This is a genomic window from Mesorhizobium sp. M0011 (assembly GCF_040324155.1).
Classification (GTDB): Bacteria; Pseudomonadota; Alphaproteobacteria; order Rhizobiales; family Rhizobiaceae; genus Mesorhizobium.
In genome coordinates, this window is record NZ_JAMYVQ010000026.1 from 1 (window position 1) to 57,355 (window position 57,355).

Consider the following 57,355-nt stretch of genomic DNA (forward strand, 5'->3'; position numbering starts at 1 on the left):
TCCCCGCCTAAATAGCTATCGACAACCGAGCGCTTGAAACTCTCGCTGTATTTGGACATGCAAAACCCCCGAAGGTTGTGTCCAACTTTCGGGGGTCAGTTCAAAACGGGGCTTTTTTCATTGGAGCGGGAGGACGCATGGCCGGGCAGATCATTATCCTGAACGGCGCGCCGCGATCGGGAAAATCAAGCATCGCGAGGGCTATTCAGGAGAGCTTCGACGGCGTCTGGCTCAATCTCGGCGTCGACGTCTACGAGCAGGCCACGCCGGCACGCTATCGGCCTGGGATTGCTGCCTGGCGGCGAGCGTCCGGACCTTGAGGCCCTCGTGCCCGGATTATACGCCGCGCTCTACGAATCGATAGCCGCTCATAGCCGGTTGGAGCTGAATGTCGTTGCGGATGTCGGCCATCACGATGCCTATTCGAAACCGCTCCACATCCTGGCCGATTGCGTTCGCCGTCTCGCCGGTCTGCCGGTGCTGCTTGTCGGTGTTCGCTGTCCGATCGAAATCATCATGGAGAGGCGAGCGGTGAGCGCGACGGACAAGAGATATGTGACCGGCTCGCCCGACGATCCCGTGCCATTGCCCGTGCGTCTGTGGCAGGAAGAGGTTCACCGGCCAGGCATATACGATCTGGAGGTCGACACCTCGCTTCTGAACCCTGTGCAATGCGCGGATGCGATCGCAGAGCAGCTTCGGCAAGCACCGTATCCAACAGCGTTTCAGAAACTATTCAACCCATCCAGCGCGGCCCTTGAGCCGTTTTGACCGGCATGGCCGCCGCAGGCGGGTTCGTCCAGATCGGCGAATTTACAGCCCGCATACGGCCGGCGATTGCATGGTGGAGCTCTCGATTTCAGCGGCCATGCGGTCCGACGCGAAACGTGTCACCAAATATCCGCACGCCTTCCAGATCGCGATCATCAGGACTGCACCCGCATAGCCATCCACGGCATAGTGCCAGCCAAGTACGACGGAACCGACCATAATGACGCCGGCGAATAACCACATCACAAGACCGGCCAGCCGAGACCGCCGTGTTGCGTAGAGGGCGAACAGCACCGCCATCGCAACGTGCAGGGATGGGAAGGCGGATATACCGACGCTGCCGGTAGTTGCGCCGGTATAGCCACTCCACAGCATATCCTGCGTGCTGAGCGCCCAGATCGGATAGACTCGATCGGCAACGGCAAGTGCTTGCATGAGGGGGTGAAAGTCGTTGCCGAACCCCAATCGCTCGTAAAAGCAAGGGCCAGCCGACGACAGGCCCATCGCGAGGAAGAAGCCACCCAGCGTCCACATCGTCATGAAGCTCATCAGGAACTGGTGACGCAGCTTCGTATCCTTGCGTGTGATGCACACGGTGAAAACCGTGGTGATGAGCACGACGAACCAGAAATTGTACGCGATGTTGATGATCTTCAACGCAAGCGGCGACTGGACGACAAACCACAACCATTCGTGCGGGGCTCGACCGAAATGCAGGATGCGATCGGCGTGAGCCAATGCTTTGTCCCATGCAAACGGAGAGAGGATTGCAATGGCTCCCTTCAACACACCGATCGCGGATATGAAGGCAAGACCCGCACCCAGGCCATTCAGGCTGTTGGCAATGCGTTCGGCATCGCCAAAGAATCTACCCAGTGACTTGAGGAAGATGTGCAGCGGTTCGGTATCCCGCTGGACCAGCGCAAGGTGGAAAAGCGTCCCAAGTGCAAGGGCTGAGCCGCAAATCCAGAAGGCGATGAAAAGATACTCGGCGTATTCCTCCAGAACGCCGAAATCCGGCATGTTTCCAGTGTGCCACCCGACTGCGCTTGCCAGAAGCAGCGCAGCGGCAGCCATAGCGTGCAGCAGCCGGTGTCGCCAAAAGGCATCCGCCAAGATACCAAGAAAAGCACGTCCGAAAATTGCCCCCGTCAGCGGGGCCGATGCCGCAACCGAATCTTCCATGGTTTTGAAGCCCCACAGCTCGCCACGCCGTTACTGTTTTACCGTGAGACGGTTCAATATTTCCTAATCAGACGATTAGAGTTGCAAACGGTTGAGTCCCGGCGCCGGCACGGCCGGGCACTAGAATCGTCTTCTCGGCTAAACGGCGCTACCCGGTCCGCCACATCGGCTGGCCTCTCGCTCTCAATTTTTGAGCGCAGTCCGGATCTTTTCGGCATTTTCGGTCAGCACCTCCGGCTTCTCCATTCCTCCCGTGTGCGACTTCAGCGGGATGCCGTCGAAGCGCGGAATGACATGTACATGCAGATGATAGACGGTTTGCCCCGATGCCGGCTCATTGAACTGCATGATGGTGACGCCGTCGGCACCAAAGGCCTTTTTCACCGCCAGCGCCACTTTCTGAACGACGCTCAAGAGATGGCCGAAAATTGACGGGTCGGCGTCGAGCAGGTTGCGCGATCGCGCCTTCGGCAACACCAGCGTATGACCCGGCCCCTGCGGCATCACATCCATGAAGGCGATGACCGCTTCGTCCTCGTAGACGCGGTGCGAAGGAATTTCGCCGCGCAGGATCTTGGCGAAGATGTTGTCGGTATCGTAGGCGGCCTCTGTCATGGTGAACGCTCCGAATTGTGCCTTTCGTGTAGCGAAACGGTGGAAAATCGGCAAGACGATCGGACGAAGTCGGCCCTGCTCGTCAAGGCAGCCCTGTTGCTACTCCTCCAGATCCTTGCGGAACGGGGTGTGCTCTTCCAGATATTCGCTCATCCGCTCCACCTCCTGCCGTTCGCGCCGGAGGTAGTCGGCGACGGCATTGCGCAGGCCTGGGTGTGCAATGTAGTGCGCGGAATGCATGGTCACCGGCCGGTAGCCGCGCGCCAGCTTGTGCTCGCCCTGCGCGCCCGCCTCCACCACCTTCAGCTTGCGCTCGATGGCGAAGTCGATCGCCTGGTGATAGCAGACCTCGAAATGCAGGAAGGGATGGTCCTCGATACAGCCCCAGTTGCGGCCATAGAGTGCGTCGGAGCCGATGAAATTGATGGCCCCGGCAATGTATCGCCCGTTGCGCCTCGCCATCACCAGCAGGATGTCGTCGGCCATGCGTTCGCCGATCAGCGAGAAGAATTGACGGTTGAGATAGGGCCGACCCCATTTGCGGCTGCCGGTGTCCATGTAGAAGGCGAAGAAATCGTCCCAGGCCTTCTCCGTGAGGTCCTTGCCGGTCAGCCGGTCGATCGAAATGCCTGGGGCAAGCGCTTCACGCCTTTCCTTCTTCATCGCCTTTCGCTTGCGCGAGGCAAGGGTGGCGAGGAAGTCGTCATAGGTCGAAAAGCCTTCGTTGAAGAAATGGAATTGCTGGTCAGTGCGGTGCAGGAAGCCTGCCGCTTCCAGCACCTCCACATCGCTCTCTTGCGCGAAGGTGACATGCGCGGAAGAGACGCCGAGTTTTTGCGTCACTGCCTTCAGGCCCGCCGCGAGACCGGCCTTCACTTTGGCGCTGTCCTCGCCTTTGCTGACCAGCAGGCGAGGGCCGGTGACCGGGGAGAACGGCACGGCACTTTGCAGTTTGGGATAGTAACGGCCGCCGGCGCGCTCGAAGGCATCCGACCAGCCATGATCGAACACATATTCGCCCTGGCTGTGCGATTTGAGATAACAGGGCACCGCGCCCAGCAATCTGCCTTGCCCGTCCTCCAGCCTGAGGTGATGGCCCTGCCAGCCGGTACGCCGCACGGCGCATCCAGAATCTTCGAGCGCACTTAGAAAAGCGAAGGAAACCAAAGGATTGTAACTGGTTTCTGAATCTCCGCGCGCAGTTCCGGCAAAGCCGTTCCATTCATCACAGGTGAAGGCGCCGATGCCGGCGGCGACGCGGATCGAATAGTCCGCATTGGCCGTTTGTCCGTCACCCTCGTCGCCCTGATCCATGAGGCTTATTTAAGCTCCGTCCGGCCTGGTACAAGTCACGTTTCAGACACTCAGGCGACTTTGACCAGATCGGGCTCGAACCCCTCGAACGTCATCTGGTCGGCATATCTGAAGGTCAGGTCGACCGCCGGCTGGTCGTGCACCGTCCAGGTGATAACAGGCATTTTCAGCTTTTCGCGCACGAAGCTGACGAATGGGTTCGGCAGGTCGCCTGCGGCATAGGAGGTGAAGGCGATCTTATGCGCCAGCATGGCGAAATGCGCCTCGATCAGCCCAACGTCCTTGCCGTAGGCGGTGAGCCCCCCTGGGATACCCGGCGCGTCCTTCGGAAAATCGCGGACCAGCCAGTGGTCGAACGACATGATCGCCGCTTTGCCCTTGTAGCGCTTGAGCATCTTGCCGACGCTTGCCACCAGGCCTTCGTCATAGCCGGGCGTGCCTTTCAACTCGACCACCAATGGCACGCGGCCGTTCACCAGGTCGAGCGCTTCCTGCAGCGTCGGCACATGGTCCGCCGTGCCACCGACCCTGAGCGCCGCGAGTTCAGTTGCGGTACGCTGCCAGACGAAACCATCCTGGCCGGTCAGGCGCTTGAGATCGCCGTCATGGATGATGACGGGAACACGGTCGGACGACAGGTGCACGTCGCATTCGATGGCATAGCCGCGCTCGGCGGCCGCGGCGAAGGCCGACAGCGTGTTTTCCCAGCGCGTCTTGTTCATGTCGTGGAAGCCGCGATGGGCGACGGGCCGGGCGGTCAGCCAGGATAGGTCGGTCATATCTGTCCCCTGGCTCATTCGACTTCGAAGATGGCTTCGATTTCCACTGCGGCATTAAGCGGCAGGCAGGCGGTGCCGACGGCGGAGCGCGCATGCTTGCCACGTTCGCCAAGGGCCGCCACCAGGAAATCGGAGGCGCCGTTGGCAACCAGATGCTGCTCGACGAACTCAGGTGCCGAGGCGACGAAAACGGTGATCTTCACCAGACGGCTAATCTTCTCGAGGTCGCCGAGTGCTGCCTTGGCCTGTGCCAGGATGTTGATCGCGCAGTATTTTGCCGCGTCCTTGCCGCCTGCCGTATCCAGATCGCGACCTAACAGCCCGCTCGCCTGCAGCTTGCCGTCCTTGAGCGGCAATTGCCCGGCGGTGAACAGCAGATTGCCGGTCCGGCAATAGGGCACGTAGTTGGCGGCGGGCGCGGCGGCGACGGGAAGTGTCACACCCAGATCGCTTAGCCGCTTTTCGATTGTTTCACTCATGGTATTTCCCTATTGCTTGGTGACGCCGCGCCGGCCGGGCCGAAATTGCTATTTTTGCCTCGCTTCCGCCACGACTTTTTTTAAGCTGGACCATCTTTCCCTGCGGCCTGCCATCAGTCGCGACGATCGGAGTACCTCATGCGCGCAACGCGCCTCGCATTCCATGCCGTCCTGTTGTCGGGGGTCTTCTCGATAGGCCCTGCCTTTGCCGCGCCGGCGCTGCAAGCCCACCGCGCCGTCTACGATCTTACCCTGAAAAAAGCGTCCGATCAGTCCGGCATCACGGGCATATCCGGCCGCATGGTCTATGAGTTCAATGGCTCGGCCTGCGAAGGCTATACGGTGAAATTCCGCTTCGTCACCCAGATCGTCACCGCCGACAACACCAGGTTGACCGACCAGCAGACGACCACTTTCGAGGATGCCGAGGGCAAGACCTTTTCGTTCGTGACAAAATCCTTCGTCGACCAGAATCTCGACAAGGAGGTCAGGGGCGTCGCCACGAAAGAAACCAAGGGCTTGAAGGTCGACATCGACAAGCCTGAAAAGAACAGCGTCGAGCTGGCAACAACCCAATTTCCGACCCAGCACCTGGTCGAGCTGATCGGCAAGGCCGAAAAAGGCGAGAATTTTTACGAAACGAACCTGTTCGACGGTTCCGAAGACGCCAACAAGGTGATGACCACCACTGTCGTGGTCGGCAAGAAAACCGATGCCGACAAGGCCGACCCGGAAGCTTCGGCACTGGCAAAGCTCGCCACCGACAAATACTGGCCGGTCGACATCGCCTATTTCGACGACACCAACAAGACGGGCGAAGAGGTGCCGGAATACCGTATCAGCTTCAAGCTGCATGAGAATGGCATCACCCGCGATCTCGTCATGGACTATGGCGACTTCTCGATGACCGGCAAGCTGGTCAACCTGTCGCTGTTCGACCAGACGAAACCCTGCCCCGCCAAATAGTGCCGGTCTAGGCAGTTGATTTACCACGACACGGCGTGGTCGTTGCGATCGACTTGAACGTGCCGCAATCGTCTCTCAACCTCTCCCAGCGTCCAGGCGCGAGGGGGATCAGCTTGAGCAGGATCGATACATTCGTCGCGCCGCGGCCCAACCCGGCACTGATCAGGGCCATGACATCCGTCAACCGGATCGTCATGCTGCGCGGCATTCCCGGATTTCGGGATCTGTTGCCGTTCAATCGCCTGGCCGGTCTTCGCGGCGTCGCCAATCTCCGCCATATCGACTTTCCCGACGCCAATCTTGAGCGGCTGAAGGCCAGTTGCGGGGCAGGGAAGGCGACCTTCATCACGCCCAATCATCCCGAGTTCTTCACCGACTGGATGATCGACAAGGAGATTGTGTCGCAGGTCAGCCCGCTCACGGCCTCATGGGCAACCAATGGTGTCGTCAACGGCCTTGGCCGGCTGATGCAGAAGTTCTGGCTGGCCAACAATCTGATCGCCCAGATTCCGGGCAACAGCGGGGCAGCCAAGGAACACTCCGTCGCCTGGGCCTTGAAAGGCCATGGCGTGCTGCTGCATCCCGAAGGCGGCGTTGGCTGGCATGCCAACATCGTTGCGCCTTTGCTGCCGGGTGCCGTCGAGATGGGGCTCGAGGCCCTCAAGCGCGGCCGGGCCACGGATCCGGATTTCAAGGTCTGGATCGCGCCAGTCGTCTGGAAGCTTGCCTTCACCGGGAATGTCGAAGCGGCGCTGGCGAAGGAATGCGCCTATGTCGAGAAAAGCCTGAAAATAGAACGCCTTGCGACCGACACGCTGCCGCAGCGCATCCACCATGTCTATTCGACGCTGCTGGCCCGCGATGAAGCAGCATCGGGCATGCCATCCGACGAAGGCGCAACCTATGCCGAGCGCCAGCAGGCGTTGGTTGCTGAACTCGGCCGCCGACTCGGCGAAAGCATCTCGCCCGACACTGATGTCACCGACGCAACCGAACTTCTGCGGCGGGCGCGTCGTTGGCAGCGCGAAAACAGTGGCGATGCGGAAGGCCGAAAGCAGGTCCGCGCGCTCGCCGACACGATTCAGAGGCTGCAACGCGTCGGGCCCTGGGCCGCGGCCAACCCGCGCATCAGCCTGGAAGAGATCGCCGAACATCTGAAGCGGGTCCGCAACGACTATTGCCGGGGCGGACTGCGTGACACGATCAACCGGTTCATACCGCAGCCGGCCGGACCGCGTTGCGCCCATATCCGGGTGCCGGAGGCGCTGGGCCTGCATGAGTATGCCGGCTCGATCGACGATGCGGTTGCCGAGTTGCATCGTCGCATGCAGGACACAATCACCAGCACCGTGGCTGAAGTCGAGGCCGGCGGCGGCTTCATTTTCTATCTGAATCCCTTCTATCATCGCTAGACGAGTGCCTGTCGGCGCAAGATGAAGGAATACGGCAAGCCTCATGGCAGTCTATGTCGACGCAGCGATCTGGAACTGGGCCGGCCATCGCTGGTGCCATCTGTTGGCCGACGACACCGACGAACTGCATCGCTTCGCCGCGGAGCTGGCCATCAAGCGTTCATCGTACCAGGGACCGCCCAAGACTTCGGCGCCGCATTATGACATAACGGGTTTCGAGCGTGATCGTGCGGTGCGGCTCGGCGCTATCGAATGCAGCCGCGAGGAGATCGTCGCGGTCTTCCGGCGGGTGCGGGTGCCGAACGGCAAGGTCAAGCGCTGACAGCAGGGCGCGGATCGTCGCACGCAACACCACGGATCCTGCGGCGCTTGCGTTTATCGCGCATCCCCTCTATATGCGCGCTCATTCCACACACGGACTTTGGTGTCTGCCCGGGAGAAATCCGGCTGAAACCTCCGGTGGCGTTCGAGGACAAAGTCCAAAAATGCCTGTGTCCGTGGAGGCTAACCGGAAAGGAACTTTGAATGGCACTGCCTGATTTCAGCATGCGCCAGCTTTTGGAAGCTGGCATTCACTTCGGCCACCAGACCCACCGCTGGAACCCGAAGATGGCGCCCTACATCTATGGCGCCCGCAACAACATCCACATCATCGACCTGTCGCAGACGGTGCCTTTGCTGCACCAGGCGCTGAAGCAGGTTTCCGACACCGTTGCCAAAGGTGGCCGCGTGCTGTTCGTCGGCACCAAGCGCCAGGCCTCCGACATCGTCGCCGATGCGGCACAGCGTTCGGCTCAGTATTATGTCAACTCGCGTTGGCTCGGCGGCATGCTGACCAACTGGAAGACGATCTCGAACTCGATCCAGCGCCTGCGCAAGCTCGACGAGATGCTGGCCGGCGAAGCGCAAGGGTTGACCAAGAAGGAACGCCTCAACCTCGACCGCGAGCGCGAGAAGCTCGACAAGGCGCTGGGCGGCATCAAGGACATGGGCTCGACGCCCGACCTGATGTTCGTGATCGACACCAACAAGGAAGCGATCGCCATCCTCGAGGCCAAGCGCCTCGGCATCCCGGTCGTCGCCATCATCGATTCGAACTGCGATCCGGACAAGATCGACTTCCCGATCCCCGGCAATGACGACGCGGCCCGTGCCATCCAGCTCTATTGCGACCTGATCGCCAAGGCTGCGATCGACGGCATCGCCCGCCAGCAGGGCGCGCTCGGCGTCGACATCGGCGCTTCGGTCGAAGCTCCGGTCGAACCCGCGCTCGACCCGGCTCCGGCCCCGGCGTCGGAAGCTCCCGAAGCTTGATAATCGAAGGCCGGTTGCGGCCTTCATCTTTCTCATATTCTGGCACGCTAAACAGACGCACCATCGAATACCGATGGTGCGTCGGTGCATTTAAAACAAAGAGGCGACAATGAGCATTTCGGCTGCACAGGTCAAAGAACTCCGCGACTTGACCGGCGCGGGCATGATGGATTGCAAGGCCGCGTTGACCGAGACCAACGGCAACATGGAAGAGGCCGTCGACTGGCTGCGCAAGAAGGGTATCTCCAAGGCCGACAAGAAGGCTGGCCGCACCGCGGCTGAAGGTCTGATCGGCGTCGACAATGGCGTGCGCGAGGCTGCCGTCGTGGAAGTCAATTCCGAGACCGACTTCGTGGCCCGCAACGCCGCGTTTCAGGAAATCGTCGCCAACGTTGCCAAGGTTGCGCTGGCCTATGGCACGACGGAGGCTGTGGCCGCCGCAAAGTATCCGGGGTCCGACAAGTCGGTTGCCGACACCATCAAGGACGCTGTCGGCACCATCGGCGAAAACATGGGCTTCCGCCGCTCGGCCAAGCTCACCGTTCCGCACGGCGCTGTCGCTACCTACGTTCACAACGCGGTTGCCGACGGCCTTGGCAAGCTCGGCGTGCTGGTCGCGATCGAGACCACGGGCAATGAGCATGCCGCCAACGCCTTTGGCCGCCAGGTGGCGATGCATGTTGCCGCCACCAACCCTCTGGCTCTGACCGCAGAGCAGATCGATCCGGCCGCGGTCGAACGCGAGAAGGCGATCTTCTCCGACCAGGCGCGCCAGTCCGGCAAGCCGGAAGCGATCATCGAGAAGATGGTCGAGGGCCGTCTGCGCAAGTTCTACGAGGAAGTCGTGCTCCTGAAGCAGGCCTTCGTGCTCAATCCCGACATCACTGTCGAGAAGGCGCTGAAGGATGCCGAGAAGGAGATTGGTGCGCCGGCCAAGATCACCGCCTACCTGCGCTTTGCGCTGGGCGAGGGCATCGAGAAGGAAGAGACCGATTTCGCCGCGGAAGTCGCTGCAGCGGTCAAGAAATAGCCCTTTCCAGGGCTCACGAACTCAGGCAACTCGGCCGGGTGTCCGCAAGGAGGTCCGGCCGATTTCTTGTGCGGTGTCGATAAAGGCCCTGAGCTTCGGCGCCATCGCCGCCCGGCGAGGGAAATAGAGGAATAGCCCCGGTTCCTCGATCGCCGTCTGCGGCAGCACCTGGACGAGGCGGCCCGCGGCAAGATCGGCGCGCGCCAGCGGCTCGAACACATAGGCAAGCCCGACGCCTGCAAGCGCAAGATCGATTGCTGCGAGCGAATCCGTCACGACAACGCTGCCCCGCGTCTGCATGGCGATGTCCTTGCCATCCTCGATCAAATCCCAGCGATAGAGCGCACCGGAGCGGACGAGCCGGTAGCCGATACAATTGTGGTTCGCCAGGTCGGCAACGCCGCCGGGACGGCCGTGCCTTCCGATATAGGCGGGCGAGGCGACGATGACGACGGAGAATGGCGGCGTCAGCCGGACCGCAACCATGTCCTGAGCGATCATCTCGCCAAGCCGGACGCCGGCATCGAAGCCTTCGCCGACGATATCAACCAGACCCTGGTCAGCGAAGACCTCGACCGTAACCTCCGGATAGCGCTCGGCCATCGCCGCGACCACCGGCGTCACCGCCAATGGTATCGCTATGTTGGAGGCGTTGATCCTGAGCAGGCCAGACGGCCTGCCTTTGACGCTGCGGATGCGGTCCATCCGCTCGGCAATATCCTGGAGGGCCGGAGCCGCCGTTTCCACCAGCGCCTTGCCGGCCTCGGTGAGCGAAACGCTGCGCGTCGTGCGGGCGAACAAGGGCTGGCCGATCCGCTCTTCGACAATGCGCACCGCATGGCTGACCGCCGAAGGGCTCATGCCGAGTTCGGCGGCGGCAAGCGCGAAGCCGCCGCGCCGGGCAACGGCGACCACGACCGGAAGATGGCTGAGCAGATCGCGATCCATTCATGAATGATATCGCATGGTCTTTGCGAACAATGCAACCTTATCGATGCCAAGGCGGTGGTCCACATTGTCGCCAACTCATCGGCGATCGGCTGATGGCACTGAGGAGACGAGACATGAACACGTTAAAGCACGTAACTTTCACGGCAGGCATGGCGTTGGCGCCGATGGATGCCGGTGGGGCGGAGCCATCAGACTGGCGGGCCCTTGCAGACGAACGCGCGGTCATTCGCATTGCCGATGCCATCGACCGGGCCGTTGACGCCCAGGACTGGAAACTTGCACGCGGCTATTTTGCGGATCGGATCACCGCCGACTTCAGCAGTCTCTCCGGACAGCCGGCGGCCAACATCGCTTCCGACGATCTGGTTGGCGCTTGGGCGGCCAACCTCAAGGGCAGCAAGACAAGCCTGCATCTGCGCACCAATCACCAGGTCGCTCTCAAGGCGGACACGGCGACTGTCCTGTCGAACGGCTATGCTTGGAACCGGATGGAAGGCAATGGCGACCCGCTTTGGGAGGTCTGGGGCACCTATGAGCATCACCTGACGCGTTTTGCGGATGGCTGGAAGGTCGATGGCTTCGCGTTCCACATGACACACGAGCGCGGCAATCCCTGGGTCAAGAACACTCCGGGCCAGTGACGCGCGGGGGTATCTATCACCAAGCATTGGAAGACGATCATGACCATGACCTACTACACTCTTGGCAACAGCGGCCTCAGGGTCAGCCGACTGGCACTGGGCACGATGACTTTCGGCAAGGAATGGGGCTGGGGAGCCGACAGGGATACGGCGCGGGCGATTTTCGACGCCTATGTCGAGGCGGGCGGCAATGTCTTCGACACGGCGGATCTCTACACAGATGGCACGGCCGAAGCCTGGCTTGGTGAATTCATCGCCGAGCGCGGGCTGCGCGACACGGCGGTGATAGCCAGCAAGTTCACCATGAACATGCAGCCCGGCAATCCGAATGCTGGCGGCAACGGCCGCAAGAACATCATGCGGGCCGTCGATGCTTCGCTGAAACGGTTGGGGACCGACTATATCGATCTCTATCTCATGCATGTCTGGGACAGGCTGACCCCGGCTGAAGAGGTCATGCGCACGCTGGACGACCTGGTTCGGATGGGCAAGATTCGCCATGTGGGACTTTCCGATGTGCCCGCCTGGTACGCGGGTCGCGCACAGGCGATCGCCGAATTGCGAGGATATGAGCCGGTTTCGGCGCTACAGCTCGAATATTCGCTGGCCGAACGCGCGATCGAGAACGAGTTCGTGCCATTCGGCACGCGCCATGGCGCCGGCATCATGGTGTGGAGCCCGCTGGCCAGCGGTTTGCTGAGCGGCAAGTATCGACCGGCCCAGACCGGAAACGGCCGCCTCGACGGATTTCGCAACTCGACGCATCCGGGTTTCCAAAAGTTCACGCAACGCAACTGGGCTATCGTGGCCGAACTCGAGAAGGTCGCATCCGAGATCGGCCGCAGCATGCCTCAGGTCGCTCTCAACTGGGTGGCGACGCAGCCGGGGATCGCAACCGTCATCCTCGGTGCGACGACGCTCAGCCAAATGCATGACAATCTTGGCGCGCTGGATTTCGAGATTCCGAAAGCGCATCGCGACCGGCTGGAGAGAGCCAGCGGAACTCCAGCGCCGTTTCCCTATTCCTATTTCGATTCGCAGATACAGGCGCGCGTTACCGGCGGCGCGACAACCGGCGACAAGCCCTCCAACTACGTGTCACCGGTGCTTATCGAAGGAGAGTCGGCCAGCGTGTCCACCAATTGATCGATGGGACAGGAAACCGGCAATTTGCCGTTTGGGCGCCGCGTGCCATCGCGGCGCCCTTCGGGTATAGGAACGCCATTGTTTCGAGGCGGCACCAGCGCGAGGGTAGCCACCTGGAACGCGCCACACGCAAAATGAAGAGGCCCAGATGACGGTGAAGCCCCTCTACCGACGTGTCTTGCTGAAAGCGTCGGGCGAAGCGTTGATGGGCGAGCAGCATTTCGGCATCGACGTGTCAGTGGTGGATCGCATCGCCGGCGACATCGCCGAGGCGCGCGCATTGGGCATCGAGGTCGGCGTCGTCATCGGCGGCGGCAACATCTTTCGCGGCGTGGCCGTTGCCTCCAAGGGCGGCGACCGTGTCACCGGCGACCACATGGGCATGCTGGCCACGGTGATCAATTCGCTGGCGCTGCGCACGTCGTTGAACAAGATCGGCGTCGACGCCGTGGTGCTTTCGGCGATCGCAATGCCCGAACTTTGCGAGAGCTTTTCGCAGCGCCAGGCGACCGCCTACATGAACCAGGGCAAGGTGGTGATCTTTGCCGGCGGCACCGGCAATCCGTTCTTCACCACTGATTCGGCCGCCGCCCTCCGTGCGGCTGAAATCGGCGCCGACGCTCTGTTCAAGGGCACTCAGGTCGACGGCGTCTACTCGGCGGACCCGAAAAAGGACCCCAGTGCGACGCGCTTCGAGCGCATCAGCCATGGCGAAGTCATAAATCGCGGCCTTTCCATCATGGATACTGCTGCGATTGCACTTGCGCGCGAAAACAACATTCCGATAATCGTCTATTCGATCCACGAAAAAGGTGGTTTCGGCGATATTCTGAGGGGCGGCGGCCGCTGCACGGTCGTCGCGGACGATTGATCGGCGACCTGACCCGAAAAGGGAAGCCGGTTTTCGAAAGTTCGATTCGAAGACGGCCCCGAAGCAGTGAGCCCGCATTAGACGGGTCGAGGAGATAAAGATGAGTGGTGAGTACGACGATCTCAAGCGGCGCATGGATGGGGCTATTGCCGCGTTCAAGCATGATCTGGCCTCGCTGCGGACCGGTCGCGCCTCCAGCAATCTGCTCGATGCGATCCAGGTGCAGGCCTACGGCACCACCATGCCGATCAATCAGGTCGCCAACGTCTCGGTGCCGGAGCCGCGCATGATCTCGGTATCGGTATGGGACAAGTCGATGGTTGGCGCGGTCGACCGTGCGATCCGCGAATCCAATTTGGGGTTCAACCCGATCGTAGACGGCACCAACCTCAGGATTCCGCTTCCCGAACTCAACGAACAGCGCCGCAAGGAACTGGTCAAGATCTCGCACACCTACGCCGAGAACGCCCGTGTCGCCGCGCGCCATGTGCGCCGCGACGGCATGGACTTCCTGAAGAAGGCGGAGAAGGACGGCGACATCAGCGAAGACGATCAGCGCAAGCGCTCGGACCAGGTCCAGAAACTTACCGACGAGACGATCAGCACCATCGACCACCTGCTTTCCGATAAGGAAGCTGAAATCATGCAGGTTTAGGGTCATGGCCGCCGGCTGACCCGAAAGCGAGAACATGGCAACGCCCGCGCATGTCGCGATCATCATGGACGGAAACGGACGCTGGGCCAAGGCGCGCGGCATGCCCCGTCTTGCGGGCCACCGTGCCGGTGTCGAGGCGCTGCGCAAGACGGTGCGCGCGGCACCTGGGCTCGGCATTTCCTACCTGACCGTCTATGCTTTCTCGTCGGAGAATTGGTCGCGGCCGAAGTCCGAGGTCAGCGACCTGATGGGCCTCTTGAAAATGTTCATCCGCCGTGACCTTGCCGAACTGCACCAGAGCGGTGTGCGGGTTAGAATCATCGGCGACCGGGCAGGGCTGCAGTCTGATATCAGGGGACTGCTCGATGAGGCCGAAACGCTGACGGCCGCAAACGAATCGCTGACGCTGGTGATCGCCTTCAACTATGGCGGACGAGACGAAATCGTTCGCACGGCACAAAAGCTTGCGGCGGCCGTGGCGCGTGGCGAACTCGACGCCGAGGCGATATCAGCCGAAAGTTTTGCCGGCGCGCTTGATACGCAAGGCATTCCCGACCCGGAACTCGTCATCCGCACCAGCGGCGAGCTTCGGTTGTCAAACTTCCTTCTGTGGCAAGCCGCCTATAGCGAACTCGTCTTCCTGCCTTGCTATTGGCCCGACTTCAGCCGCGAGCACCTTGCGGAAGCTTTGCGTGAGTTTGCTGGCCGCGAACGCCGTTTCGGCGGACTTGGAGGCCAGGACGTCGCTTCGCGACCGGCCGCGGGATGAGGAATCTTCAACTCCGTATCGTTTCGGCGATCGTGCTCGCCATCATCACTCTCGGCTTGACCTGGATCGGCGGTTTGCCGTTCCGGCTGCTGTGTGCCGTGATCGTAGCGGCGATCTTCTATGAATGGACCCGCATGTCGCGGCCAACCGGGGCAACGGGTCTGGGTTTCCTGCCGGAAGCACTGCTGGTTGTCTTCATTGGCGCCTTGATTGGCGGCCTGGCCTCCTCCTGGCTGCTACCGCTTGTGGCGGCCATTGTTGCCGCAACGGCGATAGCCGCCTCGGTTCGCAAGACCGGACATTGGGATGCGAGCGGCCTTGCCTATGCCGCGGTTTCAGGCCTGTCGCTCGCCTTGCTGCGGGATGGCGATCGTTCAGGCCTCATTGCCATCCTGTTCCTGTTCGCGGTCGTCTGGGCCACCGATATCCTTGCCTATTTCGTGGGGCGCGCCGTTGGGGGGCCGAAACTGGCGCCCTCTATCTCGCCCGGCAAGACGCGCAGCGGCGCACTCGGCGGCGCTGTCGGCGGCGTCGTCGCCGGGCTGGTCCTCGCCGCAGCTGCCGGTGTCGGCAATCTGGTATTGCTCGGCCTGGTCGCGCTCGTGCTGTCGATTGTCTCGCAGGCAGGCGACCTGTTCGAATCCTGGATCAAGCGCCGCCATGGCCGCAAGGATTCGGGGGCGCTCATCCCGGGCCATGGCGGCGTCATGGATCGTGTCGACGGGCTTGTCGCAGCGGCATTCGCCCTATACGTCATCGGCTGGATTTCGGCGAACGCCGATCATCCGGCGCAGGGTCTGTTTCCCGTTTGAGCGATGTCATTTCAGGGTCCTTTGCGCGGTGCGCCTTGGATTCGCCCGGATTGGTGTCACAGTCACGGCGCAGTCTGCGCCGTGGAAGAATTTGAGGGTTTGTCTTGAACGAGATTCTTCACGCGCTTTTCAGCACAGAAGGCTTTGTCCTGGGCACGCTGGTGCCATTCCTCTTCGTGCTGACCGTGGTCGTGTTCGTTCATGAAATGGGCCATTACCTTGTCGGGCGCTGGTGCGGCATCGGCGTCAGGGCCTTCTCGATCGGCTTCGGCCCGGAACTTTTCGGCTTCAACGACAGCCACGGCACGCGCTGGAAACTGTGTGCGATACCGCTTGGCGGCTATGTCAAATTCGTCGGCGACATGAACGCCACATCGAGCCAGCCCACGTCGGAAGAAATTGAGACGCTGACCGAGGAAGAGCGCAAGGTCGCCTTCCACACCCAGCCGATCTGGAAGCGCGCGGCAACGGTGGTGGCCGGACCGTTGTTCAATTTCCTGCTGACGATCGTCGTCTTTTCCGTGCTGTTCACCGCCTATGGCCGCTATGTCGCCGAGCCCATGGTGGCCGAGGTGACCGCCGACAGCCCGGCGGCGAAGGCCGGCATTCTTCCCGGCGACCGATTCGTCAGCGTCGACGGCAACAAGGTCGAAACCTTTGGCGACGTTCAACGCCTGGTCTCGGGCCGTGCCGACGACGCAATCACCTTCGTCATGCTGCGCGACGGCCAGGAGGTCACTGTGACCGCGGCGCCGCGGCTGATGGAACAGGAAGACGCGCTCGGCAACAAGGTCAAGGTCGCCGTGATCGGTGTCGTCAACAACAAGGAACTCGGCCAGCCGAGACTCATCACCTACACGCCGGTCGGAGCGGTCGCGGCGGCGGTCGAGGAAACCGGTCACGTCATCCAGCGCACCGGCCAGTTCCTGCAGCGCTTTGTTGTCGGGCGCGAAGACAAATGTCAGCTGGGCGGTCCGGTGAAGATAGCCGACATGGCGGGCAGGGCTGCGAAACTGGGATTCGAATGGCTCGTGCAGCTGGTTGCACTGCTATCCGTTGGCATCGGAATTCTGAACCTTTTGCCGATTCCCCCCCTCGACGGCGGTCACCTCTTGTTCTACGGGGTGGAGGCTGTCATTCGCCGTCCGGTGTCGGAACGGATGATGGAAATGGCCTATCGGGCCGGGTTGCTTCTGGTGCTGTGCTTCATGGGGTTCGTTTTTTGGAACGATCTGTTTGGGTGCTGAAATCATGAAGAAATTTGGCTTCTGCATGGACGATGTTGAGACGCCGTTTACCATGCAAGGGGATATGAGTGACGCGAAAGCCACGCCGCAGGGTTAAGTAAATACAAATTAACCAGAAGCCTTGCGTGTAGGGAAAATCCGGTTAATACGGTAGGGGAAATTACCGCACGTCCGGTTTTCTCGCCGTGGGGACTACGAGAAAAGGTTATTAAGCCCGATGAAGGCAGCATCCAAGTTTCTAAGCGCCGCGTCCGCGGTGACCCTGTCCGCGGCCATGGTCGTGCCAGGCGCGCTCGCAGTGCAGTTCGTTGCCACATCGGCGGCTGAAGCCGCTGTCGTCAGCAGAGTCGAAGTGAGCGGCAACCAGCGTATCGACGCTGAGACCATCCGCAATTACATCACCATCAAGCCGGGCAAGGCTTTCTCCAGTTCCGATATCGACGGTGCGGTCAAGGCGCTGTTCGGCACAGGTCTGTTTTCGGACGTGCAGATCAACCAGGTCGGCTCGACGCTGGTGGTCAAGGTTGCCGAGTACCAAGTCGTCAACCAGGTGCTGTTCCAGAACAACAAGAAGCTCAAGGACAATGCGCTTGCGGCGGCCGTGCAGCTGAAGCCGCGCGGAACGTTCTCGCAGGCGACGCTCGATGCCGACGTGGAATCGGTCAAGGCTGCATACAGGCGCATTGGCCGCGACGATGTAACCGTGACCACGCAGGTCATGCAGCTTGGCGACAATCGCGTAAATGTTGTCTTCAACATCGCTGAAGGCGATCGCACGCAGATCGCGGCGATCAATTTCGTCGGCAATAGCGCCTATTCCAGCCGCCGCCTGTCGGATATCATCAACACCAAGCGTTCGTCCTGGGTTTCCTTCATCCTGCGCGACGACGTCTATGACGACGACAAGCTGCGCGCCGACCAGGAGCTGCTGCGCCGCTTTTACTACAATCATGGGTATGCCGACTTCCAAGTCGTGTCCGCAGTCGGTGAACTCGACAGCGCGACGAACAAGTACACGGTGACCATCACCGTCCAGGAAGGCGACCGCTACACGTTCGGTGATGTCAGCGTCGAGAGCTCGATCCCTGAAGTCGACGGCAAGTCGCTGGAATCGGTGATCGAGACCCACAAGGGTGACGTCTACAACGCCAAGAACGTCGAGGATTCCATCATCGCGCTGACCGAGAAGGTGGCCGGTTCCGGCTATGCCTTCGCGCAGGTCACGCCGCGCGGTGACCGCAATTTCGAGAACCACACCATTTCGGTTGTTTATACGATCGACCAGGGCACCAAGGCCTATATCGAGCGCATCGAGATCCGCGGCAACGATCGCACGCGTGACTATGTCATTCGCCGTGAGTTCGACGTCAGCGAAGGCGACGCCTTCAACCAGGTGCTCATCCAGCGCGCGAAGAAGCGTTTGGAAAACTTGAATTACTTTGAGAAAGTCGACATCTCCACCGTGCCGGGCTCGCAGCCTGACCAGGTCGTTCTGGTGGTCGATGTGGTCGAGAAATCGACCGGCGAGTTCTCGGTGGGCGCTGGTTATTCGACCGGTGGCGACACGGCCGGTCCGTCGGTCGAAGGCTCGGTGACCGAGCGCAACTTCCTCGGCCGTGGCCAGTTCATCAAGCTGTCGGCAGGCGGCGGCAAGAATTCACGCGACTACAGCCTGTCCTTCACCGAGCCTTATTTCCTCGGACGGCGCATCGCTGCCGGTTTCGACATCTTCAAGCAGACCAGGGAATACGACAACTACGAAAGCGACACTGTGGGCGCGACGGTGCGCTTCGGTCTGCCGATCACCGACAGCATCTCGACCCAGTTGGCGTACAACATCTCGCAAGAAAAGTATAAGCTGGAAGACGATTGCGTGACCGGCGGCGTTTACGATCCGGCGAAGTGTGACGTTTCCACGGCTATCCTGGATGGCATCGAACAAAGCCCTTGGATCAAGTCGTCGGTCAGCCTCGGGCTGGTCTACAACACCATCGACGATATGAAGAGCCCGCACGAGGGTATCTACGCCACCACGACGGTAGAAGTCGCAGGCCTCGGCGGTGATGCCAAGTTCGTGAAGGTCACGGGACGCGGCAGCATCTACCAGACGCTGTCGGAGCAGTATGATCTGGTCGGGCTCGTTTCAGGTGGCGCTGGCCATGTTGAAGGATACGGCAGCGATGGTCTGCGGATTTTCGATCAGTTCCAGAGCACCGATCGCATGATCCGTGGCTTCGCCTATGGGGGCATCGGTCCTGTCGATACTGCTACGGGCGACCATCTCGGCGGCACGACCTATTTCAATGCGTCCGCAGAAGCTCAGTTTCCGTTGCCGGTTGTGCCGGAAAGCTTCGGCTTGCGTGGCGCTGTCTTCGCGGATGCGGCAACGCTCTATGGAAGCAAGGTCGACACCGCTGGCGTCACCCAGGACTCGGTCGGGATGAAGTTGCGTGCCTCGGTCGGCCTCGGCCTGATGTGGGCGTCGCCGTTCGGTCCGATCCGTATCGACTATGCGATCCCGGTCAAGAAGGAAGCGCGCGACGACGTGCAGGAATTCAACTTCGGCATATCGACCCGCTTCTGATCGGCGGCCAACGATGCTCCCGGGTCTTCAGGGTCCGGGAGAAATGTTCCGACCTAGCTGGATATAGCTTCTGGAATGACCGATCCGGTGTTCTTCGCGCCATCACGCCGGTATACGGCGGGCGAAGTCGCGAATCTGACCGGCTCGGTGCTCGTCGATTCCGGCCACTCAGATATTTCGATCGAAGCACTCGCGCCGGCCAGCGAGGGCGGCGAGAATGCGCTCGTCTTTGTCGACGGCAAGCGCAATTCCGCGCTGATGCCGTCGCTGCGGGCAGCCGCGGTCCTGTGCCCGGCGGAATTTGCCGGCAAGGCGCCGGCCGGCGTTGCCGTTCTGGTTCATCCGCGTCCGCAACAGGCCTTCGCGTTTGTCGGGCGTCTGCTGTTTCCGAGGGCGGCGACACCAGGGCCGATGACCAGTGAAACCGGCGTCTCGCCGCACGCTCATGTCGATGCGACCGCGCATGTCGAAGCCGGTGCCGTCATCGAGGCCGGCGCGGTCATCGGGCCAGGCGCTTCGATCGGCAGCGGTACCGTCATCGCCCCAAATGCGGTCATCGGACAATCCTGCCAGATCGGCCGCGACGGCTATGTCGGTCCAGGCGCGAGCGTCCAGTATGCCTTGATCGGCAATCGCGTCATCATTCATGGCGGTGCCAGGATAGGCCAAGATGGTTTTGGGTTCGTTGGAGGGGCCAAGGGTCCCGAACGCGTGCCGCAGATCGGCCGTGTCGTTATCCAGGACGACGTCGAGATCGGCTCAAACACCACCGTCGATCGCGGCGCCATGTCCGATACGGTCATCGGCCAGGGCACCAAGATCGACAATCTCGTGCAGATCGCCCATAACGTCCGCATCGGCCGCAATTGCATAATAGCCGGGCTTTCGGGTATTTCGGGTTCCGTGGTCGTGGGTGACAATGTCACCATGGGCGGCGGCGTCGGGCTTGCGGATCACCTGACCATAGGGACAGGGGCCAAGCTTGCCGCCAGAAGTGGATTTATGAGCAATGTCCCTGCAGGCGAGATCTGGGGCGGCTATCCGGCACAGCCGATGGCGGAAGCCATGCGGGAGATAGCCATGCTGCGCAAGCTCGCCAGGACCCGCAAACAGGGCGAGGGAGGCAATGGCTGACATGATCGCGTCGACGACGCTGGAAGCGGTCGACATCATGGGGCTGATGAAGCTCCTGCCGCACCGCTATCCGTTCCTGATGATCGATCGTATCGTCGACATCGATGGCGACGAATCCGCCATCGGCATCAAGAACGTGACCATAAACGAGCCGCATTTTCAGGGCCATTTCCCTGAGCAGCCGGTCATGCCGGGTGTGCTCATCGTCGAGGCGATGGCGCAGACGGCCGGCGCCATCTGTATCCGCAGCCTGGGCACCGAAAAGCCGTCGCTGGTCTATTTCCTGACCATCGACAACGCCAAATTCCGCAAACCGGTCGTTCCCGGCGACCAGTTGAAGATCTATGTCAAGAAAATCAAGAAACGCGGCAATCTGCTCAAATTCGCTTGTGAAGCCATGGTCGACGGCGCTAAGGCGGCCGAGGCCGAGATTTCAGCCATGATGGTCACCAGCGACTGACGATCGAGTGCTTATGAAAATCAAGACATCCATTCATGCTTCCTCCATTGTCGAGGAAGGCGCCCAAATCGGCCAAGGCGCGCGCATCGGGCCGTTCTGCCATGTCGGCGCCGATGTGGTGATCGGCGACGACGTCGAACTGGTTAGTCATGTCTCGGTGATGGGCGCGACGTCGATCGGCGCCTCGACCAAGGTCTACCCGATGGCGACATTGGGCGCGCCGCCGCAGAACACCAAGCACAAGGGCGGCCGAACCACCCTGGTCATCGGCAGGGACTGCACGATCCGCGAAGGCGTGACCATGCATCTCGGTACCGATTCCAGCCGCGGCGAGACGACGGTCGGCGACAATGGCAATTTCCTTGCCTACGCCCATATCGCCCATGATTGCGTCGTCGGCAACAATGCGACGTTCGCCAATGGTGCAACGCTGGGCGGCCACTGCGAGGTCGGCAACAATGTTTATATCGGCGGCCTGACCGCTGTGCATCAGTTTGTTCGCATCGGCGACAACGCCTTTCTGGGCGGCTGCTCGGCGATCGTCGGCGATGTCATTCCCTTTGCCATCGCGGTCGGCAACCGCGCCAGCCTGCGCGGTCTCAACATCATCGGCCTCAAGCGCTCCGGCCTGCCGAGGTCCGAAATCCTTGTGCTGCGCAAGGCTTACAGGATGATCTTCGATCGTTCCCGCACCGTTGGCGAGAACATCGAATTCGCCAAGGCGGAGTTCGCGTCGTCGCCGACCGCCATGAAGATCATCGATTTCATCACCAGTCGCGGCAAGCGGCACTATGCTGTGCCGTCGCTCAAGGGCGGCGATGGCGACGATGTCGATGACGAAGACTGAGACAGCGGCAGCGCGTCTTGATCTTCCGCCGGGCTCCAGGGTTGGCATCATTGCCGGCGGCGGCAGTCTGCCGGTCGAAGTCGCGGCCGGTTCGGCTGAACAAGGTTATCCGCCCTTCGTCATCCTGATGGAAGGCGAAGTCGACCGCATCGCGGAACTCTCCCGATACGATCACGAAAACCTCGCTCTGGAAGGTATAGGCTCGCTCGTCCCATTGCTGCGGCGGCACCGGATCACCCATCTGGTGCTTGCAGGCGAGATCAAGCGCCGGCCGCGATTGCTTGCGCTGCGCCCCAGTCTCAGCCTGCTCGCGGTGATTCCTTTGGTCGTCATGGCGCTCGCGCGTGGCGATGATGGTCTTCTGAAGGTCTTGGCACGGGGCCTCGAAGCGCGTGGAATAAAGGTCGTTGGCGCCCACGAAGTAGTGCCGAATCTTGTCGCCGCCGAAGGCGTGCTAACCAAGGCCGAACCGCGAAAATTGGACTGGCGTGATATCGAGGCGGGCCTTGCGGCAGCAAAGGCCATCGGGGCGCTGGATGTCGGCCAGGCGGCGATCGCCGTTGGCGGCCGGGCAATCGCGCTGGAAGGCATCGAAGGAACAGCCGGCCTGCTTGATCGTGCGAAGCTGCTGCGTGGCCACGGCCGTATTGCGGGCAAGACCCGCGGCGTCCTCGTCAAGTGCGCCAAGCCTGGTCAGGAACTGCGCGCCGATCTTCCATCCATCGGTCCGCAGACGGTCGAGGCAGCGCACGCGGCCGGGCTCGCCGGCATTGCCGTCGAGGCGGGACGCTCGCTGATCCTCGAAGGTCCTGGAACCATCGCACGCGCCAATGCACTCGGCCTGTTCGTCCTTGGCCTGCCTGTCACCACGGAGCCGCGCAATGGCTGACAGGGCATTGAAGATCGCGATCGTTGCCGGAGAGGAGTCCGGCGACCTGCTCGGCGCCGACATAGTACGCTCGCTCAGGCAGGCGGCCGGGCGCGAGGTGCAACTCGTCGGCCTCGGCGGCCGTCATTTGCAGGCGCTGGGACTGGTCTCGCCATTCGATGCCGGTGAGATCGCCCTCATGGGGTTCAGTGCCGTCCTGCGCGACCTGCCGCGCCTGATACGGCGGATCAGCCAACTGGCCAAGACCGTTGCCGACGAAAAGCCGGACTGCCTTGTCACCATCGACAGTCCGGACTTTTCGTTGCGCGTCGCCAAAAAGGTGCGTGCGGCCAACCCGTCGATTCCAATCATCCACTATGTCTGCCCGAGCGTGTGGGCGTGGCGGCCGGGCAGGGCGGTGGCGATGAAGCCCTATGTCGACCACATCCTCTGCATCCTGCCTTTCGAGGTCAAGGAGCTCGAGCGGCTCGGCGGGCCACCGGGCACCTATGTCGGGCATCGCCTGACCCACGATGCGGGTTTGCTCGCCGCAGCCAAGGCGCAGGAGCTGCCGCGCGACCTTTCTGCTGATCGCGTCAAGACCCTGCTCGTCCTGCCCGGTTCGCGGCGTGGCGAGGTACGGCGGCTGCTCGACCCGTTCGGCGAGACGGTGTCGATTCTGCGTGCGCGTGGCCACCGCCTACGGCTGCTGCTGCCGACCGTTCCGCATGTCGCCGACCTCGTCAAATCCTTCGTTAACCGCTGGGATGAAAAGCCTGAGATCATCGTCGATCCCCAGCGCAAATGGCAGGCTTTCGGCAAAGCCGATGCGGCGCTGATCGCGTCCGGGACGGTATCGCTGGAACTGGCGCTGGCCGGCGTGCCGATGATTTCCTGCTACAGGCTCGACCCGGTCGCGCGCGTCTTGGCGCCGTACCTCGTTTCCGTCTGGTCGGCGCTGCTGCCCAATCTGATATCGGATCGAGCGCTTATTCCGGAATTCTACGACGGCTACATCAAGCCGAACAATCTGGCCCGGCAATTGGAAGCCCTGTTCGCCGACAGCGGCATGCGCGCCTGGCAGAAGACTGGATTTGCAGAGATCACGCGGCGCATGGCGACGGATAGACCGTCCGGCGAGATCGCCGCGCAGGTGGTGATGCGGTATATCAAGAGAGGGAATAGTCAGTAGTCAGTAGGGAAGTTGACCGTGCCTACTGCCTACTGCCCAATCCCCAATCCCTACTCCCAATTCACCGCTTGGCGATCGGCACGTAGTCACGCTCGGGTGCGCCGGTATAGAGCTGACGCGGGCGGCCGATCTTCTGGCGCGGATCCTCGATCATCTCTTTCCACTGGGCGATCCAGCCGACGGTGCGGGCGACCGCGAACAGCACGGTGAACATGGTGGTGGGAAAGCCCAGCGCCTTCAGCGTGATGCCGGAATAGAAGTCGACATTCGGGTAGAGCTTCTTCTCGATGAAATAGGAATCGGTCAGCGCGATCTTTTCCAGCTCCATGGCGATGTCGAGCAGCGGATCGTCCTTGATGCCGAGCTCGCCCAGAACCTCATGTGCCGTCTTCTGCATGATCTTGGCGCGCGGATCGTAGTTCTTGTAGACGCGGTGGCCAAAGCCCATCAAGCGGAAGGGGTCGTCCTTGTCCTTGGCGCGGGCGATGAATTCGGGGATATGATCGACATGGCCGATCTCGCCAAGCATGTTGAGCGCCGCTTCATTGGCGCCGCCATGCGCCGGTCCCCACAGGCAGGCTATACCGGCGGCGATGCACGCAAACGGGTTGGCGCCCGACGAGCCGGCGAGACGAACGGTCGAGGTCGAGGCGTTCTGCTCGTGGTCGGCGTGCAAAATGAAGATGCGCTCCATGGCGCGTGCCAGCACCGGATTGATCTTGTATTCCTCGCACGGCACGGCAAAGCACATGTGCAGGAAGTTGGCGGCGAAGTTGAGCTCGTTCTTCGGGTAAATGAACGGCTGGCCGATGTGGTATTTGTAGGCCATCGCCGCGATCGTCGGCATCTTGGCGATCAGCCGCATGGAGGCAACCATGCGCTGGTAGGGGTCGGAGATGTCGGTGGAGTCGTGGTAGAAGGCCGACAGCGCGCCGACCACGCCGCACATCACCGCCATCGGATGCGCGTCGCGGCGGAAGCCGGTGAAAAAGCGCGACATCTGCTCATGCACCATGGTGTGGCGCGTCACGCGGTAGTCAAAGTCGTCCTTCTGCGCCTTGGTCGGCAATTCACCGTAGAGCAGGAGATAGCAGACCTCGAGGAAGTCGCCATGTTCGGCCAACTGGTCGATCGGATAGCCGCGGTGCAACAGGATGCCGGCGTCGCCGTCGATGAAGGTGATTTCGGATTCGCAACTTGCCGTCGAGGTGAAGCCGGGATCGTAAGTGAAGGCGCCGGTGGTTGAGTAGAGCGAGGCGATGTCGATGACATCAGGCCCGACCGAACCACTTCGCACCTTGAATTCATGGGTCTTGCCGGCGAATGCAAGCGTTGCCGTGGCCTCCTGGGTCTTGCCGCCCAAATCCATTTTTTTCGCAGCTTCGGTCATTGCAAACTCCTTCTTGTTTCCTCATGCCGGCAAAGGCAAAATTCTGCAGAGCGACACGTCGAAAATCACCGCAATGCGCGTATTCGCCACCGCATTTCAGGAGGTGCGTGCCAGATTGGGCCAAGGCCTAATGTTGCACTGCGAAACCCGCCTTTCAATGCCAATCTTCTTGGGCCAGTTTGCTCCTAATCGATTTGATCTGAGATGCGCGCCAGGCTTTCCTCGCGGCCGAGCACGGCGAGCACATCGAACACGCCCGGCGAGGTGCTTTTGCCGGTCAAAGCGGCGCGCAAAGGCTGGGCCACCGCGCCGAGTTTGTGACTGCCGGCCGCAGCCACCTCACGGATCGCCGCCTCCGCCGAGGCGGCTGTCCAGTCACTCGCAAGCCCGTTCAAAGCTTCGTGAGCACTGCGCAGGATCTTGCGGGCATCGTCGGTGAGCAGAAGGGCCGCCTTGTCGTCGATCGGCAGCGGTCGCGTGGCAAACAGGAAGGCCGCGCCGTCGACGAGCTCGACCAGCGTCTTGGCGCGCTCCTTCAGGCCCGGAAGCGCTGCCAGCAACTGCGCCTTGGTGCTGTCCTTCAGGCGTGCTGCGATCGCCGGGCCACCTTCGAGATAGGGCAGGGTGGCGATGAAGATGTCGAACAGCTCGGCATCGCTCATGCGGCGCATATGCGCGCCGTTGATCGCTTCCAGTTTGGCGAAGTCGAAGCGCGCCGCGCCCTTGTTGACATCGCCGATGTCGAACCACGAGATCATATCCTTGATCGACATGATCTCGTCGTCGCCATGGCTCCAGCCAAGGCGCGCCAGGTAGTTGAGCAGCGCCTCCGGCAGGTAGCCCATGGCGCGATAGGCCTCGACGCCAAGCGCGCCGTGCCGCTTCGACAGCTTGGCGCCATCGGCGCCGTGGATCAGGGGGATATGCGACATGGACGGCACGTCCCAGCCCATGGCGTTGTAGATCACGGTCTGGCGAGCGGCATTGGTCAGATGATCGTCGCCGCGAATGATATGGGTGACGCCCATATCATGATCATCGACGACGACGGCATGCATGTAAGTGGGATTGCCGTCAGAACGCAGGATGATGAAGTCATCGAGATCTTTGTTGGGAAAGCGCACCTCGCCCTGGACACGGTCATGGACGATGGTCTCGCCTTCGGTCGGCGCCTTGATGCGGATGGCGCCCTTGACGCCTGCGGGCGCCTCAGAGGGGTCGCGGTCGCGCCAGCGGCCGTCATAGCGGGGCGGCAGCCCCTTGGCTCTGGCAGCCTCGCGCATGGCCTCCAGTTCGGCTGGCGTGGCATAGCAATAATAGGCCATGCCCATGCGCACGAGCTCCTCGGCCACCTCGCGGTGGCGCGGCGCACGCTCGAACTGTGACACCGGCTCGCCGTCCCAGCTCAGGCCAAGCCAGGAAAGCCCGTCGAGGATGGCAGCCGTCGCGGCTTCATTGGAGCGTTCACGGTCGGTGTCTTCGATGCGCAGCAGCATCGTGCCGCCAGTGTGCTTTGCATACAGCCAGTTGAACAGCGCCGTGCGCGCGCCGCCTATGTGCAGATAGCCGGTGGGCGAGGGGGCAAAACGGGTGACGACCTTGTCGGACATGGAACTCTCGGAAACCATCTGAAGCGGGTGCGGTTGCGCGGACTTTCGCGCGCCCGGCGTTCATGTAGCATAGGGTGTCGAGGGCGCAAGGGGCAGACCCGATGGCTGGACGAGGCTGGGGCTCGGATCAGGGCGAGGACGCTGCCATCGGCGTCAGCGAACGGTCCCTCTTTGCGCCTCTGCCATTGCCGTCGCCCCTCCTGCCGGATCCCGGCCAAGCGCCGTTACAAGCGGATGTCGCCGCCTCTGTTCCTGTTGCCGAAACCGGCAGGATCGTTCGCGTGCGCCGGCAAATCAGCCTGACATCACTGCCTCGCCTGCGCCACAGCGTGAACACGGCGGCGAGCCTGGAATTCGACCGGGGCGTGGCCTTCCTGCTGGTGCCGGTCTGCCTGGCGATTGGAGCGATCGGCTATTTTTCGCTGACGGCTGAACCCGACTTTGCGAGACCTGTCGCGGTTGTTATTCTGACGGGGATCTGTGCGCTGGTCTCGCGCTCATGGCCAAAGACCCATCTGTGTTTCATGGCGGCACTTTTGTGCGCCCTAGGACTGCTTGCTGCCAAAGTCGAGACGTGGCGTGCGGGCACACAAATGTTGGGCTCGGAAATTTCGACGCAAGTCACCGGCCGCGTCGTCTCGCTCGACCGGATGGAAACCGGCCGTATCCGGCTGACCATCGACGTGACATCGACCGCAAGACCGAAACTGCGCTATGCGCCGGAACGGGTGCGGCTTTCGGCACGCAAGATCCCGGCTGACGTGACCGCCGGCTCCCTCATCACCGGATATGCCAAGCTCTTGCCGCCGACCGGGCCGGTGCGGCCGGACAGCTATGACTTCTCCTTCGACAGCTACTTTGCCGGCATCGGCGGCAGCGGGTTCTTTCTCGGCAATCCAAAGCTTGTCGTCAACGATGACGGCGACATGCCGCTGCCGGCCCGAATTTCCTCTAGCGTGGAAAATGCCCGTGAAGGCATCGCCGACCATATCAGGGCGAGCGTCGGCGGCGCCGAAGGCGAGATCGCCGCGGCGCTGATCGTCGGCGTGCGCGCCGGCATTCCCGATGACATCAATGAGGCGATGCGACGTACCGGCATCTACCACATCATCTCCATTTCGGGACTGCACATGGCTCTGGTCGCAGGCACCATCATGGGTTTGCTGCGCGGCGCCTTCGCCTTGTTTCCCGACTTTTCCGCGCGTCGCCCGGTCAAGAAGTATGCCGCCGCCGCCGCACTGTTCTCGATCGCGGCCTATCTCATCATCTCGGGAGTCGTCGTTGCCGCCGAGCGCAGCTTCATCATGCTGGCGGTGATGCTGATTGCCGTGCTGTTCGATCGAGCAGCACTCACCATGCGCAATCTGGCGATCTCGGCGATCGCCGTCATCGTGGTGTCGCCGCATGAGGTGGTCGGCCCGAGTTTTCAGATGTCGTTCGCCGCGACCGCGGCTCTGGTCGGCGCCTATGCCGGCTGGGCGGATCACCGCGCGGGAAAAGCAAGACCGCCGCCGCCAAAGCGATCCATGCCAGGTTTCCTGACGCGAAAATTCCTGCTGGCGGCAACCGGCCTTGCCATGACCTCGATCATCGCCGGAAGCGCCACGACGCTGTTTGCTATCTGGCATTTTCAGCGTGTCTCGCCGCTTAGCCTGTTTGCCAATCTCGCGGTTATGCCGATCGTCACCGTCGTCATGTTCCTGGCCGTCGCCAGCGCGCTGCTGATGCCTTTCGGATTGGATTGGCCGGCTCTCTACCTGATGGGTAAGGGCCTGACGATGATGATCGCCATATCCGGCTGGATCTCCGAGCGTTCGCCTGTCGACGGGGTCGGGCTGATTTCGCAACAGTCGGTCCTGTTGGTGGCAATTGCTTTGGTCATCGCGACGATGGCGACAACCTGGCTGCGGCTCGCTGCTCTGCCATTCGCGCAGGCAGGCTTGCTGACCGTCTCGGATACGCGCACGCCGGATGTGCTGATCTCGGAAGACGCCCGGCTGGTGGCGTTGCCGATCGGTGGCGGTGAGCTTGCCGTCAGCCGGGAGCGGCCGAACGAATTCACCGTCGACAACTGGAAACGCGCCCTGACATCAGAAACCATCGTCGTGCCAGAGGTGTTCGACAACAGCGATGGGCAATTCGATGTCGCGGATGCCGTTGATCTGCCGCTGGGATCCCCGTTCTATTGCTCCTCAGGCGTTTGCGTGGCCAGGCACATGTCCGGTGCGATCATTGCCTATGTCGAGGACCGCAAGGACACCTGGAAAGCCTGCGGCTTCGCCGAGCTGATCGTCATCAATGACGCCACCGCGTATGACGCCTGTCACAATCCGCTGGTCCTCGTCATCACCAAGCGGCAACTGGCTCGCAAAGGCAGTGCCGCGGTCTTCTTCGATCGCCAATCGGCGACCACGCCGGCGACGATCAGCTTCGCGGTGGACAGCCCATATCGGCCCTGGCACACGCAACGCAAATACTCTCGTGAGGCGAGGGGGCTGGCACCCTTCAAGAAACCGGAGAAGCCAGCGGCCAACCCACAGCCGCCTCAGTAGCGGCGGATCAGGCCGACGAGCTTGCCTTGCACCTTGACCCTGTCCGGGCCGAAAATACGGGTTTCATAGGCCGGATTGGCGGCTTCGAGAGCAATCGAAGCGCCCTTGCGGCGGAACCGCTTCAGCGTCGCTTCCTCTTCATCGACCAGCGCCACGATGATCTCGCCGGGGCTCGCCGTGTCGGCATTGCGGATGATGACGGTGTCGCCGTCGAAGATACCGGCCTCGATCATCGAGTCGCCCTTGACCTCCAGCGCATAGTGGGCGCCGCCCATGATCATGTCCGGCGGCACCGAGATCGAATGCGTCTGATGCTGGATGGCATCGATCGGCACACCGGCGGCGATACGGCCCATGACCGGGATCGACACGGCGGAGACCGCATCGTCATCATTGCCGGGCGAGGGCATCCGCGAAGGCGCCGGCTTGATCTGCCGGCCAAGGGCACCACCCTGACCGAGACTGCCCTGGATGACGCTTGGCGAAAACTTCTTTGCCGCGTTGAGGCCAGGCGCGATCGAGTCCGGCAATCGCAGCACTTCCAGCGCGCGTGCCCGGTTGGGCAACCGGCGAATAAAGCCGCGCTCCTCAAGTGCGGTGATCAGCCGATGAATCCCGGATTTGGAGGCAAGGTCAAGCGCCTCCTTCATCTCGTCGAAGGATGGCGGAATGCCGCTCTCCTTCAGGCGTTCATGGATGAACATCAGCAGTTCATGTTGCTTGCGCGTCAGCATGGCGGCCCCCAGGTTACCTGAAACCAGAATCGAAAAACAAACCCAGAACAAACCCTATCTGTTCCAGTTGTGTTCTGCAACCGTTTAAAGTTTAATGAATTTGTTAAGGCTGCTGAAATTATTTGGCGCTTGCCAGCGGGTCGCGATCAACAAGCGCCAGGCACAGCGATGCGCCTGCTCACATTGAAATTATTATGGTTAATGACCTGTGGCTCATCCTCGACCCAAGGCTTGGCATTATCAGTCTATCGACCTCCACAAAGGACGATATCAATCTTCGGGACGTTCGTTTGCCGTGAACGAAACGGAGCCAAAACGCCAACGTCTGTTGGCATTTGTGGCTGGAAATTCAGCCTCCGTCATCTGCCAGGCAGTGAGGGCGGCGGCGGTGGATCGCGGGGATCGTTGCGTCAGGTAACGGCTTCCTTGACCGCGAAACGGCGGTCCTTCCATGCGCCCGTGCGCAGAATATCCTCCAGCACCTCAACCGCCAGCCACACATCCTTGTAGCCGACATAGAGCGGCGTGAAGCCGAAACGGATGGTCGATGGCGCACGAAAATCACCGATGACGCCGCGCTCGATCAGCGCCCGCATGATTTGATAGCCGTGATCGTGAAGGAACGACACCTGGCTGCCGCGCCTGGTCGCGTCGCGGGTGGTCTCCAGCGTGAGACCGTAGGCGCCGCACCTGGCTTCGACGAGCTGGATGAACAGTTCTGTCAACGCGACGCTCTTCTTTCGCAATGCCGCCATGTCGACGTCATTCCAGATGGCAAGCGCGCCTTTGAGCGCCCGCATCGACAGGACAGGCTGGGTGCCGCACAGAAAGCGGCGGATACCGGTGCCGGCAACATAACCCCGTTCGAAGGCAAAGGGCCGCGCATGGCCCCACCAGCCGCTGAGTGGTTGCCTGATATCGCCATGGTGACGCTGCGCGGCATAGATGAAGGCCGGTGCGCCCGGACCGCCATTGAGGTACTTGTAAGTGCAGCCGATGGCGAAATCGGCATTTGCCTGGTCGAGTTCGACGGGCAGAGCGCCGGCCGTGTGGCAGAGATCCCAGACAATCAGCGCTCCGGCCGCATGAGCCTTGCGCGTCAGCGCCGACATGTCGCGCAGTTCACCCGATTTGTAATTGACGTGATTGACCAGCACCACCGCGACGTTTTCGTCGATCAGCTCTTCGATGGTCGGCGCGTCGACACCCGCGAGGCGCAGCAGGACGCCATCCCGGGTCGAGGCCACGCCTTCGGCGATGTACAGGTCGGTGGGAAAACTGTCACCTTCGGCGACGATGGCCGACCGGCCGGGCCGCATCTCCATCGCCGCATGCAGCACCTTGTAGATGTTGGTCGATGTCGTGTCGCAGACAACGGTCTGGCCGGCCGCGGCTCCTATCAGGCGTCCGAGCTGGTCGCCGAGTTCGATTGGCATCTCGAACCATCCGGCCGTGTTCCAAGCTCGGATGAGATCCTGGGCCCATTCTTGGGTCGCCGCCTGCTGCAGCTCGCTGAAAACGGCGTGAGACGCTGCCCCCAGTGAATTGCCGTCGAGATAGATCATCCCCTCCGGCAGAATGAAACGGTCGCGCATGGCCCGCAGCGGATCCGTGGCATCCATCGCTTCGACTGCGGCGAGATCAGGAATTCCACTCATGGTCGGTCAGTCCCCGGTTGTTCGCGAAGGGTTTTCCGCCACAGCGCGTCCCCTCGGTGTGCCTGTTTTCATTTCGACGTCAGAGCCGGGTGCGGACCGTCCACAGCTCCGGGAACAGCACGACCTCGAGCATTTTCTTCAGATACGAAGCACCCGACGTGCCGCCGGTGCCGCGTTTCAGGCCGATGATGCGCTCCACCGTGGTGACGTGGTTGAAGCGCCAGCGGCGGAAGTAGTCCTCGAAGTCGACCAGCTTCTCGGCCAGTTCGTAGAACATCCAGTAGCGCTGCGGATCGCGGTAGATGGTCTGCCAGGCGACCAGCACCTCTTCATTCTCGGTTCGCGTCTCACGCCAGTCCGTGCGCCTGGCATCGGCACCGATGTCGAATCCGTTGCGCGCCAAAAGCAACAGTGCCTCGTCATAGAGCGACGGCTCGGCCAGGATCGCTTCCAGCTTCCCGCTCAGGTCGGGCCGATGCTTGTGCGGCCCGAGCATTGCCAGGTTTCGGTTGCCGGCCATGAACTCGATGGCGCGATACTGCCAGGACTGGAAACCCGAGGACTGACCGAGCGCGTCGCGGAACTCGGTGTATTCGCTGGGCGTCATCGTCCGCAGCACATCCCAGGCATTGTTCAGCTGCTCGAAGATGCGCGCAACGCGCGACAGCATCTTGAAGCTCGGCTCGAGCCGGTCGGCGCGGATGGAACGGATCGCGGCGCCAATCTCGTGCAGAGCAAGCTTCATCCAGAGCTCGGAGGTCTGATGCTGGATGATGAACAGCATCTCGTCATGCGCCGAAGACAGCGGCGTCTGGGCCTCCAGCACCTTCTCCAGGTGCAGATAGTCGCTGTAGGACATGCGCTCCTTGAACGACATCTGGGCGCCTTCGGACGCCGGATCGTGTGGCTCGCTCAATTGATTTTCTCCGTGCGCAGCCGGAAGCGCTGGATCTTGCCGGTCTGGGTCTTGGGCAGAGCGGCGATGAATTTTACTGACCGTGGATATTTATAAGGGGCGATCGTCGTTTTGACGTGGTCCTGCAAGCGCTTGGTGGTCAACGCGTCAGGCGCCACCCCCTGCGCCAGCACGACATGCGCCTCGACGATCTGGCCGCGCTCGGCATCGTCTGCACCGATCACCGCGCATTCGGAAACATCCGGATGCGATAACAGTGCTGCCTCGACCTCGGGTCCGGCGATGTTGTAGCCGGCGCTGACGATCATGTCGTCGGAGCGCGCGGCGAAATGGAAGAAGCCGTCCTCGTCCTGCGTGAAGGTATCGCCGGTGAGGTTCCAGCCGTCGCGCACGTATTCCTTCTGCCTGTCATCGGCCATGTAGCGGCAGCCGGTCGGGCCGCGCACCGCCAGCCTGCCGGTCGTGCCGCGCGGCACCTCGCGCATCTCGTCATCGACGACGCGCGCCTCGTAGCCGCCCACCGGCTTGCCGGTCGACGCAGGCCTCATGTCATCGAAGCGGTTGGAGATGAAGATGTGCAGCATTTCGGTGGCGCCGATGCCGTCGAGGATCGGCTTGCCGGTCTTTTTCGTCCACTCTTCGAAAACCGGAGCGGGCAAGGTTTCGCCGGCCGAAACGGCAACGCGCAGCGACGACAAATCGGCTCCTTCATCCATGGCCTTCAGCATAGCGCGGTAGGCGGTCGGCGCGGTGAAGGAGATCGTCGCTTTGTAGGTCTCGATGATGTGGATCATGTTGGGTGGCGTCGCCTGCTCCAGAAGCGTCGCCGCCGCACCGAAGCGCAGCGGAAAGATACAGAGCCCGCCAAGGCCGAAGGTGAAGGCCAGCGGCGGCGAGCCGACGAAGATGTCGTCCGGCGTCACCTCCAGGATTTCGCGAGCATAGGCGTCGGCGATGATCAGCAGGTCGCGGTGGAAATGCATCGTCGCCTTCGGAACGCCTGTCGTGCCCGAGGTGAAGCCGAGCAGCGCGACATCGTCGCGGCCGGTGTCAACTGCGGTGAACGTTACCGGCTTGTCGAGAGCGGCACGATCGAGTTCAGCATCATGGTTGGCGGTGCCGTCGAAACCGATGACCTGCTTGAGGAATGCGCTGTCCTTGGCGCACACGGTCATCTCGTCCATCAGCCTGGTGTCGCAGAGCGCGACGGTGATCTCGGCCTTGTCGACGATCTTGGCGAGTTCGCCGGCGCGCAGCATCGGCATGGTGTTGACGACCACGGCACCGACCTTGGTGGCGGCCAGCCAGCAGGCGACCATGGCGGGGTTGTTGGCCGAGCGGATCAGCACCCGGTTGCCCGGCTTGACTCCGTAATTCTCGACCAGCGCGTGGGCCAGCCTGTTCGTCCAGTCGGACAGTTCCTTGTAGGTGCGGCGGCGGCCATTGCCGATGAGGGCGGTGTGGTCGCCGAGACCTTTTTCGACCAGCCTGTCGGTCAGTTCGACACCGGCGTTGAGGCGTTCGGGATAGTCGAAGCCGTCGAGCAGGATTTCAGGCCATTGCTCCGGCGGCGGCAGGTGATCGCGCGTGAACGTGTCGATATGCGCCGAAGGCCCAAGCATGTCGCCGCTCTCCCGTCTGCTGCCTGGCCAGTGCGCGACGCGCCTTGGCTGGATGTGGTGGATCCTAAGGTCCTGCTCTGAGGAGGCTTCGTGCTGACCATCGCGCCTGCTCGGAGATGCGCCCAGAAAGGGTGAACATCTGCAGGTTCGGGCAGCACAGCAGACCTCCCATTGTCGGCTGTTCGTTGGGGCAGGATCGCACCAGTCGAAATTTGTTTCAAGCCTAAAATGTTTTTGCCCTGGTGCATTGACGCATGGCGTGGCGGGGGCCATTGCTAGCAAGTAGCGATGCCGTCTTGGGGAAGGGCGCAGATGTTCGAACGTCACATCGTCGATTGGGATGATGCCTATGCCAACGGCGCCAACATCGCGGGCAGTGATCGCTGGCCGTCTGCATGGGCGGAGCCAGCGCAAGCATTCCGCGATGCGCTGTCGGCGCAGGGCCGGGCGCGGCTCGACATCGCCTATGGCGACGGACCGCGCAATCGGCTCGATCTTTTCCTTCCCAGGGCCGCGCCCAAAGGGCTGGTAGTGATTATCCATGGCGGTTACTGGCTGGAGACCGACAAGAGCTTGTGGTCGCACCTCGCCAATGGCGCGGTCGGCAGTGGCTTCGCCGTGGCGATGCCCTCCTACACGCTGTGCCCGAACATACGCATCGCCGGCATCGTCAGCGAGATTGGGGCGGCGATCGGCGAGGCGGCGGCAATGGTCGACGGACCGCTGATGCTGACCGGACATTCGGCCGGCGGCCATCTCGCCACCCGGATGGTGACGACAACCACGCCGCTGGCTGCCGATGTGGCGCGGCGCATACGCCACGTCATTTCGATTTCAGGCTTGCATGACCTGCGTCCGATCATGCGCACCGGGATGAACAAGGAACTGGAAATCGACGAAGAGGAGGCGCTGGCTGAAAGCCCGGCGCTGCTGCGGCCCATGGATGGTGCCCGCATCACCTGTTGGGCCGGTGGCGGCGAGCGCGCCGAATTCCTGCGCCAGAATGCGCTGCTTGCCAACATCTGGACCGGCCTCGGCGCCACCACCAGCGTCGTGGTCGAGCCCGACCGGCATCATTACAGCATTGTCGACGGCCTTGCCGATTCGGCGCATCCGCTGACGCAGAGCTTGATCTCGAACTAGAGCCGGGATCACTTTCTCGTCTGTTATGAATGGCTTGTCTGGGATTCCTCAGCGCAGCATCAAAACGCTGCAAGCCTCGCCAGTAGCCGCTGCAGGGGCAAACGGCGCCCGCACGATCAGCCCGTTGGCGTCGGCCAGCATTCTCAGCATCGAGGAATCCTGGATGCCGAATGGCGTCGCCACCAGCGCGCCGTCGTCTTCCCTGACCACGGCTCGGACATAGTCCTGGCGCAAATCATTGGCCGGCATTGCGGCGCCCAATCGCGCCGGACGTATATCCTGGCGATAATCGCGGCCGCCGAGCCGCGCCAGCAGCGGCTTCAGGAACAGTTGCGAGCAGACAAGGCTTGCCACCGGGTTGCCAGGCAGGCCGATGCACCTGATGTCGCCGAGGCGGCCGAACATCAGCGGCTTGCCGGGGCGCATGGCGATCTTCCAGAAGCCGAGCGTCATGCCTTCGCCGGTCAGCACGTCGTGGATCAGGTCGTGATCGCCGACCGAGGCGCCACCAAGCGTCACGATGACATCCGCACCGGCCGCGACCGCTTGTCTGATCAGGGCAGCGATAGCCTCTTTGCGATCGGCGGCAATGCCGAGATCGAGCGCGCGGGCGCCGACCGAGTGTGCGGTGGCAGCGACGCCATAGGCATTGGACGAGATGATCTGGTCCGGGCCGAGATCACTGCCCGGCGGCAGCAATTCGTCGCCGGTGGCGATAATGGCGACCAGCGGCCGTTTCACCACGCTGACCCGGGGATGGTTGGCCGATGCAGCCAGCGACAGTGCCGCCGGGTCGAGCAAGCGGCCTTTCTCCAGCAGCATGTCGCCTGTTGAAAAATCGAGGCCGATGCGGCGGATATTGCGCCATTGCGCTGTCGGCTCGATCACTTCGATATCGCCGCCGCCGAGGTCGCGGACATTCTCCTGGATGACGATGGTGTCGGCGCCTTCGGGCAGCGGCGCGCCGGTGAAGATGCGCACGGCCTGCGTCTGGCCGACCGTGCCGTCGAAGCCACGTCCAGCCGGCGCTATGCCGATCACCGACAGCCTGGATGGGACCGACGTGACGTCGGCGGCGCGCGCCGCATAGCCGTCCATGGCGGAAGCATTGAAAGGCGGCTGGGTGCGAAGAGCAACGACCGGTTCCGCCAGAACACGATCCACCGCCTCGAACAGAGGAACGCTTTCGCCGGCTAGAGGTGCCGCACCATCGAGCAGGCGTTCAAGCGCCTCCGCGATAGGAACCAGCGCCATCAGGCGCTCGCCTTGTAGTCACCCGACTTGCCACCCGTCTTTTCGACCAGGCGGATGCCGGTGATGACCATGGCGCGGTCGACTGCTTTCGCCATGTCGTAGATGGTCAGGCAGGCTACCGAAGCGGCGGTCAGCGCTTCCATCTCGACACCCGTCTTGCCGGTGACGCGCGCCAGCGCGGTGACCTTCAGGCCCGGCAAAGCATGGTCGGGCTCGATGTCGACGGAAACCTTGGTCAAAAGCAGCGGGTGGCAGAGCGGGATTAGTTCATGCGTCTTCTTCGCCGCCATGATACCAGCGATGCGCGCGGTGCCGAGCACATCGCCCTTCTTGGCGTTGCCGGCGAGGATCATCTTCAGCGTCTCGGGCTGCATCGCGACAAAGCCTTCGGCGATCGCCGTGCGCGTTGTTTCTTCCTTGTCGCCGACATCGACCATGTTGGCCTCGCCCTGCGCGCCGAGATGGGTAAGGCCTGATACCATCGTCAGATAGCCTCGGCCAAAGCCTTGCCTGTCAGAAGCAGGCGCGTCGCCGCGGTGACGTCCTGTTGCCGCATCAGGCTCTCGCCGACAAGAAAAGTGCCGATGTCGCTCTTTTGCAGCCTGAGGCAGTCGTCATGCGAGAAAATACCGCTCTCGCTGACCAGCAAGCGGTCGGCCGGCACCATTGTCGCCAGCCGCATGGAAGTGTCGAGGCTGGTCTCGAATGTACGCAGATTGCGGTTGTTGATGCCGATCAGTCGCGACGACAATTTTAGCGCGCGCTGCGTCTCGGTCTCGTCATGCACTTCGACCAGTGCATCCATGCCGAGTTCGAACGCCGTCGCCTCGAGTTCGCTCGCCAGGGCGTCGTCGACGCTGGCCATGATGATCAGGATGGCATCCGCGCCCCAGGCGCGGGCTTCGTAGACCTGATACGGATCGAACAGGAAATCCTTGCGCAGCGCCGGCAGCGCGACGGCGGCTCGCGCCCGGGTGAGAAATTCAGGCGCACCTTGGAAGGACGGTGCATCGGTCAGCACCGAAAGACAGGCAGCACCACCCTTGGCATAGGCCTGCGCCAGAGCCGGTGGATCGAAATCGGCACGGATCAGACCCTTGGAGGGGCTCGCTTTCTTGATCTCGGCGATCAGCGCGAAGGCGCCGGATTTGCGCTTCGCTTCCAGTGCGGCAAGAAAACCGCGCGGTGCGTCGGCATCTTTTGCCCGGACCTTGATTTCGGCCAACGGCACGCGTGCCTTTGCCGCCGCGATCTCGTCGCGCTTGTAGGCCTCGATCTTGCGAAGAATGTCAGACACGCTCTATCCGTTATCCGTTCGAAATCTCGACCAGCCTGTCGAGCACTTGCAGGGCACGGCCGCTATCGATGGCTTGCGCCGCCGCCGCGATGCCGTCGCCAAGCGTCGTCGCCTTGCCGGCCACAACCAGTCCGGCACCGGCGTTCATCAGCACGGTGTCGCGATAGGCGCCGGCGCCGCCGCCCAGCATATCGCGCAAGGCCTTGGCGTTGTAGTCCGCATCGCCGCCGCGCAACTCATCCTTGCTATGGCGCGCCAGCCCAACCGCTTCAGGGGTCAGCGTGAAGCTGCGGATTTCGCCGCCGATCAGTTCGGCGACCTGCGTCTCGCCGGTGGTGGTGATCTCGTCATAGCCGTCGCCATGGGCGACCCAGACATGCTCGGCACCCAGCGCCTTCAGTGTCTCGGCAACCGGCAGGATCCATTCCGGCAGGAACACACCGACCAGCTGCCGCTTGACGCCGGCCGGATTGGAGAGCGGCCCGAGCAGGTTGAATATGGTGCGGGTGCCGAGTTCGACGCGGGTCGGGCCGACATGCTTCATCGCAGGATGATGCGCGGGCGCGAACATGAAGCCAACGCCTGCCTCGTGGATGCAACGGCTAATGAAATCGGGCGAGATGTCGATCTTGACCCCGAGCGCCACCAGCACATCGGCTGCCCCTGTCAGCGACGACAGGCCGCGATTGCCGTGTTTGGCAACCGGCACGCCGCTGCCGGCAACGACGAAGGCCGATGCCGTCGAAATGTTGACGCTGTGAGAATTGTCGCCGCCGGTACCGACGATGTCGACGGCATCGGTGGGCGCGTCGACGTGCAGCATCTTGGCCCGCATGGTTGCGACGGCGCCGCAAATCTCGCTCACCGTCTCGCCGCGCACGCGCAGCGCCATCAGGAAGCCGCCGATCTGGCCGGGGGTCGCATCACCCGACATGATGATGTCGAAAGCCTCGCGCGCTTCCTCAAAGGAAAGCGCGCTACCGGTCGCGATCTTGGCGATATGGGTTTTCAGCGCGCTCATCTTGTCGAGGCTTGGGCGACGGCGGCCTGGTCGATGCGAACGTCGTACTGTGTCTGCAACTGTGCCACCAATTGGTCGAGCAGATCATCCGACATGCCGGAGGTGAAGGATTTCTGTGCGTCATCCGGCACCGAGCTGGCATCGGCTCCGGCGGGCTCGAACACTTCGGCGACCTTGTACAGGATCTGCCCGTCGCCGGTGGGCGAGGGGATCAGGCCGGTGCCGCCTTCGCCAACGCCGAACATCGCTGCCGCACCCTCCTTACCGAAGTCGACGTCGTCAGCCTCACGCTTGACACCGCGCTTGGTCTGCTTTTCGAGCTTCAGTTCGCTGGCGATGACATCGAGCGTTGCGCCGGCCTTGAGCCGCTTTTCCAGCTCGTCAGCCTTGGCGGCCAGCCGCTTGCTTATTTCCGCCGCGGTCCAGTCGGTGACGGCTTTCTGACGAACCTCATCCAGCGTGCGGTCGCGAGCCGGCGTGATGGACGCCACCTCATAGAAGACGAAGCCGTTGTCGGCTGTGGTCAAGGCATCGTTTTCCGTGTTGGGTTCGGCGTCGAAGACCGCTTTGATCAGCTCCGGCGATTGCGGCAGGTCCTTGACGATGCTTGCATCTGGCCGCAGCCCACTGCGATCGATGGCGTCGATGGTGACGATCTTCAGCTTCAGCTTGGCCGCGGCCTCTGCCAGCGAACTGCCGGCGGCGCGGGTGTCATCGTAATTGTCGCGCACGTCCAGAAGGATGCGGCTTGCCTCGCCCAGCGCCAGATCCTTGCGGATCTGATCGGACACCTCGGCCAGTGGCTTCACCACCTCGGGCTTGATCTCGGTGACGCGCAGCAGCACCGGACCGAAGGCGCCTTGCACGACCTGGCTGACTTCATTGGCATTGAGCGAAAAGGCCGCGTCGGCGACCGCCTTGTCGGCGATCTTGTCCTTGGCAAGCGTGCCGAGCAGCGTGTCTGCCGGCGTCTTGCCTTCCGCCGTGACCAGCTTGTCGAAAGTAGCGCCGGCCTTGAGCGAATCGAGTGCGGCCTTGGCCGCATCCGGCGTCTTGAACACGAGCTGCTCGACGGTGCGCAGTTCCGGCGTGGTGTAACGCGCCTTGTTCTTGTTGTAGTCGTCGCTGACCTGGCTGTCGGTGACGGCGGTCGTGTCCATGATGTCGACGGGTTCAAGGCGGACATAGGAGAATTTGCGGTATTCGGGTGCCGCATATGTCTTCTTGTTGGCTTCGAAATAGGCCAAGAGCACGCTATCGGACGGTGCCGCGATCGGTTCGACCAGTGCCTTGGGCAGCGTCAAATAGTCGATGGTGCGGTCCTCGCCGCGATAGAGCGCAACCGCCTTGAAGAAAGTGTCCGGAGCCTTGAGGCCATCCGAGACAGCCTCGACGATCTGCTGGCGCACCGCCACCTGAGCACGGTTCTTCAGATAGTCCTCGGGCCGCATGCCAATCTGCTGCAGCATGTATTCGAATGTTCTGCGGTCGAACTGGCCGCCCGGGCCCTTGAATGCCGGGTCTTCGCGCGTCAACTCGGCCAACCGGTCCTTGGAAAGTCCGAGGCCCAGCTTGCGGGCCTGCTCGTCGAGAACGGCGCCCGAGACGAGTTGCGCCAGCACCTGGTTGTCGACACCGAGTGCCTTTGCCTGTTCGTGGCTGAGACGCTGGCCGAACTGCTGCGACATGACAGCGAGTTGGCGATCATAGGCGAGACGGTATTCGTTGATCGACACTTTGGTGCCGCCGGCGGCAATGACCGAATCATGGCCGGCCAAACCGCCCATCAGCCGTCCGGAAACGCCCCAGACCAAAAAGCTGAGCACCAGCAGCACCAACAGCCCTTTCGCGACCCAGGTGCCTGCCGCGCTTCTCAATATACCAAGCATTTTTACTTCCGATTTATGCGCATTTTCGCATGCGCCGAGTCTGAAACAAGCGCAATAGCGCCCTTCCGGCCCACTGTCGATTGCTTTGTGGCCTGATTTTGGTAGTGAGGTCCAGAGCCCCGATATCATCCGGAGAAGCAAACCCATGACGCCAGGAATTCGCCCGCTCGTCGCCGGTAACTGGAAAATGAACGGCACCAGCGCCTCCCTCAACGAGCTCCGGATGATCGGCAACGGCTTCATGAGCGGACTTGATGCGGAGACCGAAGCGTTGGTTTGCGTTCCCGCGACCCTGCTTGCCCACGCCGCGGAGATCCTGTCACGCACGCCGGTGCATGCCGGCGGTGAGGATTGCCATACCAAGGAGAGCGGCGCCTACACCGGCTGCATCTCGGCGGAAATGCTCAGGGATGCCGGTGCGAGCCATGTCATCGTCGGCCATTCCGAATGCCGCGAGCAACGCGGCGAGGATGACGCCACTGTCCAGGCCAAGGCATCCGCCGCATGGCGTGCCGGGCTTGTTGCCATCATTTGCGTCGGCGAAACGCATGAACAGCGTGAAGCGGGCGCCACGCTGGATGTGCTGTCGCGGCAGGTCGATGGTTCGGTCCCGCCAAGCGCCACCCCGTCCAACACCATCATTGCCTATGAGCCGGTATGGGCGATCGGCACCGGCCTGACGCCGACAGCCGGCGATGTGGCGGCAGCACATGCACATATCCGCGAAAAGCTGTCGGAAAAGCTCGGCGGCGTCGCGGCGAAGATGCGCATTCTCTATGGCGGCTCGGTCAAGCCTTCCAACGCGGTCGAATTGCTCGGCGTCAGGAATGTCGACGGGGCGCTGGTCGGCGGCGCCAGCCTGAAAGCGGCGGATTTCCTAGCTATTGCCGAGGCCTATCGCAATATTGCTTGAAGACATTCGCCACGCCGGACAGGGCTTCCGGTGCCTGAAATCGTTGCAAAGGACGGGTTGCTTCCCATATTCCGGCCACGGGCTTGGAAATGCCGTCAAAGCATTGTATTGAGCCGCCTCCAATTCACCGGTCGTGTCCGCGGCCGGGCAAGGCCTTGCCAGGATAAACTATGGAAACCGTACTGATCGTCATCCATCTCATGGTTGTGCTCGCCCTTGTCGGCGTGGTGCTGCTGCAGCGCTCCGAAGGCGGCGGCCTCGGCATCGGTGGCGGCTCCGGCTTCATGACCGCGCGTGGCGCTGCCAATGCGCTGACGCGTGCGACGGCGATCCTGGCGGCCGCCTTCTTCGCCACCTCCTTGACCCTGTCGATCGTCGCCCGCTACGGCGAGAAGCCGATCGACATCCTCGACCGCGTGCCGGCGACATCGGACGGTGCAGGCAAAGGCGTGCTCAACCAGTTACCCGGCACGACCACCCCGGCGCCCGCCGGCACCACCACGCCGACGCCGCCGTCAGGCAACGATGCCGCGGCTCCGGCGACCGCGCCGGCCACGGCGCCTGCCGCCGGTTCGACGCCGCCGGCAACCAATGGCGCCGCTCCCGCCGCGCCGGCGGCCCCGCGGGTTCCAAACCAGTAGTCTTCGGCGGCTGAAGCCGCGATCTGTGCTCGTTTGAACACAGTCGCGGCAAATGCAGCGAGATCACAAAGATTCGACTGGGTGAGGTACGACCTCACGCTTGAGGCCCCCGCGCTTATTCGACTATAGATTGCGCGCGGCACTTCCGGCGCCCTTGGGGGGCGCTGGGCGACGCCGTGGGCAACAAGCATAGAACGATCGGATCTTCGCCATGCAGCTTCGCAGCTTCATTTTCCTGGGACTTTGTGCCGCAATCGGCATCAGTTCCCCCGCTTTCGCTGGCGTTCCAGCCAATATGGCCGCACAGCCTTCGGTTGAAACAACCTCCGCCATCAACGTCGCCGTCAAAAGTGACGCGTCGCAATTGAAGCTTCTCAAGAAGAAGAAAAACCCGACGCCCGACGACCTCGCCCAGATCAAGAAGATCGAGGCCAAGATCGTTGCCGACAAGGAGGCCGCCAAAGCCAAGGCGCTCGAAGCCAGGAAACTGGCGATGCGCGAGGCGGCCAAGGCCAAGGCCGACGCTGAACGGCAGGCGTTCCTTGCCAAGAAGGGCAAGAGCGCGCCGGCAACCGAGGTGGCCGATGCCAAGCCGGCCAAGAAGCAGGTTGCCAAGATCATCGAGCCTATCGAACCGATCGCGCCGATCCAGTCGGCAGAGCCGCTTCCGGCAGAGGCGATGAACGTCGCCTTGACCGGCAACAATGGCGAGCTGCGCAGCGAGGTCATCGGCCAGAAGCAGCCGAGCAGCGGTGGTCTGTTCGCCGGTCTCTTCGGCGGCACCTCGTCCGGGTCTTCGATAAGCTATCTCCCTGAGACACGGGCTCTCGACCAGGTGCTCGCCAAGAGGGAAGCCAAGAAGCAGTTCAAGGTGAAGCCGGAATTCGTGCCGCAGGACGTGGAATTCAGCGGTTACGATGCGGGCACCATCGTCATCGACACCAGCGCGCGGCGCCTCTACCTCGTCGAATCGTCCTCCACCGCCCGCCGCTACGCCATTGCGGTCGGCCGCGAGGGTCTGCAGTACAAGGGTACGGTTGCGGTCGGCGACAAGCAGGAATGGCCGCGCTGGATCCCGACGCTGGACATGCAGAAGCGTGAGCCGAAGCATTATGGCCAGTACAAGGACGGCATGCCCGGCGGTGGCCAGAACCCGCTCGGCGCCCGCGCCATCTACCTCTATGACGGCAAGAAGGACACGCATCTGCGTATCCACGGCACAATCGCGCCGCAGTCGATCGGAACCAGCGCCTCGAATGGCTGCTTCCGCATGATCAACGAGCACGTCATGGACCTCTACAGCCGCGTCAGGGTTGGCACCAAGGTCGTTATCATCTGACGTTTTCGTCATCCTGCCGAAAGGGCCGGCTCAGCCGGCCCTTTTGTTTTGCCCTGTTCACGATCCGAGCGCCTTCTTGGGAAAAAACCTTCGCGGTGGTTTTTTCTCTGGCGGAATCAATCCGGCCGCGTTAAGCGATGACTCCCATGGCGCGATATGTATTCATCACAGGCGGCGTGGTTTCCTCACTTGGAAAAGGCATAGCCGCAGCGGCCCTTGGGGCTCTCCTGCAGGCGCGAGGCTATCGCGCACGCATCAAAAAACTCGACCCCTACCTCAATGTCGATCCGGGCACGATGTCGCCGTACCAGCATGGCGAGGTTTTCGTCACTGATGATGGCGCGGAAACCGATCTCGATCTTGGCCATTACGAGCGCTTCACCGGCCGCTCCGCCAATCAGCAGGACAACATCACCACCGGCCGCATCTACAAGAACATCATCGAGCGTGAGCGGCGCGGCGATTATCTCGGCGCAACCGTGCAGGTCATTCCGCACGTCACCGACGAGATCAAGAATTTCGTCCTCAACGGCAATGACGACTATGATTTCGTGCTTTGCGAGATCGGCGGCACGGTCGGCGACATCGAGGCGATGCCGTTCCTGGAAGCGATACGCCAGCTCGGCAACGACCTGCCGCGCAACAACGCCGTCTACGTGCATCTGACGCTGATGCCCTACATCCCGACGGCCGGCGAGCTGAAGACCAAGCCGACCCAGCATTCGGTCAAGGAACTGCGCGGCATCGGCATCGCGCCCGACATCCTGCTGGTCCGCGCCGATCGCGCCATTCCCAAGGAAGAGCGCAGAAAACTGTCGCTGTTTTGCAATGTGCGCGAAAGTGCCGTGATCCAGGCGCTCGACGTGCCGCATATCTACGATGTGCCGATGGCATACCATAGGGAAGGGCTCGATTCGGAAGTGCTGGCCGCCTTCGGCATCGATCCGGCGCCGAAGCCGCGCATGGAGCCCTGGCAGGCGGTGTCCAACCGCATCCACAATCCGGAAGGCGAGGTCACCATCGCCGTGGTCGGCAAATATACCGGCCTCAAGGATGCCTACAAATCGCTGATCGAGGCGCTGTCGCATGGCGGCCTGGCCAACCACGTCAAGGTCAAGCTCGACTGGATCGAATCGGAGATCTTCGAAAAGGAGGATCCGACGCCATGGCTGGAAAAGGTGCATGGCATCCTGGTTCCCGGCGGCTTTGGCGAGCGCGGTGCCGAAGGCAAGATACTGGCGGCGAAGTTCGCGCGCGAGCGCAAGGTGCCGTATTTCGGCATCTGCTTCGGCATGCAGATGGCCTGCATCGAGGCGGCGCGGTCGCTGGCCGGCGTCGAACATGCGTCTTCGACCGAGTTTGGTCCGACCGAGGAACCGGTCGTCGGCCTGATGACCGAATGGCTGAAAGGCAACATGCTGGAGAAGCGCCGGGAAACCGGCGATCTCGGCGGCACGATGCGGCTCGGCGCCTATCAGGCCGAACTCGCCAAGGGCTCCAAGATCGCCGAGATTTACGGCGACACACAGATTTTCGAGCGCCATCGCCACCGCTACGAGGTCAATATCGACTACAAGGAGCGACTCGAGGATTGCGGCCTGGTATTCGCCGGCATGTCGCCCGACGGCGTGCTGCCGGAGACGGTCGAGTATCCAGACCACCCCTGGTTCATCGGCGTGCAATATCATCCGGAACTGAAAAGCCGGCCGCTCGACCCGCATCCGCTGTTCGCCAGTTTCATCGAGGCGGCGGTGGAGCAGAGCCGGTTGGTGTAGCGATTAGGTCGGGCGGCAATGCAGACCTATGTCGCGCTGCTTTACAGCATCATCCTGGGCGAGGGCCGCCGGGTCGTCATGGCCGACCTCAAGGCCATGGCCGAAGAGCTCGGGCTGAACAACCCGCGCACGCTGGTGGCGACGGGCAATCTGGTCTTCGAGGCACCGGCAACTGATATCGCCGACCTGGAACAGCGGCTGGAAGCAGCCTTCGAAAAAACCTTCGGCCGCCATGTCGATATCATCGTGCGCGGTGCCGAGGACTGGCTGAAGCTTGCCGCCGGCAATCCGTTTCCAGATGAATCGAATGCGACCGCGGATCAGGTGGCGGTGCGCGTGATGCGCCGGCCGGTGCCGGACGAAGCCGTCACGGCGCTCGGCTCCTATGTCGGCAAAGACGAAAAGATGCACGCCGTCGCTGGCAATATCTGGATTGTCTTCTCGCGCGCCGCACCCAGTTCACGGCTTCTGACCGCAGCGAGCCACAAGCGTCTGGGCGTCGGTACCTCACGCAACTGGAACACGGTGCGAAAACTGGCCGAGATGGTGGGCAGTAGGCAGTAGGGAAGCAGTTCTCTACTCCCTCACACCTACTGCCTACTGCCTCATTTTCAAGCCTTTGCCGTCTTCGCTCCGGCGCCAAGGGCGGCGGTGCGCAGCACGTAGTAGATGATGCCGGCAATCGCCACGCCGAAGAACCAGCCATAGACGCCCCACCAGGACGGCAGCCAGTTGGTGAAGTTCGGCAGGATCGACGAGAAGATGGCGCCGATGCCGGCGGCGATGAAGGCGTTGACGTGCCAGCCGCCCTGGAAACGGAACTCGCCGTCCTCGCGATAAAGCGCCTCGACGTCGACCTCGCCTTTGCGGATCAGATAGTAGTCGACCATCATCACCCCGAAGATCGGCCCCATCGTCGCGCCGATGATGTTGACGAAGGAAGCGGCACTGCCTTCCCATGGCGCGAAGGGATAGAGCAGCAGGGCAATGACGGCCGCGATATAGCCGCCCTTCTTGAAGTCGATCTGCCTGGGGAAGACGTTGGAGAAGTCGAAGGCCGGCGAGACGAAATTGGCGACCACGTTGATGCCCAGGGTCGCAACCGCAAAGGTCAGGGCCGCGAGCGCCGCCAGGAACCAGCTGTCGAATTTCGCCGAGATCTGGTCGGGATGCAGCAGCACTTCGCCATAGACGTCAAAGGCGGCAATGGTGGTGACGCCGGCGACCAGCGAGAACAGGATGAGGTTGATCGGCAGACCCCAGATGTTGCCCTTGCGCAGCGATGCCTTGTCCGGCGCGTAACGGGCGAAATCGCAGAAGTTGAGATAGAGCGCCGAGAAATAGGTGACCCAGATTGCTGCCACCGCAAACAGCGAAGTCCACGAGCCGGGCGTGCCGGGCACGCCCGCGTCCTTCGTCTTGTCCAGCAACACGTCCATCGGGATGTCGCTGGTGAAGGCAAATCTCCCGGATTTGACGCAGAGATAGATCGCCAGGATCAGCATCATCACCCACACCGCGGGGCCGGCCCAGTCCTGGAAGCGGCGCACGGTTTCCATACCGTTCTGGATGATCAGCAGTTGCAGCGCCCAGATAACCACGAAGCAGATCACCTCCAGGCCGGTATGGCCGAGGAAATGCGTGCTGGCGTTGAAATCGGCGAACCATTGCGTGCGGATCAACAGCGCCACGATAGCGCCGGAGGCGGCAGCCGTCTGCGCGCCGTACCAGAAGCAGGCGACGATGGCGCGCACCAGTGCCGGTATGTTGGCGCCCCAGATGCCGAAAGAGGCGCGGGCAAGCACGGGGTAGGGCACGCCCGTCTTCACGCCGGCATAGCCGACCATGTTCATCAGCGCATAGATGATCAGCGATCCGATGCCTATGGCGATGATGAAATTGACAAAGCCGCCGCAGAACAGGAACAGACTGGCGGCGAGATAGTAGCCCCAGAGGCTGTGAACGTCCGACGTCCAGACGTTGAAGATCGAGAATGGTCCCCAGTTTCGAACTTTGGCTGGAGCCAGATCCTCGTTATAGAGATCAGGTGAAGCACCCTGTATTGTCATTGCGATGGTCCCCTTTTGCAGCACGCGCCCTCACGCGTTGGCCGCGTGCAGGTTAAGCCTGCCGCAGGGGAACCGACAAGCAACCTATTTGCCGGCTTTGGCCTTAAAGATATTCAATGAGAACTGCGATTATCGATGCACGGCGATGGTGGGTCATCGCTGAGCCCGGCACGGATGATTCGAAGTTCGACGCCGGGATTCCAATCTGAAGCGGTAGGGCCATCTAAGCGATGGCCATAAGCTGCTTGTGATCCGCGACTTCGGCGAGCAGCCAATCCTGAAACAGGCCGGTGCCTGGTTTGTTGCCGATGCTGCGACGCTGATGCAGGTAAATGCCGGCCGGATAGGTGTGGCGGGCACGGAACGGGGCGACCAGTTTGCCTTGCTGCAGAAAATCTTGCGCCATCATCGTGTCCGCGAGCGCTATTCCCGCGCCATTGATCGCTTCGCGCATGATCAAGGTGCAATCATCCAGTGTTGTGCTGGATTTTGGCGTCGTTTCCAGAACGCCTTCCTGCTCCAGCCAACGCTTCCATCTCATGGTTTCGCATTCATGGATCAGATGATGATTGACCAGATCGGCCGGCGATCGCAGCGGCACAGGCCCCTCCAAAAGCGAAGGCGCACAGACCGGCGTCAAAAGCAGCGGGATCAGCAGCGTCAAAGCCGGGCCGGCCTTGTAGACGAACTCGTCGACAATGGCCAAATCGAAGTTGGCGCGCTTGCCTGAAGTGGAAATCTCCAGATCCACCGACGGATGCAACCGGCGAAAGTTCGGCAACCGATCCGCCAGCCAAAGGTTCAGAACGGTGGGCACGCACAAGACCCGCACACGTTGGATCTTGCCGTGGCGCGACCCCTCGGAGAGGCTGACGTCATCGGTGGCGCGCCAGATGGCTTCGAACGCCTCCGAGAGGCTGCGCGCATAGTAGGAGCCCCTGATGGTTGGGGTTATCTGGCGAAAACCGCGTTCGAACAGGTCCTGGCCAAGATTTCGTTCAAGCGCGCGGATGTGGCGGCTGACAGCCGAGGGTGTCAGATGCAGTTCTTCCGCCGCGTCCTTGACGCTGCCGAGGCGAGCGGCGGCCTCGAAAGCGCGCATGCCATTGAGTGAGGGAAGGGCCATTGGCCGATCATGAATTGTCAGTTGAGTTTTTGTCAATCGACATGGGCAGAATTCGCGTTTGATCGCCTGCCCCGTTAGGGGATACCCAGAAGACAAGAGCAATTAAGTCGTCTCAAGAAAGCGACTGTTTGGGGACCGGCATTATACCACGAACGGCGGAGACCGGCTTGACCAGTCTCCACCGGGGCGAGCGAAGCGTTGCTCGCTACCGGCTGGTATTGCCGCAATTGGAGAGAGCGCCAGCCTATGCCTCAATCGCCAGCGCCGGTTTTCGAGACCGCGGACGAGATTTCCGCCGAAGCCTCTGTCGTCGTGATTTTGCAAACTGCCCACACGGGCTTTGGCCCGCGGGCAGTCGCCCTGGATGCCGAGATGAGCGGGATTCTCTCTCGCGCCTGCTCCGACCCGGCCGCCTTGGCCGAATCCGGCACCTGCATCGATCTTATTGCTCCTCAGGCCGTATCGACCAAGCGCGTGGTCGTCCTGGCCTTGGGCAAAGCTGAAACGGTAACCGCCCTGTCGTTGGCACGCGCCGGCGGTCTGCTTGCCGCGCATCTGGAGGGCAAGGGAGAATGCGCGGCCACGCTGGTCCTGGACCCCATCGCCGGCGTTGACCTGCCCGGAGCCGAAATCCTGGCGCGTGTCGCGCTCGGCATGCGGCTACGCCGCTATCGTTTCGACATGCGCAACCGGCGGCAAGGAGCAGGAGCGGATCGAACCTTGCGGGTGAAACTGGTCGGGGCCGGCGGCCCGCATCTGACCGCGGCGCTGGCGCGGATCAATGCCATCGCCGACGGCGTGGAATATGCACGCACCCTGGTCAACCTGCCGCCGAACCATCTCCATCCCGACAATTTCCACGATCATCTGGAGCCGCTGCGTGAAGCCGGCATCGACATCGAAATGCTCGATGCCGCGCAACTGAAGGAGCTCGGCATGAACGCGCTTCTTGCTGTTGGATCGGGCTCGGCGCGCCCGCCCCGGGTCGCTGTCCTGCGTTACCGGGGCAAGGGTGCGCCCGCTCAACCACTCGCTTTCGTCGGCAAGGGCGTCTGCTTCGATTCGGGAGGCCTCTGCATCAAGGGCGGAGCGCAAATGTTCGACATGAAAGCCGACATGGGCGGAGCGGCCGCTGTGGTCGGCCTGCTGATCGCGCTCGCCCGGCAAGGCAGCCCGGTACATGTTGTCGGTGTTCTCGGCATCGCCGAGAACATGCCATCCGGCACCGCGCTCAAACCGCGCGACATCATCACGACGGCGTCCGGACAGACCGTGGAAGTGTTCGACACGGATGCGGAAGGACGCCTGCTTCTGGCCGACTGCCTCCACTATGCAGCCACGCGCTTCAACCCTTCGGTGATCGTCGATCTGGCAACGCTGACCTATTCGGTGACGCGTGGCCTGGGCTCGATATTCGCCGGCCTGTTCAGCACCGACGATGCCATCGCGTCACAGATGATCGCGGCCGGAGAAACGGTCGGCGAACGGTTCTGGCGGCTGCCGCTCGACCGGGCCTATGATGAGGGCCTGCAATCGCCGTTCGCGGACCTCAGGCATCATGCCAAGGACATGGAGGACGGCGACGCTCCCTATGCCGCGGCCTTTCTGCGCCATTTCACGGAAGATCGCCCCTGGGTGCATCTCGACATCGCCAGCAAGGAACTGACCGACACCGATCGGCCTCTCGGCAGGCAAGGTGCCACGGCATTTGGCGTGCAGATGCTGGAAGAGTGGGTGCAGGTCAGCCGAAACATGAGTTAGGCCCCCGTCGTCACGGACAAATACAAGATGCCTTCAACCGCACTGGGAACTGGGATGTCATCTGAGATCATCGGCATGGAAGGACGGGGCGCTTTCGGTGCCTACGAGACCTGGTATCGGGTCAGTGGCGAACTCGGTGGCGAAAAGGCGCCGGTGGTGATCCTGCATGGCGGCCCGGGCGTCGCCCACAATTATGTCGATGCCTACAAGCTTCTTGCGCGAAGGGATCGCGCCGTCATTCATTACGACCAGTTGGGCTGCGGCAATTCCACCTTGCTGCCTGAGAAGGGCGCCGATTTCTGGACACCTGGGCTGTTCATCGACGAGCTTGAAAACCTGGTCGACCACCTCGGCATTCGGGCGGGCTTCCATGTGCTCGGCCAGAGCTGGGGCGGCATGCTGGGCGCCGAATATGCCGTGACGCGGCCGCAGGGTCTGAAATCGCTGACCATTGCCAACTCACCGGCGTCCATGAAGCTGTGGGTCGAAGAGGCCAACCGGTTGCGTGCGGATCTGCCCGCCGATGTGCAGGAGACTCTGACCTGGCACGAGCAGGCCGGTACGACGGACGATGCGGCGTACCAGGCGGCGACGATGGTGTTCTACGAGCGGCATGTCTGCCGGGTCGTGCCTTTCCCGCCCGAAGTCACGGAAAGTTTCGCCCAGGTCGTGCGCAATCCGACCGTCTATAATCTGATGAATGGGCCGAACGAGTTCCATGTCATCGGAACGCTGAAGAACTGGAGCATCGTTGAGCGCCTGCCGGCCATCGATGTTCCCACATTGATCATCTCCGGACGTCACGACGAGGCCACGCCCGCGACCGTGCAGCCCTACAAGGACGGCATCAAGGGGTCTCGCTGGGAGATATTCGAGCATTCCAGCCACATGCCGCATGTCGAAGAGCAAGATGCGTGCATGCGGGTGGTGGGAGACTTCCTGGACCACAACGATAACTGAAAAAAGGGGAATCAAGACATGAAGAAACTGCTTCTGGCGGCAACAGCCGCGGCATTGCTGGCCGGTACATGGCTGGCCCAGGCACAGGCCGAATATCTCAAGGAGCACCGGGGCGGCACCATCCGCCTGCTGGCCCGCTCCGCGGCCGGAACGCTCGATCCGCACATCAATTACACGGACCAGGGCTGGCAGATGTACCAGCCGATCTATGACGGCCTGGTGGCCTTCCGCAAGGCCGAGGGCATGGACGGCTTCACCATCGTTCCCGATCTGGCCGAGGCCCTGCCGCAGGTCAGCAATGACGGTAAGACCTTCACCTTCAAGCTGCGCAAGGGCATCAAGTTCTCCAGCGGCCAGGATCTTGGCGTGAAGGACGTCGTCGCTTCCTTCCAGCGCATCTTCAAGGTTTCCGGACCCACCTCCGGCACGTTCTATGCTGGCATCGTCGGCGCGGACAAATGCCTGGCCGACACCAAGAGCTGCACGCTGGAAGGCGGCGTTGTCGGCGACGAAGCGGCCGGCACCATCACCATCAACATCACCAAGCCGGATGCCGAGCTGCTCTACAAGCTTGCCTTGCCGCATGCCGTGGTCCTGCCGGCGGACACGCCCGCCGAAGACATGGGTTCCAAGCCCATTCCCAGCACCGGCGCGTACATGATCTCCGCCTTCGACCCCAATAAGGGCATGACGGTTTCCCGCAACCCCAATTTCAAGCAGTGGAGCGAAGAAGCCCAGCCGGACGGCTATCCGGATGTCGTCCAATATGATTTCGGCCTGTCCGAAGAGGCAGCCGTCACCGCGATCCAGAACGGCGAAGCGGACTGGATGTTCGACGCTCTGCCGAGCGACCGCCTCGGCGAACTCGGCAGCAAATCCATGGACCAGTTGCACATCTCGCCGCTTTCGGCGTGGTGGTACGCGCCGCTGAACAACCGTCTCGCGCCCTTCGACAATGAAAAAGCCCGCCAGGCCGTTGCCTATGCGATCGATCGCAACACGCTGGTCAAGCTGTTCGGCGGCAAGGTGCTGGCTTCGCCGGTCTGCCAGGTCCTGCCTCCGGACTTCCCCGGCCATGAAGACTATTGCCCCTTCACCAAGAATCCGGGCGCCAAATGGTCGGCTCCTGATCTCGACAAGGCAAAGCAGCTCGTCGAGGACTCCGGCACCAAGGGCCAGAAGGTGACGATCATCGTCGAGGACACCGCCATTTCGCGGTCCATCGGCGTCTATCTGCAGAGCGTGCTGACCAGCATCGGCTATGTCGCCGACGTCAAGCCGATCTCGTCGAACATCCAGTTCACCTACATCCAGAACACCAACAACAAGGTGCAGATGTCCGTCACCCAGTGGTACAAGGACTATCCTGCGGCCTCGGACTTCCTGAACATCCTGTTCAGCTGCGCCTCCTTCCGTGAAGGTTCGGACGCCTCGATCAACATCGCCGGCTTCTGCGACAAGGAAATCGACGCCAAGATGCAAAAGGCATTGGACCTCGGCGTCACCGATCAGAAAGCCGCCGACAAAATGTGGGCTGAAATCGACAGGCAGGTCACCGACAAGGCACCTGCCGTCGGCCTCTTCACGCCGAAGCGGCTCGACTTTGTCAGCAAACGTCTCGGCAATTTCAAGTTCAACCGGCAGTTCAACTGGATGATCACCCAATCCTGGGTACAGTAATGGCCTGGGTGCAGTAACGAACCGCGGAGAGGCACGCGCGTGTCGAACCAAGCTGTCACCATGCCGCGCAAGACGCGAGGGCCCTGGGCCGTCGCGTTTGCGAAGCTGGCAACGGACGGGGCTGCCATGGCGTCCCTGGCCGTGTTCCTCCTCATCGTCCTTGCCTGCCTCAGTGCGCCTCTTTATGCGAAATGGGCAGGCGTGGATCCCTTCGCCTCGACGCTCGACGCCGTCATCCAGATCGACGGTGCCGACGTTCCGGTGATGGAACAATCGACGGAAGGGCTGGGGCTTGGCTACACACCGCTCGGCCCGACCTGGCGGCTGGGCAATTATTTCCTCGGCGCCGACAGCCAGGGGCGCGATGTCATGGCCAGGATGCTCTATGGCGGGCTGAGCTCGTTGCTGATCTCCGGAGCAGCCACCATCTTCACCCTGATCCTGGGCACGGCGGCGGGATTGATCGCCGGCTATTTCGGCGGCGTCACCGACACGGTGCTATCGCGGTTCCTCGACATACTGTGGGCGTTCCCGATCTATCTGCTGGCGATTTCGCTCTCCATCGTCACCATCGCGCATGGCATCACGATCGGACCGATCCAGATCGAGTCCGGCAGTCTGTGGCTGCCTGTCATTATCATCGGCGTCGTCTACGTGCCCTATGTAGCCCGCCCAGTACGCGGGCAGGTTCTGGCACTGCGCAAAAGCGAGTTCGTGCTGGCCGCGATCAATCTGGGCGTGCCGGGATGGCGCATCCTGTGGCGCGACATCCTGCCCAACGTCACCACCACGCTCATCGTCTTCGTGCCGCTGATGATGGCGCTGAACATGCTTACGGAATCAGCCCTTTCCTTCCTTTCGATCGGCGTGCAGCCGCCGGCCGCGAGCTGGGGCACCATCATCCAGGACGGACAGGCGCTGCTTTACACCAGGCCATTGGTGGCGCTGGTGCCGGGGCTGGCGATCGCGGTTTCCGTCATGGCGCTCAATGTCTTTGGCGACGGCCTGCGCGACGCGCTCGACCCGCGCTCCAAGGTTCGGCTGGGGCGCGACTGATGATCTACGCAATCCTGCGCCGGTTCGGCCAGATGCTGTTCGTGATGTTCGGCATCTCGGTCATCGTCTTCCTGATTTTCTTCGCAACGCCGGGCGCCGACCCGGCGGCGCGCATCGCCGGCCGCAATGCATCGCCCGAAGTGCTGGAGGCGGTACGCCACAGCTTCGGCTTCGACCGGCCGCTCTACGTGCAATATGTGACGATGATGGAGAAGATCTTCGTCACCGGCGATCTGACCTCCTTCGTCAATCGTGGCTGGAAGGTGGTGCCGGCGGTCATGGATTCGATCCCGGTTACACTCTCGCTGGTATTCGGAGCGGCGATCCTGTGGGTGGTCGTCTCCATCATCATCGGCATCGCCGCCGCCGCCACGCGCGGCAGCTGGCTGGACAAGCTGCTGATGGCGCTGGGGCTGCTCGGTATTTCGATGCCGGTGTACTGGCTGGGCGAAGTGATGAACCTGATCACCCAGAGCCGCTACCACGACAGCTGGGCGTTCTCCTGGGTGCCACCGCTCGGCTACAAGAATTTCTCCGACGATCCGAAGGGCTGGTTTCTGACCCTGGTCATTCCCTGGATCACACTGTCCATTCTCTATATCGGCATTTACGGGCGCGTGCTGCGCGCGGCAATCATCGAATCGCTGCAGGAAGACTATATCCGCACGGCCCGGGCCAAGGGGCTGTCGGAAACCCGCATCCTGCTGCGCCATGCCTTGCGCACGTCGCTCATCGCCTTCGTCACTCTGTTCGGCCTGGATTTCGGCGCGCTGGTGGGAGGCTCGGCCTTGCTCACAGAGGTGGTGTTCGGGCTGCACGGCATCGGCAAGCTCACTTATGACGCTCTGCAGAATCTCGATCTGCCGATGATCATGGCGACGGTGATGTATGCGTCCATGTTCGTGGTTATCGCCAATGCGGTCGTCGATTTCGTCTACATCCTTCTCGATCCGCGCCTGAGGACATCATGATACTGTCGGTGCGCGACCTCAGAGTTTCCTTCCGCACAAATGATGGCCTGGTGCGGGCCATCGATGGCGTTTCCTTCGACCTCGAGGAGAGCGAGATCCTCGGTGTCGTCGGTGAGTCCGGTTCCGGCAAGACCGTGTCGCTGCTGGCCGTCATGGGTCTCATCACCGATCCCAACGCCACCATCGAAGGGTCGATCCGCTACAAGGGCCGCGAACTCGTGGGACTGCCCGCACGCGAACTCAGGCGGCTGCGCGGCAACGAGATCGCGATGATCTTCCAGGATCCGATGACCGCATTGACGCCTGTCTACACGATCGGCTGGCAGATCGCCGAACAGATCCGCGCGCATCGCAACATCAGCAAGTCCAAGGCGATGGAGCGCGTCGAGGAACTGCTGGCCGAGGTGAATTTTCCGAACCCGCACGAGGCGATGTCGCGCTACCCGCACCAACTGTCCGGAGGCATGCGTCAACGGGCGGTGATCGCAATGGCTTTGTCCTGCAATCCGGCGCTGCTGGTGGCTGACGAACCGACCACGGCGCTCGACGTCACCGTACAGGCCGGTATTCTCGATCTGGTGCGCAAGCTGCGCGCGACGCACAAGTCGGCGGTCGTCTTCATCACGCATGACATGGGCGTGGTCTCCGAACTCGCCGACCGGGTCATGGTCATGTATGCCGGCCGCGTGGTGGAGCGCGGCAGTCGCGCGGAGCTGTTTTCCGATCCGCGACACCCCTATACGCGCGCGCTGCTGGGTTCGATCCCGCCGCTGACCGGCGAAAAACCACGGCGCCTGCCGGCCATTCCCGGTTCGCCGCCATCATTGCTGCGACTGCCGCAGGGCTGTGCGTTCGGTCCGCGGTGTCCAGTTCACTACGAACCCTGCGAGGCCGGCAAGCCCGATCTCGGGAGCGGCACCCATGCCGCGGCATGCTTCAGGGTGGCACAGGCATGAGCGGACCGATGATCGACAAGAACCGCCCAATCCTCGAGACGCGTTCGCTGGGCAAGCGCTTTTCCATCGGCAGCCGCTTTTCTGCCGAGGGCAAGCGAACCGTCCATGCGGTCGACAATGTTTCCCTGACCGTGTGGCGCGGCGAGACGGTTGGGCTGGTCGGCGAATCCGGATGCGGCAAGTCCACGCTGGCGCGCTGTCTGGTGAGGCTCTACGACATATCGGACGGCGAGCTTCTGTTCGAAGGCAACGACATCACCTCGAAGTCGCTGTCTGAACTCAGGCCGCTGCGGCGGCGCCTGCAAATGGTTTTCCAGGATCCGTCGGCATCGCTCAATCCGCGCCGGCGCGTCGGCGACCTGGTGGCCGAGCCGCTGCGCATCCATGGCAGGCTCTCGTCGAGCGAGATCACCAAACGCGTGGCGGAACTGTTCGACCTTGTCGGCTTGCTGCCGGATCACGTCATGCGGTTTCCGCACGAATTTTCCGGCGGACAACGCCAGCGCGTCGGCATCGCGCGGGCTATTGCATTGAATCCGGACCTTGTGGTCCTGGACGAACCCGTCTCTGCGCTCGACGTGTCGGTGCAGGCGCAAATCGTCAACCTGCTCGCCGATCTGCAGGAGAAGCTCAACCTCACTTACATCTTCATCGCCCACGACCTGTCTGTGGTACGTCAGGTTTCAACCCGCATCGCGGTCATGTATCTCGGCTCGATCGTCGAAGAAGGGCCGGCGGAAGAAGTGTTTGCAGCACCAGCCCATCCCTATAGCCAGGCGCTGATCTCGGCGGTTCCCGTCGTGGAGACGACGCCCGGTGGGACGCGCAAGCGCATCATCCTCACCGGCGACGTACCGAGCCCGCTGAACCCTCCAACCGGCTGCCGTTTCCATCCCCGATGCCCGATCGCGGCGGAGCGCTGCCGTTCGGAGCGGCCGCAGTTACGGGAATACCGGCCCGGTCGCAAAGTCGCCTGCCAC

At 62.1% G+C, this 57,355-nt stretch carries 51 protein-coding genes and 1 pseudogene (1 of these 52 cut by a window edge); 33 read left to right on the top strand and 19 right to left on the bottom strand.

From position 1 onward, the window contains the following. Positions 1–137 precede the first annotated feature (137 nt). Positions 138–771 (top strand): annotated as a pseudogene (locus tag NKK51_RS24240) (chloramphenicol phosphotransferase CPT family protein). A 42-nt stretch (positions 772–813) separates the two neighbouring features. Here the strand turns inward: NKK51_RS24240 and NKK51_RS24245 are convergent. The 5 genes from NKK51_RS24245 to NKK51_RS24265 form a co-directional block, all read right to left on the bottom strand. Continuing rightward, positions 814–1,956, bottom strand: a complete 1,143-nt coding sequence (locus NKK51_RS24245) for a phosphatase PAP2 family protein (protein ID WP_352554833.1) — start codon at positions 1,954–1,956, stop codon at positions 814–816. Between the two features lie 183 nt (positions 1,957–2,139). Further along, positions 2,140–2,571, bottom strand: coding sequence for an HIT family protein (locus tag NKK51_RS24250; RefSeq protein ID WP_352554834.1), 432 nt, complete (start codon positions 2,569–2,571; stop codon positions 2,140–2,142). A 99-nt stretch (positions 2,572–2,670) separates the two neighbouring features. Beyond that, entirely contained in the window at positions 2,671–3,885 is a 1,215-nt protein-coding gene (locus tag NKK51_RS24255) for a GNAT family N-acetyltransferase (protein WP_352554835.1), read from the bottom strand. Between the two features lie 50 nt (positions 3,886–3,935). Continuing rightward, positions 3,936–4,664: a glycerophosphodiester phosphodiesterase gene (locus NKK51_RS24260; protein WP_128303609.1), complete on the bottom strand. Its 729-nt coding sequence runs from the start codon at positions 4,662–4,664 to the stop codon at positions 3,936–3,938. Positions 4,665–4,678: 14 nt separating this feature from the next. Next, positions 4,679–5,143, bottom strand: coding sequence for a RidA family protein (locus tag NKK51_RS24265; RefSeq protein ID WP_128303610.1), 465 nt, complete (start codon positions 5,141–5,143; stop codon positions 4,679–4,681). A gap of 138 nt (positions 5,144–5,281) precedes the next feature. Here NKK51_RS24265 and NKK51_RS24270 point away from each other — a divergent pair, with 138 nt between their 5' ends. The 5 genes from NKK51_RS24270 to tsf all read left to right on the top strand — a co-directional run bounded on the left by NKK51_RS24270 (position 5,282) and on the right by tsf (position 9,865). After that, on the top strand, positions 5,282–6,109 hold the full coding sequence (locus NKK51_RS24270; protein ID WP_352554836.1) for a cell envelope integrity EipB family protein: 828 nt from the start codon (positions 5,282–5,284) through the stop codon (positions 6,107–6,109). 113 nt (positions 6,110–6,222) lie between these two features. Next, the gene (locus NKK51_RS24275; RefSeq protein WP_352554837.1) at positions 6,223–7,521 is read left to right on the top strand and encodes a lysophospholipid acyltransferase family protein; all 1,299 of its coding nucleotides are present in this window, start codon (positions 6,223–6,225) and stop codon (positions 7,519–7,521) included. A gap of 43 nt (positions 7,522–7,564) precedes the next feature. Continuing rightward, a complete protein-coding gene (locus NKK51_RS24280) occupies positions 7,565–7,843 on the top strand; it encodes a DUF4031 domain-containing protein (RefSeq protein ID WP_128303613.1) in 279 nt (92 codons plus the stop codon). A gap of 203 nt (positions 7,844–8,046) precedes the next feature. Continuing rightward, positions 8,047–8,835, top strand: a complete 789-nt coding sequence (gene rpsB / locus NKK51_RS24285) for a 30S ribosomal protein S2 (RefSeq protein ID WP_023812937.1) — start codon at positions 8,047–8,049, stop codon at positions 8,833–8,835. A gap of 109 nt (positions 8,836–8,944) precedes the next feature. Next, positions 8,945–9,865 carry a translation elongation factor Ts gene (tsf, locus tag NKK51_RS24290; RefSeq protein ID WP_023812936.1) on the top strand — a complete coding sequence of 307 codons (921 nt, stop codon included), beginning with the start codon at positions 8,945–8,947 and terminating at the stop codon, positions 9,863–9,865. 21 nt (positions 9,866–9,886) lie between these two features. Here the strand turns inward: tsf and NKK51_RS24295 are convergent, their stop codons facing one another. Beyond that, positions 9,887–10,813, bottom strand: coding sequence for a LysR family transcriptional regulator (locus tag NKK51_RS24295; RefSeq protein WP_352554838.1), 927 nt, complete (start codon positions 10,811–10,813; stop codon positions 9,887–9,889). A 116-nt stretch (positions 10,814–10,929) separates the two neighbouring features. Between NKK51_RS24295 and NKK51_RS24300 the strand changes: the two genes are divergently transcribed. The 13 genes from NKK51_RS24300 (at position 10,930) to lpxB (ending at position 24,042) form a co-directional block, all read left to right on the top strand. Then, the gene (locus NKK51_RS24300; protein WP_128303617.1) at positions 10,930–11,457 is read left to right on the top strand and encodes a nuclear transport factor 2 family protein; all 528 of its coding nucleotides are present in this window, start codon (positions 10,930–10,932) and stop codon (positions 11,455–11,457) included. A 39-nt stretch (positions 11,458–11,496) separates the two neighbouring features. After that, on the top strand, positions 11,497–12,603 hold the full coding sequence (locus NKK51_RS24305; protein WP_352554839.1) for an aldo/keto reductase: 1,107 nt from the start codon (positions 11,497–11,499) through the stop codon (positions 12,601–12,603). Positions 12,604–12,751: 148 nt separating this feature from the next. Then, positions 12,752–13,474 carry a UMP kinase gene (gene pyrH, locus NKK51_RS24310; protein ID WP_027161554.1) on the top strand — a complete coding sequence of 241 codons (723 nt, stop codon included), beginning with the start codon at positions 12,752–12,754 and terminating at the stop codon, positions 13,472–13,474. Positions 13,475–13,574: 100 nt separating this feature from the next. After that, positions 13,575–14,129, top strand: a complete 555-nt coding sequence (frr, locus tag NKK51_RS24315) for a ribosome recycling factor (RefSeq protein ID WP_013531759.1) — start codon at positions 13,575–13,577, stop codon at positions 14,127–14,129. 34 nt (positions 14,130–14,163) lie between these two features. Next, positions 14,164–14,898, top strand: coding sequence for an isoprenyl transferase (locus NKK51_RS24320; protein ID WP_023812930.1), 735 nt, complete (start codon positions 14,164–14,166; stop codon positions 14,896–14,898). After that, positions 14,895–15,710, top strand: a complete 816-nt coding sequence (locus tag NKK51_RS24325; protein ID WP_352554840.1) for a phosphatidate cytidylyltransferase — start codon at positions 14,895–14,897, stop codon at positions 15,708–15,710. The genes NKK51_RS24320 and NKK51_RS24325 overlap by 4 nt, the downstream gene beginning before the upstream one ends. 104 nt (positions 15,711–15,814) lie before the next feature. Next, a complete protein-coding gene (gene rseP, locus NKK51_RS24330) occupies positions 15,815–16,957 on the top strand; it encodes an RIP metalloprotease RseP (protein ID WP_023812928.1) in 1,143 nt (380 codons plus the stop codon). A 217-nt stretch (positions 16,958–17,174) separates the two neighbouring features. After that, positions 17,175–19,541 carry an outer membrane protein assembly factor BamA gene (bamA, locus tag NKK51_RS24335; RefSeq protein ID WP_352554841.1) on the top strand — a complete coding sequence of 789 codons (2,367 nt, stop codon included), beginning with the start codon at positions 17,175–17,177 and terminating at the stop codon, positions 19,539–19,541. A gap of 75 nt (positions 19,542–19,616) precedes the next feature. Further along, a complete protein-coding gene (gene lpxD, locus NKK51_RS24340; RefSeq protein ID WP_128303621.1) occupies positions 19,617–20,675 on the top strand; it encodes a UDP-3-O-(3-hydroxymyristoyl)glucosamine N-acyltransferase in 1,059 nt (352 codons plus the stop codon). Next, the gene (gene fabZ / locus NKK51_RS24345) at positions 20,668–21,135 is read left to right on the top strand and encodes a 3-hydroxyacyl-ACP dehydratase FabZ (RefSeq protein WP_013531753.1); all 468 of its coding nucleotides are present in this window, start codon (positions 20,668–20,670) and stop codon (positions 21,133–21,135) included. The genes lpxD and fabZ overlap by 8 nt, the downstream gene beginning before the upstream one ends. Positions 21,136–21,148: 13 nt before the next feature. Beyond that, a complete protein-coding gene (lpxA, locus tag NKK51_RS24350) occupies positions 21,149–21,982 on the top strand; it encodes an acyl-ACP--UDP-N-acetylglucosamine O-acyltransferase (protein ID WP_128303623.1) in 834 nt (277 codons plus the stop codon). Further along, positions 21,954–22,871: an LpxI family protein gene (locus tag NKK51_RS24355; protein WP_352554842.1), complete on the top strand. Its 918-nt coding sequence runs from the start codon at positions 21,954–21,956 to the stop codon at positions 22,869–22,871. Before lpxA ends, NKK51_RS24355 begins: the two co-directional genes overlap by 29 nt. Continuing rightward, the gene (lpxB, locus tag NKK51_RS24360; protein WP_352554843.1) at positions 22,864–24,042 is read left to right on the top strand and encodes a lipid-A-disaccharide synthase; all 1,179 of its coding nucleotides are present in this window, start codon (positions 22,864–22,866) and stop codon (positions 24,040–24,042) included. The genes NKK51_RS24355 and lpxB overlap by 8 nt, the downstream gene beginning before the upstream one ends. A 61-nt stretch (positions 24,043–24,103) precedes the next feature. Here lpxB and gltA read toward each other — a convergent pair whose 3' ends face one another. Continuing rightward, positions 24,104–25,432, bottom strand: coding sequence for a citrate synthase (gltA, locus tag NKK51_RS24365; protein WP_027036654.1), 1,329 nt, complete (start codon positions 25,430–25,432; stop codon positions 24,104–24,106). A 185-nt stretch (positions 25,433–25,617) separates the two neighbouring features. Beyond that, positions 25,618–27,042 (bottom strand): glutamate--tRNA ligase, encoded by a 1,425-nt coding sequence (gene gltX, locus NKK51_RS24370; RefSeq protein ID WP_352554844.1) that lies wholly within the window; start codon positions 27,040–27,042, stop codon positions 25,618–25,620. A 101-nt stretch (positions 27,043–27,143) separates the two neighbouring features. On the opposite strand from gltX, the gene NKK51_RS24375 reads away from it, so the two are divergent. Next, on the top strand, positions 27,144–29,594 hold the full coding sequence (locus NKK51_RS24375; protein WP_352554845.1) for a ComEC/Rec2 family competence protein: 2,451 nt from the start codon (positions 27,144–27,146) through the stop codon (positions 29,592–29,594). On the opposite strand, the gene lexA is transcribed toward NKK51_RS24375, so the two are convergent. From lexA to NKK51_RS24395, 4 genes are all read right to left on the bottom strand, one after another. Beyond that, positions 29,588–30,328: a transcriptional repressor LexA gene (lexA, locus tag NKK51_RS24380; RefSeq protein WP_013531746.1), complete on the bottom strand. Its 741-nt coding sequence runs from the start codon at positions 30,326–30,328 to the stop codon at positions 29,588–29,590. The genes NKK51_RS24375 and lexA overlap by 7 nt on opposite strands. Before the next feature lie 410 nt (positions 30,329–30,738). Continuing rightward, complete coding sequence (gene kynU / locus NKK51_RS24385; protein WP_352554846.1) at positions 30,739–31,986, bottom strand: kynureninase; 1,248 nt, start codon at positions 31,984–31,986, stop codon at positions 30,739–30,741. A 79-nt stretch (positions 31,987–32,065) separates the two neighbouring features. Further along, entirely contained in the window at positions 32,066–32,902 is an 837-nt protein-coding gene (gene kynA, locus NKK51_RS24390; RefSeq protein WP_352554847.1) for a tryptophan 2,3-dioxygenase, read from the bottom strand. Continuing rightward, positions 32,899–34,524 carry an AMP-binding protein gene (locus NKK51_RS24395; protein WP_352554848.1) on the bottom strand — a complete coding sequence of 542 codons (1,626 nt, stop codon included), beginning with the start codon at positions 34,522–34,524 and terminating at the stop codon, positions 32,899–32,901. The genes kynA and NKK51_RS24395 overlap by 4 nt, the downstream gene beginning before the upstream one ends. 312 nt (positions 34,525–34,836) lie before the next feature. On the opposite strand from NKK51_RS24395, the gene NKK51_RS24400 reads away from it, so the two are divergent. After that, on the top strand, positions 34,837–35,667 hold the full coding sequence (locus tag NKK51_RS24400) for a hormone-sensitive lipase (protein ID WP_352554849.1): 831 nt from the start codon (positions 34,837–34,839) through the stop codon (positions 35,665–35,667). A gap of 48 nt (positions 35,668–35,715) precedes the next feature. Here the strand turns inward: NKK51_RS24400 and NKK51_RS24405 are convergent, their stop codons facing one another. From NKK51_RS24405 to NKK51_RS24425, 5 genes are read right to left on the bottom strand one after another with little or no spacing between them, the layout of a single operon-like run. Then, a complete protein-coding gene (locus tag NKK51_RS24405; RefSeq protein WP_352554850.1) occupies positions 35,716–36,921 on the bottom strand; it encodes a molybdopterin molybdotransferase MoeA in 1,206 nt (401 codons plus the stop codon). Further along, the gene (gene moaC, locus NKK51_RS24410; protein WP_023812913.1) at positions 36,921–37,403 is read right to left on the bottom strand and encodes a cyclic pyranopterin monophosphate synthase MoaC; all 483 of its coding nucleotides are present in this window, start codon (positions 37,401–37,403) and stop codon (positions 36,921–36,923) included. The genes NKK51_RS24405 and moaC overlap by 1 nt, the downstream gene beginning before the upstream one ends. A 2-nt stretch (positions 37,404–37,405) precedes the next feature. After that, complete coding sequence (trpC, locus tag NKK51_RS24415; protein ID WP_128303633.1) at positions 37,406–38,218, bottom strand: indole-3-glycerol phosphate synthase TrpC; 813 nt, start codon at positions 38,216–38,218, stop codon at positions 37,406–37,408. A gap of 10 nt (positions 38,219–38,228) precedes the next feature. Continuing rightward, on the bottom strand, positions 38,229–39,239 hold the full coding sequence (gene trpD / locus NKK51_RS24420) for an anthranilate phosphoribosyltransferase (RefSeq protein ID WP_352554851.1): 1,011 nt from the start codon (positions 39,237–39,239) through the stop codon (positions 38,229–38,231). Beyond that, complete coding sequence (locus NKK51_RS24425; RefSeq protein WP_352554852.1) at positions 39,236–41,128, bottom strand: SurA N-terminal domain-containing protein; 1,893 nt, start codon at positions 41,126–41,128, stop codon at positions 39,236–39,238. The genes trpD and NKK51_RS24425 overlap by 4 nt, the downstream gene beginning before the upstream one ends. 145 nt (positions 41,129–41,273) lie before the next feature. Here NKK51_RS24425 and tpiA point away from each other — a divergent pair, with 145 nt between their 5' ends. The 5 genes from tpiA to NKK51_RS24450 all read left to right on the top strand — a co-directional run bounded on the left by tpiA (position 41,274) and on the right by NKK51_RS24450 (position 46,360). After that, positions 41,274–42,041 carry a triose-phosphate isomerase gene (tpiA, locus tag NKK51_RS24430; RefSeq protein WP_352554853.1) on the top strand — a complete coding sequence of 256 codons (768 nt, stop codon included), beginning with the start codon at positions 41,274–41,276 and terminating at the stop codon, positions 42,039–42,041. 170 nt (positions 42,042–42,211) lie between these two features. Further along, entirely contained in the window at positions 42,212–42,682 is a 471-nt protein-coding gene (secG, locus tag NKK51_RS24435) for a preprotein translocase subunit SecG (protein WP_352554854.1), read from the top strand. A gap of 211 nt (positions 42,683–42,893) precedes the next feature. Next, a complete protein-coding gene (locus tag NKK51_RS24440) occupies positions 42,894–44,021 on the top strand; it encodes a L,D-transpeptidase (protein WP_128303637.1) in 1,128 nt (375 codons plus the stop codon). Positions 44,022–44,158: 137 nt separating this feature from the next. Beyond that, positions 44,159–45,796 (top strand): CTP synthase, encoded by a 1,638-nt coding sequence (gene pyrG, locus NKK51_RS24445; RefSeq protein ID WP_352554855.1) that lies wholly within the window; start codon positions 44,159–44,161, stop codon positions 45,794–45,796. Positions 45,797–45,814: 18 nt separating this feature from the next. After that, on the top strand, positions 45,815–46,360 hold the full coding sequence (locus NKK51_RS24450; RefSeq protein WP_352554856.1) for a DUF1697 domain-containing protein: 546 nt from the start codon (positions 45,815–45,817) through the stop codon (positions 46,358–46,360). A gap of 47 nt (positions 46,361–46,407) precedes the next feature. Here NKK51_RS24450 and NKK51_RS24455 read toward each other — a convergent pair whose 3' ends face one another. Together NKK51_RS24455 and NKK51_RS24460 are read right to left on the bottom strand one after the other, a co-directional pair. Next, positions 46,408–47,865, bottom strand: a complete 1,458-nt coding sequence (locus tag NKK51_RS24455; protein WP_352554857.1) for an NCS1 family nucleobase:cation symporter-1 — start codon at positions 47,863–47,865, stop codon at positions 46,408–46,410. 223 nt (positions 47,866–48,088) lie between these two features. Further along, a complete protein-coding gene (locus NKK51_RS24460) occupies positions 48,089–48,991 on the bottom strand; it encodes a LysR substrate-binding domain-containing protein (RefSeq protein WP_128303639.1) in 903 nt (300 codons plus the stop codon). Positions 48,992–49,237: 246 nt separating this feature from the next. On the opposite strand from NKK51_RS24460, the gene NKK51_RS24465 reads away from it, so the two are divergent. The 7 genes in view from NKK51_RS24465 to NKK51_RS24495 are tightly spaced (at most 54 nt apart) and all read left to right on the top strand, a layout consistent with a single transcriptional unit that may run on beyond the window. Next, entirely contained in the window at positions 49,238–50,752 is a 1,515-nt protein-coding gene (locus NKK51_RS24465) for a leucyl aminopeptidase (RefSeq protein ID WP_352554858.1), read from the top strand. A gap of 54 nt (positions 50,753–50,806) precedes the next feature. After that, positions 50,807–51,712: a proline iminopeptidase-family hydrolase gene (locus NKK51_RS24470; protein WP_352554859.1), complete on the top strand. Its 906-nt coding sequence runs from the start codon at positions 50,807–50,809 to the stop codon at positions 51,710–51,712. A gap of 18 nt (positions 51,713–51,730) precedes the next feature. Then, positions 51,731–53,392 carry an ABC transporter substrate-binding protein gene (locus NKK51_RS24475; protein WP_352554860.1) on the top strand — a complete coding sequence of 554 codons (1,662 nt, stop codon included), beginning with the start codon at positions 51,731–51,733 and terminating at the stop codon, positions 53,390–53,392. 39 nt (positions 53,393–53,431) lie between these two features. After that, positions 53,432–54,448, top strand: coding sequence for an ABC transporter permease (locus tag NKK51_RS24480; RefSeq protein ID WP_352554861.1), 1,017 nt, complete (start codon positions 53,432–53,434; stop codon positions 54,446–54,448). Next, positions 54,448–55,419 carry an ABC transporter permease gene (locus tag NKK51_RS24485; protein ID WP_023813929.1) on the top strand — a complete coding sequence of 324 codons (972 nt, stop codon included), beginning with the start codon at positions 54,448–54,450 and terminating at the stop codon, positions 55,417–55,419. The genes NKK51_RS24480 and NKK51_RS24485 overlap by 1 nt, the downstream gene beginning before the upstream one ends. Next, a complete protein-coding gene (locus NKK51_RS24490) occupies positions 55,416–56,375 on the top strand; it encodes an ABC transporter ATP-binding protein (RefSeq protein WP_013531724.1) in 960 nt (319 codons plus the stop codon). Before NKK51_RS24485 ends, NKK51_RS24490 begins: the two co-directional genes overlap by 4 nt. 8 nt (positions 56,376–56,383) lie before the next feature. Next, on the top strand, positions 56,384–57,355 hold the 5' portion of the coding sequence (locus NKK51_RS24495) for an ABC transporter ATP-binding protein (protein WP_127397497.1). It continues 15 nt past the right edge of the window; the window shows 972 of its 987 coding nt (coding positions 1–972); the start codon lies at positions 56,384–56,386; its stop codon lies beyond the right edge, outside the window.

Bases quoted from the DNA above. Each gene is read 5' to 3' on its own strand.
- NKK51_RS24245 (WP_352554833.1), bottom strand. From the start codon at position 1,956: ATGGAAGATTCGGTTGCGGCATCGGCCCCGCTGACGGGGGCAATTTTC.
- NKK51_RS24250 (WP_352554834.1), bottom strand. From the start codon at position 2,571: ATGACAGAGGCCGCCTACGATACCGACAACATCTTCGCCAAGATCCTG.
- NKK51_RS24255 (WP_352554835.1), bottom strand. From the start codon at position 3,885: ATGGATCAGGGCGACGAGGGTGACGGACAAACGGCCAATGCGGACTAT.
- NKK51_RS24260 (WP_128303609.1), bottom strand. From the start codon at position 4,664: ATGACCGACCTATCCTGGCTGACCGCCCGGCCCGTCGCCCATCGCGGC.
- NKK51_RS24265 (WP_128303610.1), bottom strand. From the start codon at position 5,143: ATGAGTGAAACAATCGAAAAGCGGCTAAGCGATCTGGGTGTGACACTT.
- NKK51_RS24270 (WP_352554836.1), top strand. From the start codon at position 5,282: ATGCGCGCAACGCGCCTCGCATTCCATGCCGTCCTGTTGTCGGGGGTC.
- NKK51_RS24280 (WP_128303613.1), top strand. From the start codon at position 7,565: ATGGCAGTCTATGTCGACGCAGCGATCTGGAACTGGGCCGGCCATCGC.
- rpsB (WP_023812937.1), top strand. From the start codon at position 8,047: ATGGCACTGCCTGATTTCAGCATGCGCCAGCTTTTGGAAGCTGGCATT.
- tsf (WP_023812936.1), top strand. From the start codon at position 8,945: ATGAGCATTTCGGCTGCACAGGTCAAAGAACTCCGCGACTTGACCGGC.
- NKK51_RS24295 (WP_352554838.1), bottom strand. From the start codon at position 10,813: ATGGATCGCGATCTGCTCAGCCATCTTCCGGTCGTGGTCGCCGTTGCC.
- NKK51_RS24300 (WP_128303617.1), top strand. From the start codon at position 10,930: ATGAACACGTTAAAGCACGTAACTTTCACGGCAGGCATGGCGTTGGCG.
- NKK51_RS24305 (WP_352554839.1), top strand. From the start codon at position 11,497: ATGACCATGACCTACTACACTCTTGGCAACAGCGGCCTCAGGGTCAGC.
- pyrH (WP_027161554.1), top strand. From the start codon at position 12,752: ATGACGGTGAAGCCCCTCTACCGACGTGTCTTGCTGAAAGCGTCGGGC.
- frr (WP_013531759.1), top strand. From the start codon at position 13,575: ATGAGTGGTGAGTACGACGATCTCAAGCGGCGCATGGATGGGGCTATT.
- NKK51_RS24320 (WP_023812930.1), top strand. From the start codon at position 14,164: ATGGCAACGCCCGCGCATGTCGCGATCATCATGGACGGAAACGGACGC.
- NKK51_RS24325 (WP_352554840.1), top strand. From the start codon at position 14,895: ATGAGGAATCTTCAACTCCGTATCGTTTCGGCGATCGTGCTCGCCATC.
- bamA (WP_352554841.1), top strand. From the start codon at position 17,175: ATGAAGGCAGCATCCAAGTTTCTAAGCGCCGCGTCCGCGGTGACCCTG.
- lpxD (WP_128303621.1), top strand. From the start codon at position 19,617: ATGACCGATCCGGTGTTCTTCGCGCCATCACGCCGGTATACGGCGGGC.
- fabZ (WP_013531753.1), top strand. From the start codon at position 20,668: ATGGCTGACATGATCGCGTCGACGACGCTGGAAGCGGTCGACATCATG.
- lpxA (WP_128303623.1), top strand. From the start codon at position 21,149: ATGAAAATCAAGACATCCATTCATGCTTCCTCCATTGTCGAGGAAGGC.
- NKK51_RS24355 (WP_352554842.1), top strand. From the start codon at position 21,954: ATGGCGACGATGTCGATGACGAAGACTGAGACAGCGGCAGCGCGTCTT.
- lpxB (WP_352554843.1), top strand. From the start codon at position 22,864: ATGGCTGACAGGGCATTGAAGATCGCGATCGTTGCCGGAGAGGAGTCC.
- gltA (WP_027036654.1), bottom strand. From the start codon at position 25,432: ATGACCGAAGCTGCGAAAAAAATGGATTTGGGCGGCAAGACCCAGGAG.
- gltX (WP_352554844.1), bottom strand. From the start codon at position 27,042: ATGTCCGACAAGGTCGTCACCCGTTTTGCCCCCTCGCCCACCGGCTAT.
- NKK51_RS24375 (WP_352554845.1), top strand. From the start codon at position 27,144: ATGGCTGGACGAGGCTGGGGCTCGGATCAGGGCGAGGACGCTGCCATC.
- lexA (WP_013531746.1), bottom strand. From the start codon at position 30,328: ATGCTGACGCGCAAGCAACATGAACTGCTGATGTTCATCCATGAACGC.
- kynU (WP_352554846.1), bottom strand. From the start codon at position 31,986: ATGAGTGGAATTCCTGATCTCGCCGCAGTCGAAGCGATGGATGCCACG.
- NKK51_RS24395 (WP_352554848.1), bottom strand. From the start codon at position 34,524: ATGCTTGGGCCTTCGGCGCATATCGACACGTTCACGCGCGATCACCTG.
- NKK51_RS24400 (WP_352554849.1), top strand. From the start codon at position 34,837: ATGTTCGAACGTCACATCGTCGATTGGGATGATGCCTATGCCAACGGC.
- NKK51_RS24405 (WP_352554850.1), bottom strand. From the start codon at position 36,921: ATGGCGCTGGTTCCTATCGCGGAGGCGCTTGAACGCCTGCTCGATGGT.
- moaC (WP_023812913.1), bottom strand. From the start codon at position 37,403: ATGGTATCAGGCCTTACCCATCTCGGCGCGCAGGGCGAGGCCAACATG.
- trpD (WP_352554851.1), bottom strand. From the start codon at position 39,239: ATGAGCGCGCTGAAAACCCATATCGCCAAGATCGCGACCGGTAGCGCG.
- NKK51_RS24425 (WP_352554852.1), bottom strand. From the start codon at position 41,128: ATGCTTGGTATATTGAGAAGCGCGGCAGGCACCTGGGTCGCGAAAGGG.
- tpiA (WP_352554853.1), top strand. From the start codon at position 41,274: ATGACGCCAGGAATTCGCCCGCTCGTCGCCGGTAACTGGAAAATGAAC.
- secG (WP_352554854.1), top strand. From the start codon at position 42,212: ATGGAAACCGTACTGATCGTCATCCATCTCATGGTTGTGCTCGCCCTT.
- NKK51_RS24440 (WP_128303637.1), top strand. From the start codon at position 42,894: ATGCAGCTTCGCAGCTTCATTTTCCTGGGACTTTGTGCCGCAATCGGC.
- pyrG (WP_352554855.1), top strand. From the start codon at position 44,159: ATGACTCCCATGGCGCGATATGTATTCATCACAGGCGGCGTGGTTTCC.
- NKK51_RS24450 (WP_352554856.1), top strand. From the start codon at position 45,815: ATGCAGACCTATGTCGCGCTGCTTTACAGCATCATCCTGGGCGAGGGC.
- NKK51_RS24455 (WP_352554857.1), bottom strand. From the start codon at position 47,865: ATGACAATACAGGGTGCTTCACCTGATCTCTATAACGAGGATCTGGCT.
- NKK51_RS24460 (WP_128303639.1), bottom strand. From the start codon at position 48,991: ATGGCCCTTCCCTCACTCAATGGCATGCGCGCTTTCGAGGCCGCCGCT.
- NKK51_RS24465 (WP_352554858.1), top strand. From the start codon at position 49,238: ATGCCTCAATCGCCAGCGCCGGTTTTCGAGACCGCGGACGAGATTTCC.
- NKK51_RS24470 (WP_352554859.1), top strand. From the start codon at position 50,807: ATGTCATCTGAGATCATCGGCATGGAAGGACGGGGCGCTTTCGGTGCC.
- NKK51_RS24475 (WP_352554860.1), top strand. From the start codon at position 51,731: ATGAAGAAACTGCTTCTGGCGGCAACAGCCGCGGCATTGCTGGCCGGT.
- NKK51_RS24485 (WP_023813929.1), top strand. From the start codon at position 54,448: ATGATCTACGCAATCCTGCGCCGGTTCGGCCAGATGCTGTTCGTGATG.
- NKK51_RS24490 (WP_013531724.1), top strand. From the start codon at position 55,416: ATGATACTGTCGGTGCGCGACCTCAGAGTTTCCTTCCGCACAAATGAT.